A 52,873-nucleotide genomic window follows, 5' to 3' on the forward strand; every position below is an offset into this window, starting at 1 on the left:
GACCACCGAGCGGATCAGTGGGCCACTGCGCCGTCCGTGGGTGCGCGGTCAACGGATTCACCGTCCCGTCCGGCGGCGCCGGCGCCCACCCGTCGACGACGAGCCCGTCGGGACGGGGCTGCAGGTCGGTGATCTCGGTGAGGAACGCACTCGGCCCGTACGCGCCGGCTGCGGTCCGGCCCCAGTGGTGCCCGGACAGCAGCAGGGACTCCTCCGCGCGGGTCAGGGCCACGTAGAGCAGGCGGCGCTCCTCCTGCTGCCCGAGGTCCTTGAGGTCGTCGACGTGGTGGGTGATGGCGTCCTCGAGGTCTCGCTGGTCCGCGTCGCCGGCCAGGTGCAGTGCGGGCAGGTCGGTCCGGTCGCCGCGGATGTCGGGCGGCAGCTGGTTGGGGTCGGACAGCCAACTCCGGAACCGCTCGGACGGGAAGACGGAGCGGGACAGCTGTGGAACGGCGACCGTGTGCCACTCCAGACCCTTGGCGGCGTGCACGGTGAGGACCTGCACCCTGGTGCTGACCTGTGGCTCCTCTCCGGGCGCGAGTCCGTCCTCGCGTTCGGCGGCGGTGCGCAGGTACTCGACCAGCTCGGCCGGACCGGCCCCGCCGTCCGCCACGTCGGCCACCACCTCGGCGAAGGCGTCGAGGTGGGCACGGCCGGCCGGGCCGTGGACGGCGACCTCGATGTCCAGGGCGGTGCTGCGCTCGAGGTCGATGAGCAGGTCCGGCAGGGGCTGGGCCAGCCGGCTCCGCAGGCGCCGCAGTTCCTCGCCGAAGAGGGTGATCCGCCGGTGACCCTCCGCGGTGTACTCGTCGGCGGGCCCGGGGTCGGACACCGCGTCCACGAGCGACGCCGCCTCCGCATCGTCGGCCGTCGTGGCGCGAGCCAGGGCGTCGCGCACGGCGCCGTCGGTCGGCGCGGACCACCCCGCCGACCCGCCGCCGCGGGTGCCGGCGAGTGCGACCGCCCGCCGCGCCAGCGCGGCCAGGTCCGCGGCACCCAAGCGCCAGCGAGCGCCGGTGAGCAGCCGCATCATGGCGCCACCGGCGGTGGGGTCCACGAGCACCTGCAGGAGCGCCACCAGGTCGGCGACCTCCGGCTCGACGAGCAGGCCACCGAGACCGACGACCTCCACGGGCAGGCCCCGGGCGCGCAGTGCCGCGGCGTAGGCGTCCATGTCGCGGCGCCGGCGCAGCAGGACCGCCATGGTCGGTGGGGCGCCGGTGCGGTCCTGGTGCGCCGACCACCGTCCGGCCAGCTGGTCGGCGACCCACTCCTCCTCCTGTTCGGCCGTGTCGAACAGGGCGATGCGGAACTCACCGGTCGGGGCCGCCGGGCGTGCCGCCAGCGCCCGCACCGGAACCCGTCCCGCGCGCAGCGGCGCGGACACCTCGTTGGCGACGTCGAGCACCACGCGGGCGTTGCGGAAGCTCGTCGACAGCGACAGCACGGTCGCGGGGCGGCGGTCCGCGGACGGGAAGTCCTCGACGAACCTGGGCAGGTTGGACGCCGACGCGCCACGCCACGAATAGATGGTCTGCACCGGGTCGCCGACCGCGGTCACCGGGTGGCCGACCGCATCGGGATGGGCACCGGCGCCGAACAGGTCGCGCAGGATGACGCGCTGGGCGTGGCCCGTGTCCTGGTACTCGTCGAGCAGGACGACCCGGTGGCGGGCACGCAGGGCGACCCCGACGTCCGGCAGACCGGCCGCCAGGGCCGCAGCCAGCTGCATCTGGTCCGCGAAGTCGACCACCCCCGCTGCCCGCTTCGCCTGCTCGAACGCCTCGACCAGGGGCACGATCCGCTGACGCTCGGCGAGCCGCCGCACGTGGTCCTCGAGCTTTCGCCGGAGCGCCGACTGCTGTCGCGGTCCCGGTGGCGCCTCCCGGATCCGTTCGATCACCTGGTCGACGACCGCGGACAGGTCCGCCGGTCTGGCGAGGTGGTCGGCGATGCCGCCGGCCACGGCCACCACCAACTCGGTCACCTGGTCCGGGCGCAGGAGCGTCTCGAGGTCGGCGTCCCAGCGGGTCACCACGCGACGGGCCAGCTGCCACGCCGCGGTGGGTGTCAGCACCCGCGCCTGCGGTTCGACGCCCAGGAGGGGACCGAACTCGGCGATGACGCGTCCACCGAAGGCGTGGTAGGTCCACACCTCAGGGTCGCCGGCCTCGGCCGTGTCGGCGCGGTCCGTGACGCCCGAGGCGGCCAGTGCACGCAGCCGGCTGCGGATGCGCGCTGCCAGGCCGGCTGCCGCCTTGCGGGTGAAGGTCAGACCCAGCACCTGGTCGGGCCGCACCAGGCCGTTGGCCACCAGGTACAGCACCCGGGCCGCCATCGTCTCGGTCTTCCCCGACCCCGCACCGGCGATGACCAGCGTCGGGGCGAGCGGGGCCTCGATGACCGCCACCTGTTCCGGCGTGGGCTCCGGAAGTCCCAGGAGCCGGCTGAGCTCGGAGGCGGTCACCGACGGTCGGCGCTCCCCCGACCGGGACGGTGCGACGACACCGCCGGCGTGCGAGGTGGTCACCGCGTCACCTGCTCGCCATCGGCCTGGACGGGACAGGACCCGCGGACCGGGCACCGGTCGCACCGGTCGTTCTCCCGGGCGAGCAGGTTCGCCGACGCAAGTTGTTCGGCTGCCTCGCGCAGCCGGCCGGTCCAGAGCGCCCGCTCCTGCGCGTCGAGCGGCGGCTGGGCGAGGGTCTTGGGAACTCCGCCGCGCAGGTACACCAGTTCCGCGCCGCCGGTCGTCGCGGCGGCCGCCTCGGCGCTTCGGCCGACCGGTACAGGCCCGTCGGGACCGCCGGAACCGTCGGCCGGCGCTTCGAACGCACCAGCGGCGACCGCCACCTGGTACGTGGCGAGCTGGGGGTGGTCCCGGACCTTGGCGCGGGTCGCCGGGGTGGCCGCGGTCTTGAAGTCGGTCACCACCAGGGCACCGTCCGGGTCGGCGGAGAGCCAGTCGACCCGGCCCTTCAGCCGCACCGGTCGCCCGGTGCTGTCGGGATCGTCCGGGTCGGCAGGCAGCCGGACGTCGAGATCCACCTCGGAGCCAAGGAGTGTGCGCGGTGGATGTGTGGAGCCGTACCAGGACCGAGCGGCGCGGCTCATCGCCGTGAGGACCTCGGCGATCCTTCGGCGCTGCCACGGAGCCAGCTCCGTCTGCTCGCGGGCATAACCGTCGACGTACTCCTCGATCTGCTCGTCGCTCAACCCGAGAGCCAGCCCGTGCGCCAGCGCGTGTGCGGCGATCCCCTCCACCTGCGCGTCGCCCATCGGCGCGGATCCGCCCCGGCGTTCGAGCACCGCCCGGAGCGGGCAGGTCAGCAGGGTCTCCACCGCCGACGGCGAGAGCTGTACGACCGCACCGGTCGGGACGACGTCAGCGGTGGAGGACACCTCCGCCAGTCCGTACCAGTCGGCCGGATCGGCTCCCCGCACCCCGGCCAGCGCGAGCTCGGCCAGGTGCTCGGCCGCGCGGCGCCGGAGGTCGCCTTCGGCGGACGGGTCCGTCACGGTCCGCCGCAGGTCCGCCACCAGGGCCGTGAGCTCGAGGTGACGGCTGCGCCTCCCGTCGCCGGGATCGGAACCGGTACCGCCGGGTCCGGCAGACGCATCCGGAGGGGCTGTGCCGAGCAGCTCCTCGAGGAATCGTGACGGCTCGTGGTCGGCGTCGGAGACCGCTGTGCACACCAACCGGCGCCCGGCTCGTGTCGCAGCGACGTAGAACAGCCGTCGCTCGTCGACGAGGGGCCTGCCGAAGCCGGTGCCGACCGGCTGTCCGGCGGCCCGGTCCAGCAACTCGGCCGTGTGCAGCAGGCTGTCGCGACGGCCCAGATCTGGCCAGCGCCCTTCCTGGACACCGGCCACGACGACCACCTGCCACTCCAGGCCCTTGCTGGCATGCGCGGACAGCACGGTCACCGCGTCGACCTGACGGTCCCTCGTGCTCTCCCGCCCGTCGGCGATGAGCTGCTGCTCGGCGGTCGCCAGGAAGGACTCGACTCCGGCCAGCGGGAGTCGCTCGGCGACCTCGGCGGCCAGCGAGAACAACGCCAGGACGGCATCCAACGTCCGGTCCGCCTGCTGTCCAGCGCGGCCACCCCGTTCGGAGGCGGCCACCAACCCCGCCTCCAGGCCCGCCCGCCGCCACAGCCGCCACAGCAGGTCCTCCGCGGTGGCATCCGACCGGCGATCCTGCACCGTCCCCACCATGGCGGACAGCCGGACCACGGCCGGTCGCAGATCCGGCGGCAGATCGACCGACGGGCGCCCGCCGACGAGGATGCCGGCCAGCAGGTCCCCGGCCGAGCCGGTTCCGGGTGACCCGGCCCGCAGGGCCCGCCGCAGCCGCCGGAGCGCCAGGGCGTCGAGACCGCCGAGCGGGGAGGACAGCAGCGCGGCGGCTGCATCGCCGGTCAGCCGGGTGAGGTCCAACCCGCAACGGATGACGGTGAGCAGCGCGGAAACCACCGGATCGGTCTCCAGCACCTGGTCCGGCCGACCGACCACGAGCGGGACGCCGGCGACGCCGAACGCCCGGGACAGCGCGGCGATCTCGGCGGCCGGCGAGCGCACCAGCACCGCCATCTTGCGCCACGCGACACCGTCGATCAAGTGGGCGCGGCGCAGTTCGTCGGCGACGAACGCGGCCTGCTGCGCGACGCCAGGGAGGACGACCACCGCCAGGGGACCTCGGCCGGCGGTCGCTGCATGCGTGGTGTCGACCGTTCCCGCGCTCCGCAGGACGCGGTGCACGGCGGGCCCCGGCAGCCGCTCCGCGACGCGGCGGGTCGCCGTGACCAGCTCGGCCGGGAGCCGCCGAGCCTCGGTCAGCGCGACCGTGTCGTCGGCCCGGAAGTCCCGCAGGGCGCCCGGATCCGCGCCCCGGAAGGCGTACACGGCCTGGTCCGGATCCCCGACGACCACCAGTTCGCGGGCGCCGGACCCGATCATCTCGACCAGGCGGGCCTGGGCCGGATCGACGTCCTGGTACTCGTCCACGAAGACCCGGCGGATCCGCGACTGCTCGCGGCGGAGCACCTCGTCGCGGCTCAGCTCGGCCAGCGCCGCCACGGTCAACTCCGCCTGGTCGAGCGCGACACCCAGGCCTGCGCTGATCTGGCGCAGATCGCCGACCTGCTGGTACTCGCGGGTGAACCGCCCGGCGGCGACCCACTCGGGCCGGTTGTGCCGACGGCCGAGCTCGATCATGCGCGTCGGTCCGATACCGCGTTCGGCCGCCCGCAGCATCAGATCCCGCAGCTCGGCGGCGAACGCCTGCGAGGTGATGGCGGCGTGCAGCTCGACCGGCCACGGACCGCCCCCCGACGCGCAGTGGCCGGCCAGCAGTTCCCGCACCATCCGATCCGTCTCACCGGCACCCAGCAACCGCGGGACCGGCTGCCCCTCGACCGTCGCCTGGTCACGCAGCAGGTGGTAGGCGTACGAGTGCAGTGTGCGGACCAGCGGCTCGCGCGTCGTCACCCCGACCCGGCGGGCGATCCGCTGCGCCAGCTCGGCGGCGGCCCGGCGCGAGAAGGTCAGGACCAGGATCTCCTCCGGCGCCGTCCCCCGTTCGATGCGGGCGGCCACCGATTCGACGATCGTCGTCGTCTTGCCGGTGCCAGGACCGGCCAGCACCTTCAGCCGGCCCGCGTCGTGGTCGACGACACGGCGCTGCTCGTCGGTCGGGTGCACCGGGCCGGGGCTGGACGGCAGCAGGAGGCGGTAGCGCACCCCAGGTCCGGGCGCCCTCTCCGTCGCCGCGATCTGCATGACGGAATCCCATCACGGGACACCGACAGCCCCGGCGGCACCGCGCCCGGGCCGTGCTCCGCAACCTGGCTCCTGCGACGGCGCCCGCCTGCGAGCACGTCGATCCACAGGCCCCGGCCGCGCTCGGTCCGGGCGGGAGCGCCGGCGCCTCGGGACGGGCAGGATGCCGGCGTGGACATGGCGCTCGCGGAACGGATGCTCGAACTGGTGCGGGCGGTGCCGCCGGGCAGGGTGACGACCTACGGGGACATCGCCGCGGCCGCCGGCAGCCGCTCGCCGCGGCTCGCCGGCCGGGTGCTGGCCGAGATGTCGGACGAGTCCGTCCCCTGGTACCGGGTCGTCCGCGCGGACGGGACGCCGGCGCCGCACCTGCGGGACGAGCAGACCGGTCGACTGGCCGAGGAGGGCGTGCGGGTGCGAGACGGCAGGGTGGACCTGCGGAAGCTGCGCTGGCGGTGGTGATCGTGGCACGACTCGGGCCGGTCCGCGACGACGGTTGTCCACTCCGGTCCCGGCTGTCCACAACGACCTGAGCGGCACTTCCGGTGCGCCCTCCGCCTGCGCACCGTGGACGCCGTGGAAGAGCACCCGACACCCGTCACCGTGCACGGTCGGCGAGGCCTGCTCGCCGCGGTGCCGTTCGTCCTCGGCTTCCGCCCGGCCGCCAGCCTGGTCCTGCTGACGATCACGCTGTCGCCCGGCGCCGCCCGGGTGGTGTCGGCGATGCGGGTGGACATCGATGCGCCGTGGGCCCAGGTCCGCGGTCGCCTGCTGCCCCGGCTCCGCGCCGAGAGATGTGGACTGGTCGTCGCCGGCTACTGCGGCCCTCAGGAGGAGCAACGCGTCCGCGACGTCGTGGCGGACCTGCGGCGCGCCTCCGTGGTGGTGCTCGACGCCTACGTGGTCGACGGTGACGTCGCGACCGGCATCCCGGTCGACCGGCAGGCTCCGTGGGCCTGTGGCGTGCCCGGGCCCGACGACCCGCAGGTCGTCGAACTGGGCATGGCCATGGCGCTGCGCGGCCGCGGCGTCCTCGGTGACCGGTCGGCGGTGGTCAGGTCCGTGGCGGCGCCGGAGGGAGGACGAGCCCGCGCCGGATCGGGCGCGACGGACCGCGCCGCCGGTCGACTCCTGGACGTGCTGGCCGGCGCCGCTGCCGGGGGTGCGGACTGCTTGCTCCGCGAGATCGACCGGGCGGCCGACTCCGCACGGCAGGACTGGGACGCCCGTCGAACGGTCGACGTCGACCTGGCGGCGGACCTTGCCGTGCTGGTCTGGGATCCCGTCGCCCGGGACCGTCTGCTCGGCAGGTTGTTGCGCGCCGAAGCGCAGCCCTGGATCCCTGTCCTGGTCTCGGTGGTGACCGCGATACCGGACCCGCAGGCCGCAGCGATCGTGGCGACGCTGGCCGTCGCCGCCTACCGGCACGGTGACGGAGCCCTCTCGACGGTCTGCGTCGACAGGTGTCTGCAGGCCGACCCCGGCCACCGCCTGGCTCAGCTGCTCCGCGCGGCCGCAGCGGCCGGCTTGCCCCCGGACGACCTGGGCCTGCTCGGGCGGACGAGTTCCGACCTCAACGCAGGAACGACCGGATGACCTCCACCGCGGTCAACATCTCGACGAGCGACTTGGGCGTGGTCCGTGGGTGCAGCAGGCTGAACCCCAGGCGGAACAGCACGGCGCGCAGGACCATCTGCGGCCAGTCGGGCAGGTGGCGCCACTCCTCGAGCAGTTCGGGTCCGGCGTCGCCCCACGCCACGGCGTCGACCGCGACGACGCCGGCCGCCCATGCAGCCGGACGCCAGAACGGTTTCATGCCGACGACAGCGGGCGGTGCCGTGCCTGCGAAGAGGACATTGCCGAACATGTCGCCGTGGACCAGCTGCGGCTCGACCGACACCGGTCGGCGCTGCGCCGCGAGTTCGGCGTACACGGCCGCGGCATGCCCGTCGCCCAGGTCGACGGCACCGCCGGGTTCCTCGCCCCACGCCAGTCGGTCGGCGATCGCCGGGACGTCGGTCCGCTGGCGGAGGAAGCGCGGCTCGTCCACGCCCGCCAGCGCGTCGTGGAGCGCCACCGACGCCTCGATCGTCTCGGGAAACCGGGCCTCCGGGCGCCCGGCGACGAAGCGCTGGGCGCTCCAACCGGCCACGACCCAACGTCCGTCCGACGCCCGGACCGGACGTGCGATGCGGATACCGCTGACCCGCAGCTGCTCGAAGGTCGTCGCGAGGAACGAGGCTGCTGCCGGATCGTGGACCCGCCGCAGCACCGTGTCACCGACCCGGAACGCCCCGCCCCGGCCGCCGGCCAGCACGGCGACCTCTGCCGGCGGGGCACCGAACGCGGCCAGCACGTGGGACGGCGGCGGCGAGGACGGCACAGGTACGGACCCTAACCGGGACCCGTGGTCCGGTCGTGATGCCGCCCCGTCCCGCGTGGCGGAGCGGCGCTCCGGTGCTGCGCGGCGCCGGTCACCATGGTGACGCGGCGTCCGCGCGGCGCGCGCCCGGCCCTCCGGGAGGTCGGCCGGCCGGTCGGCTCAGTAGGTCGGCAGGCTGGGGTCGACCTGCTTGATCCACGACAGGACTCCGCCCCCGACGTGGACGGCATCGGTGAACCCGGCCTTGTGCAGCACCGCGAGCGCCTCGGCCGACCTGGCTCCGGACTTGCAGTGCAGCACCAGCGGCCGGTCCACGGGCAGCGCGGACAAGGCCTCCCCGCTGACGATGTCACCCTTGGGGATGAGCACCGAACCGGGGATGTGGACGATGTCGTACTCGTTCGGCTCCCGGACGTCGACCAGCAGGAAGTTCTCCCGGGCGTCGATCTTCTGCTTGAGCTGCAGCGCCGAGATCGTGTGTCCGGCGGCCGCCTCGGCACCCTCCGGGGACACCGACCCGCAGAACGCCTCGTAATCGATCAGTCCGGTGACCGGCTGGGCGGCCGGGTCCTTGCGGATCCGCACGGTGCGGTAGGTCATCTCCAACGCGTCGTAGACCATCAGGCGACCGAGCAGAGTCTCGCCGATACCGGTGATCAGCTTGATGGCCTCGGTCACCATCACGGAACCGATCGAGGCGCACAGCACGCCGAGCACGCCGCCCTCGGCGCACGACGGCACCATCCCGGGCGGCGGCGGCTCGGGGTAGAGATCCCGGTACTGCGGGCCGTACTCCGCCCAGAACAGGCTCACCTGGCCCTCGAACCGGAAGATCGACCCCCAGACGTAGGGCTTGCCCAGCAGCACGCAGGCGTCGTTGACCAGGTAGCGCGTGGCGAAGTTGTCCGTGCCGTCGAGGATGAGGTCGTACTGGCCGAGGATCTCCAACGCGTTGTCCGAGTCCAGCCGCACGGTGTGCAGCCGGACCTCGACGAACGGGTTGATCTCGGCGATCGACTCGGCGGCCGAGACGGCCTTGGACTTCCCGACGTCGGACTGGCCGTGGATGACCTGACGCTGCAGGTTGGACTCGTCGACCATGTCGAAGTCCAGGATCCCCAACGTGCCCACACCGGCGGCGGCCAGGTACAGCAACGCGGGAGAGCCCAGGCCGCCGGCGCCGATGACCAGCACCTTCGCGTTCTTGAGCCGCTTCTGCCCCACCATCCCGACATCGGGGATGATCAGATGCCGGGAGTAGCGCTCGACCTCGGCCTTCGACAGGGACTCGGCCGGCTCCACCAAGGGGGGAAGGGTCGTCACGTCACATCTCCTCGCCGTCGTTCGCTGCGCTCGTGGGCGGCGCCAGTCTGCCGTGCGGGTCGGCCGACCGGCGCTCACCCGCTCCAGAACGGACAACCGCGGTCACCGCTCGGTTCTTCCCGCGGGGTGGCAGGTCACCGGACCACCGTGGCGCCGCGGGCCCGGTCGGGCGCGCTCGGTCCCGTGCCGAGGGGGTCAGTGACCGCGCGGGAACGGGTAGGGGTTGTAGTGGCAGGTCCTGCCGTCCGGCGGGATGGTCTGCGGGTCCAGCTTGGCCAGCTCGTCGTCGGCGGTCGACCACGACTGCTGCATCATCACGGGCGCCAGGCCGCCGTTCTGGCCGCACGGCTGGTGGTGGTAGCCGAGAGCGTGGCCGACCTCGTGGTTCACCGCATACACGCGGTACGACCCCAGGTCGCCGTTGAAGGAGACCGCTCCCCTGGTCCACCGCGCGTTGTTGATGACGACGCGCTGCGCCGAGCGCGCGTAGCACGACGCCTCCAGGTGGATGTCCCACCCGCACAGCGGCGCGCTGCGCACCGTCATCTGGCTGGTCAACGAGATGCGGAAGGACGGCTGTCCCCGGTCGATGCGGCGCAGGGTGAAGTCGCCCGAGCCGATCCACGACCTGGGGTCGGCGAGGACGGCGTCGACCTTGGCGGCGAACTCCTTGTCGGCGGCCGCCGGTTCGATGCCGTCCTCGACCTCCACGGTGTAGGTGAAGACCCGGGCGCCGGACCCTCGCGCCGGGCTGGTACCGGCGACCACGTGCCACGTGCCCTTGCCCCGCGCGGTGAACGCCTCCCCCGGCGGCAGTGCGCCGGAGGGGATGGCGGCGGAGAACGACCCCGACGGATCCGGTCCGGTGGGCGCCGTCGCGGTGGCAGCGGTCGCGCCCGTCGCAGCGGTCGCAGCGGTCGCACCGGTGACGGAACGGGTCTCCGTGACGGTCGCCGGAGGACCGCTGACGGTGACCGTCGTGGGGACGCCGGACACCACGGTCGTGACCGTCTGCGCCACCGGGGTGGACGCGGCGGTGCGTGGGGTGTTGCGGGCGACCTGCAGGACCGCCACCACGGTCAGCGCGAGCAGGATGGGGATGGCGTAGCCGCGCCATCCGACCCGGCGAAGCAACCCTCGGCGTCCGGACGGCGGCCGCGGCGTCCGGCGTCCGCCCGACGACGCGCGCCCGGCGGAGCGCCGGGCGGCGCCGGTGCTGGTCGCGCCGCTCGACTCCCGGGCGGTGGGGGCGTCGTCGTCCGCCCACAGCGACGACGGACCGATGCCGTGGCCGCGGCGCAGCCCCGTCGGCGGAACTGCACCGGTATTCCGGCGTCCCGCAGACGACCGGCTGGTCCGGTCGGACCGGCCCGGATCGGCACGATGGTCGCGGGCAGGTCGCGTCACGGTCACGAGGTTGCCACAACGGTGCCCGGCGCCTGCTCCGGCGCGCCCGGCAGGTCCGACCGGCCGGGAGGTCGGCGACCGTGAGTTCCGGCGTGCTCCACCCCGTCCCAGAGCGCGAGCACGGCGCGTGCCGTGGTGGTCGGGTCCTCCATCATCGCGGTGTGCCCGAGCCCGGGCAGCAGCAGCAGAGAGGCGTCGGGGAACGCGGCCGCGGTCCGCTCGGCCAGGCGGGGGTCGACCAGTTGGTCGCGGGTGCCCCAGACCACCAGCGTGGGGATCGAGATCCGGGCGGCCGCCGCGCGGAACGAGGACGAGCCTCGCGACAGGTAGCTGGTCATCAACGCGCGCAGCGACCCGAGCAGCGACCGGTGCACCCAGGGCAAGCCGGTGCGCCACGCCAGGTCCTCGGCGGCGGCGCGGAACTGGTCCTCGGTGATCACGGACGGGTCACCGAAACAGACCGCTGCCATCCCGCGCGCCCGCTCCGCCGGGTCGACGGCGGACAGCCGCCGCACCGCCACTCCCGTCGTCCCGGGCAACAGCAGCAGGGCCAGCCGTCGGTCGGCCCCACGGTCGGTGGTCATCCGGAGATCCGGCACGGCGGGCGAGATCAGGGTCAGGGACCGGACGAGGTCGGGATGACGGGCGGCGATGCCCACCGCCACCATGCCGCCGAGCGAGTTCCCGACCAGGTGCACCGGGCGGTCCGAGCGCCGGCGGATGACCGCGGCGACCAGGTCGGCATCGTCCGAGAGCCGGTACCGGCCGTGCGGCGGCGGATCGGACCGTCCGTGCCCGGGCAGGTCCACGGAGTACCCGACGGCGCGGTCGGCCAGCAGGTCGGCGAGCTGCGTCCAGTTGGTCGTCGACCCCGCCAGCCCGTGCACGTACCAGGCCTGGTCGGACGGTGCGGCCGCTCCGAGGGGAGGTGTGGTCCGCCGCACGAAGAGCCCACGCCCGTCGACCCGCTCGTACCAGCCGTCCGGCGGCGGGGCGTCGAGCGGGAGCGGCTCCGGCAGGGCCCGGTCCGACAGCGGGGCGTCGGACAGGCGGGTCAGCTCGTCATGGACCACCCGGCGATAGACGGGCAGCGTCGGGGACATCTGTCGATGGTGCCGCAGGCGGACCTCGGGGCGGTCGACGGCCGGACGACTAGGGTGTACCGGGCGCGGCTCCTGCCGCGCGGGACGTGGGCCGCAGCGGCCCGCGCCGGGGAGGCGGTGAGGCACGGTGACCAGGCCGGCGCCTGCAGGGAGCCGATCCACCCCGCGGCTGTCCCGGTCCGACCGGCGGACGCAGTTGCTGGACGCCGCCCGATTGGTCTTCGTCGCCCAGGGCTATCACTCCGCGGCCATGGACGACATCGCCGTCGGCGCCGGAGTCAGCAAACCGGTGCTATACCAACACTTCCCGTCCAAGCTCGAGCTGTACCTGGCGTTGCTCGCGGAGTCCGCACAGGACATGGTGCAGCGGGTGCGGCAGGCGCTCGACGGCACCGAGGACAACCAGGACCGGACCCGCCGCGCGGTCCGCGCCTACTTCACCTACGTCGCCGACGACGCCCAGGCGTACCGGCTGATCTTCGAGTCGGATCTGCGCGGCGAGTCGTCGGTCGAGACCGTCGTGGAACGCGCCACGGCCGACTGCGTGGAGGCCATCACGGCCACCATCACCGCGGACACCGGTGTGGACCCGCAGCGGGCACGGCTGCTGGCCGCCGGGATGGTCGGCCTGTCCCAGGTGAGCGCCCGCTGGTGGGTGGCGCAGGGAGGTGGCGTGCCCGTCGACGAGGCCGTCGAGCTCATCTCGACGCTGGCCTGGCGCGGCATCTCCCGGTTCCCCATGCACGGATAGCGGGCGGTCGATCCGGTCGCGCCGGACCGTCGCGGCGCGGCAGATCCTCTGCCCGGATCCCCGAGTGCGGCGGAGCATCGGGCGCACCGACGGGTGGACCCGTGGCCCGGCGGGACGAGGCAGGAGCGCAACCCGTGACACGGCCGATGCACACCAGCTCGACACCGTGGCCGGCAGCAATGGCATGCCGGCCCGCGGCGCCCCGGCGCCCGCACCCGTACCCGTCACCCGTCGTGGGCCGGATAGAACGGCGGCAGGCGGCACGTGGGCTCCGTGACGGCAACCCGTCGTGGCCCCGGCGGTGACGGTGGCAGCCGGTGCGACGCCGAGGATCAGGCGGTGACCGCGAAACCCACGCGGCGGGTGTCCGAGGGCGCAATCTCGACGTAGGCGATCCGGGCCGACGGCACGATCACCCGACGTCCCTTGTCGTCGACCAGGGTCAGCGTCCCCTTCGGGTCCTCGAGCGACTTGGCGACCAGCGCCTCGATCTCGTCGGGCTGGGACGCCGAGCTGACGACCAGCTCACGGTTGCTGTCGGTCACACCGATCTTGACGTCCACGCTCGACCTCTTCCCGCATCAGACGGTCGCCGTTGTCGGCGACCCGGGCGGACCGGCGTACCGGCCGCACCACCCAGGCTAATCGACGCCTCGACGCAGGCTCGCCGCGCGAGCTGCGCCGACGGCGAACAGTGCTGCAGCAGGCCCGGAGTCAGAACAGCCGGCCCGCCACGTCGTCCACGCCGCGCATCCGGTCGTAGTCCAGGACCAGGCACCGCAGACCGCGGTCCTCGGCGAGCGTGCGGGCCTGCGGCTTGATCTGCTGCGCCGCGAAGACGCCGGTCACCCGACCCAGCAACGGGTCGCGGCTGAGCAGGTCGACGTACCGGGTGAGCTGCTCGACGCCCTCGATCTCGCCGCGGCGTTTGATCTCCACGGCCACCACGGCACCGGACGCGTCCCGGCACAGCAGGTCCACCGGCCCGACCGGCGTCGGGTACTCCCGCCGGATCAACCTGTACCCGGCTCCCAGCAGCTCGACCTGCTCGGCCAGCAGAGCCTGCAGGTGCGCCTCCACGCCGTCCTTGACCAGCCCGGGATCGGCGCCCAGCGCATGGCTGGAGTCGTGCAGCACCTCCTCGATCGTGATGAGGAGCTGCTCCCCCGCCTTGTTCTCGACCCGCCACAGTCCCGGTTCCTCGGTGAGCCAGCACGGTGGGGACATCCAGTTCAGCGGCTTGTAGGCACGGTCGTCGGCGTGGATCGACACGGACCCGTCCGCCTTGATCAGCAACAGGCGGGGCGCCATCGGCAGGTGGGCGGTCAGCCGCCCGACGTAGTCGACGGCACAGCGGGCAACCACCAGACGCACCGGAGCAGCCTATCGGCCCGTCCGCCGCCCGCCGGAATCCGCTCGATCTCGCATCGGGTGCGCAAGGACCGCCAGCAGCGGACGTCCGCATTGCACCGGCCGGCAGGCTGCCCGCACCGGCCCGCGGCCGTCGCGACCGGACCGACACCCTGGCCGGACCGGCCACGACGGCGGCCGGGATCCGGTCACCGGCCCGCGGCCGCGGCGCGGTGCACACCGTCCGGCACGGACCGCGGTGCACCGTCGACGGAACCAACGGACCGGACGGTCCGGCTGCCCGACGGGACACGCACGACGCGACACGTCGACAGGGACATGCATGACAGGGACACGCATGACGGAACACCCGCCGCACCGCGGATCTGCTCGGGCGGACACCCGCGCAACCGCAGGCCTGCCCGGTCGGGCACGGGGACACCGCGGACCGCCCGGCCGGATCCGAGCTCAGCCGGCGACGCGCTGCACGTCGGCGCCCAGGGCCTGCAGGTCCTCGACGAACCAGGGATAGCCCCGGTCGATGTGCCCGACCTCGTGCACCTGGGTGACTCCTTCGGCCACCAGCCCGGCGAGCACCAGGCCGGCCCCGGCACGGATGTCGGTCGCCCAGACCGGCGCGCTGGACAGCCGCTCGCGGCCCCGCAGCGACGCGTGGTGACCGTCGGTCCTGGCGTCCGCGCCCATCCGGATCAGCTCGTCGACGAACCGGAACCGGGCCTCGAACACGTTCTCGGTGATCAGCGAGTGGCCGTCCGCCACCGCCGCCAGGGCCAGTGCCATCGGCTGCAGGTCGGTCGGGAACCCGGGGTACGGCATGGTCAGCACGTCGACGGCGCGCGGCCGCCCCGCCATGTCGACCAGGAAGCCGTCGGGCTCCACCGCGATGCTGGCCCCGGCCTCGGACAGCCGGTCCAGCGGCGCGGACAGGTGGGCGGCGTCCACTCCCTCGACGCGGATCCGCCCGCGGGTCATCACCGCCGCGTACGCCCAGGTGCCGCCGACCACCCGGTCGCCGACCGTGCGGTGCTCGGTGGGACGGAGCTGGTCGACGCCCTCGATGGTGATGGTCGCCGAGCCGGCGCCGGTCACCCGGGCGCCCATCTGCCCCAGCATGACGGCCAGGTCGACGATCTCCGGCTCCCGCGCGGCGTTGCGGATGGTCGTCGTGCCGCGCGCCAGCACCGCGGCCATCAGGATGTTCTCGGTCGCACCGACGCTCGGGAAGTCCAGCACGATGTCGGCGCCATGCAGCCCGTCGGCCTCGCCGATGACGAAACCGTGCTCGATGGCCATCCGCGCGCCCATGGCGCGCAGGCCGCTCTGGTGCATGTCCAGCGGGCGGGACCCGATGGCGTCCCCGCCGGGGAGGGCCACCCGGGCGCGCAGGCACCGTCCCATCAGCGGGCCGAGCACGCACACGGACGCCCGCAGCCGGCCCACGGCCGGGAAGTCCGCCGCCCAGGCGAGGTCGGCGGGCACGGTGATCGAGACCTCGTCACCGGAGATCTTGACGATGCATCCGAGCCCGCCCAGGACGTCGGCCATCAGCGGCACGTCGAGGATCGCGGGGGCGTTGGTCAGCACGGTCGTGCCCTCGGCGAGCAGCGCGGCGGCCATCAGCTTCAGCACGCTGTTCTTGGCGCCCGCCACCCGGACGTGCCCGTCCAGCCGCGCGCCCCCGGCGACCAGGAAGGTGTCGTCCACGCTGGGGACTCTATCGCCGTGCCGCCTCCACCCCGGCCGGTCCGCGGCTCCCGCGCGACGCCCCGCCGGGCGGGACGGGGGACGTCGGCCGCCGGGCAGAGGTCCAGGGCGCGGACCGTCCGAGCTGCCGGCGGCGGGTCCGGTGACTCAGGGCGGGAGCAGGACCGGGCCCCCCGGTGCCACGACATCGTCCGTCGTCCGTCGCCCGGCCCGTCCGCGTCGGCCGTCCTCCCGACACGCCGCCGGCCGACACGGTGTCCGCGCCGGCCGGTCCCGGGCCGAGACGCGGGCTGACCCGTCGGACCGTCCGGAGCCGGCACCTATCCTGGCGCGATGGCCGTCCACCTGACCCGCATCTACACCCGCACCGGCGACGACGGGACGACCGGTCTCGCCGACTTCTCGCGGGTGGCCAAGACGGACCCGCGGCTGGTCGCCTACGCCGACTGCGACGAGACGAACGCCGCGCTCGGCTTGGTGGTGGCGCTGGGATCGCCGGCGGCTCCCGTACTGGCCGTCGTGCGCCGGCTGCAGAACGAGCTGTTCGACCTCGGCGCGGACCTGTCCACGCCGGTCGTACCGGATCCGGAGCATCCGCCGCTGCGGATCACCACGGAGTACGTGTCCCGCCTCGAGGCCGACTGTGATCTGTTCAACGAGCAGCTCGAGCCGCTGCACAGCTTCGTGCTCCCGGGCGGGACGGCCGCCGCGGCCCTGCTGCACCAGGCCCGGACGGTCGCCCGCCGGGCCGAGCGCAGCGCGTGGGCGCTGATGGCGGCGGATCCGGACCGGACGAACCCGTTGGCGCCGACGTACCTCAACCGGCTGTCCGACCTGCTGTTCATCCTGGCCCGGGTGGCGAACCCGGCCGGCGACGTCACCTGGGTGCCGGGCGGCAAGCGGGACTGACGGGGCGGGATCCGCGGAGACAGCCGGTTCCGGGGCCGGCGGCCGCCCGCACCCGGCGGGCAGCGACCGGCCCGCGGAGCCGGACGTCGCGGGCCGGGCCGCCGTAGCAGCGGCGGTCGCGGAGATCCGTCGACCGCGACGGGGCCGCCGGGACCCGGCCGGTCCCGGACGTTCCGGGACCGGCTCGCGTCGGTGGCCGCGGACAGCCCACGACCATCCGCCCGGTCGGCCGGTGCAGCGCGATCGCTGCCCCGCCGCCGGCTCCACGCCCGCCGCCGACGACCCGCCGGTCAGCCGCGCGCCTGCCGCCCCCGCGACTGCCCCAGTGCCGGTGGCACCGACTCCAGCCAGGCCTGCAGGCCGGTGAGACTCTGCTCGGACAAGGCCATCTCGAACGGCTGCCGGCCGTCGTTGCACCGCACGATCACCGACCCGACCGGCAGCAGGTCGGCCTCCCCGCGGGTCGGCGACCGCCGGGCACCGATTTCGAGATCCTCGCGGTCCAGCGTGCGCGACGCCAGCGGCAGCGGCGAGAACGACCGGTAGAGCACCAGAGCGGTGTCGGAGAAGCGGCCCTGGCCGAACACCCAACCACGGGACCGGCTCGACGACTCCGGCCGCCAGCACAGGTCCACACCGCCGGCCCGGCTCAGCAGGGACCGGCGGATCGCCACGGCGACGATGAGCACCACGATGGCGAGCAACAGCGCGAGGCCGACGACCTCTGCGCTCTGCATGCCGGACCGGATCCGCTCAGATCGACTCGCCGGCGGCGAGCAGCTGTGCCCGCGCCCGGCGCAGTTCCTGCAGGGCGTCGGCGGAGTCGCCGCCGCGGGCCTTGGCGTCCTCGTAGGCCTTGCGGGCGTGGGTCACGTCGATCTCGTCACGCAGCTCGGCATCCTCGGCCAGGATCGACACGCCGTCCCGGGTCACCGAGAGGAAACCGCCGTGGACGGCGACGCTCATCACGGAGCCGTCCGGCGACACGATCCGGGCTGCGAAGCCCTCACGCAGCTGCGCCAGCAGCGGGGCGTGCCCCGGCAGGACGCCGATGTCGCCGTCGACCGTCCGGGCCACCACCATCTGCGCGGTACCCGACCAGATCTGGCGCTCGACGGCGACCAGGTCGACCTGCATCTCTGCCACGGACGGCTCCGCCTCCACTCCGGTCGATGTGTCTCCGGCCGCGACGGCCGCCGGCGGGCGAACCCGCTCCGGCGGCCGGACGACCCGAGTCTAACGGGCTCTGCCAGGTGCTCGGTCCGCCGCGAGGGCACCGGGCACCGGCGGACGCCGGCGGCCCCGCGGGTGCGGGACCGCCGGCGACGGCTCAGTTGAGCGTCTTGGCCTTGGCCATGACGTCGTCGAGACCGCCGACGTTCAGGAACGCCTGCTCCGGAATCGAGTCGTACTCGCCCTTGGCGATGCCGTCGAAGGCCGCGATGGTGTCCTTGATCTCGACGTACGACCCGTCCTGGCCGGTGAACTGCTTGGCCACGAAGAAGTTCTGGCCGAGGAAGCGCTCCATCCGCCGGGCGCGGCCGACGAGCAGCTTGTCCTCCTCGGACAGCTCGTCCATGCCCAGGATGGCGATGATGTCCTGCAGCTCCTTGTAGCGCTGCAGGATCCGCTTGACCTCCTGCGCCACCCGGTAGTGCTCGGCACCGACGTACTGCGGGTCGAGGATCCGCGAGGTGGACGACAGCGGGTCCACCGCCGGGTAGATGCCCTTCTCGGTGATGGAGCGGGCCAGCTCCGTGGTGGCGTCCAGGTGCGCGAACGTGGTGGAGGGCGCCGGGTCGGTGTAGTCGTCCGCTGGCACGTAGATGGCCTGCAGCGACGTGATCGACCGGCCCCGGGTCGAGGTGATCCGCTCCTGCAGCTCGCCCATCTCGTCGGCCAGGGTGGGCTGGTAGCCCACCGCCGACGGCATCCGGCCGAGCAGGGTCGACACCTCGGAGCCGGCCTGGGTGAACCGGAAGATGTTGTCGATGAACAGCAGGACGTCCTGGTTCTGGACGTCCCGGAAGTACTCCGCCATCGTCAGCGCCGACAGCGCGACCCGCATCCGGGTGCCCGGCGGCTCGTCCATCTGGCCGAACACCAGCGCGGTGTCGTGGATGACGCCGGACTCGGTCATCTCCGTCAGGAGGTCGTTGCCCTCGCGGGTCCGCTCCCCGACGCCGGCGAACACCGAGGTGCCGCCGAAGTTCTTGGCGACCCGGGTGATCATCTCCTGGATCAGCACGGTCTTGCCCACGCCCGCGCCGCCGAACAGGCCGATCTTGCCGCCGGTCACGTACGGGGTCAGCAGGTCGATGACCTTGATCCCGGTGACCAGCTGCTCGGTCTTGCCCTCGAGCTGGTCGAACGCCGGGGGCTTGCGGTAGATGGGCCAGTGCTCGCCGTCGGCCCCGGTGCCCGGCGCGTCCAGGCAGGCGCCCAGGGCGTTGAACACGTGACCCTTGACGACGTCGCCCACCGGCACGGAGATCGGCGCCCCGGTGTCGGTCACCGGGACCCCTCGCACCAGGCCGTCGGTCGGCTGCATGGAGATCGCACGGACCACCTCGTCACCGAGGTGCAGCGCTACCTCCAGGGTGAGCGTCCGCTCCTCACCGCCGAGGGTGACCGGCACGTGCAGTGCGTTGGACAGCTCGGGAACCTCGCCGCGCGGGAACTCGATGTCGACCACGGGACCGATGACCCGTACGACCCGTCCTGCGGTGCGCGACCTCGCCGGTGCACTCATGATGACCTCGTTCCCTGCTGTTGTGATCGGTGCCGGTGGTGGATCAAGTCGATGGATGGGTCGCCGGTGGTCAGGAGCCCCGGCTCAGTCCTCGTCGTCGGCGGCCGACGCCAGGGCGTCCGCACCACCGACGATCTCGGTCAGTTCCTGGGTGATCTGCGCCTGCCGGGCCTGGTTGGCCTCGCGGGACAGCTTGCGGATGATCTCGTTGGCGTTGTCGGTGGCCGACTTGCACGCCTGCCGGCGGGCGGCCGACTCGCTGGCCGCGGCGTCGAGCAGCGCGGCGTAGATGCGCGTGGTGATGTACTTCGGCAGCAGCGCGTCCAGCAGCGCGTCCGGAGCCGGCTCGAACTCGTAGGCCGGCAGGGGCCCGTTCCGGGTGTCCGTGCCGACGTACTCCACCACCAGCGGAGCGACCCGCCGGGCCTGCGGCGTCTGCGTCAGCATCGACACGAAGTGCGTGCTGACCAGGTGGAACTCGTCGATGCCCGGCTGCGGCCCGCCCTCGGTGTCGACCTGCCCGTCCGACCCGGCGAGGAACGCCGGCAGGATCGCCTGCGCCGCGTCCACCGCGTTGCTGTACTCCGGCTTCTCGGAGAAGCCGGTCCAGGACGCCGCGATCGCCCGCTGCCGGAAGTTGTAGTAGCCGACGCCCTTGCGCCCGATGACGTAGAGCACCGTCTCCTTGCCCTCGCTGCGCAGCAGCGACCGGAGCTCCTCCGCGGCCTTGAGGGTGTTGGCGTTGTAGCCGCCCGCCAGCCCGCGGTCCGAGGTGACCACCAGGATGCCGGCGCGGCGGGCCTCGGGACGCTCGGTGAGCAGCGGGTGGTCCAGCGTGGACGCCGACGCCAGCGCGGTGAGCACGTCGGTGATCTGCGCCGAGTACGGTGCGGCCGCGGCCACCTTGGCCTGGGCCTTGGCGATGCGCGAGGTCGCGATCATCTCCATGGCCTTGGTGGTCTTCTGCGTCGAGCGGACCGAACGGACCCGCTGGCGCAGCACCCTCACCTGGGCAGCCACCGCCCACCTCCCTCCGTGCCGGGCGGGGTGGCCACCGGTCCCCCGGTGACCACCCCGCCGCCTGTCTGTCCCATCGTCCCTGCTGCCGCTGCCGGGCGGAGCCGGTGGCTCAGCGCTGTGCCGGCGGAGCCGGCCGTCGCACCTGGACCCGCTCCTGGCCGACGTCGGCCGGGTCCATCGCCTCGGCCTCCTGCTCCCGGCCCAGGGTGCGACCCTCGGACGTGGTGAAGGAGGCGTTGAACTCGTCGAGCGCGCGCAGCAGCACCTGCTCGATGTCGTCGGTCAGGTCCCGCCCCTCGGCGATCTGCCGCAGCGGCTCGCCCTGGTAGTGCCGCAGGAACTGCAGGAAGTCGGTCTCGAAGCGCCGGACGTCCTCGACGGGGACCCGGTCCAGGTGCCCGCGGGTACCCGACCAGATCGAGACGACCTCCTCGGCCACCGGGAACGGCTGGTACTGCGGCTGCTTGAGCAGCTCGACCAGCCGGGACCCGCGGGCCAGCGCGCGCTTGGACGCCGGGTCCAGGTCGGAGCCGAACGCGGCGAAGGCCTCCAGCTCGCGGTAGGCCGACAGATCCAGGCGCAGCGTGCCGGAGACCTTGCGCATGGCCCGGATCTGCGCGGCGCCGCCCACTCGCGACACCGAGATGCCGACGTTGATGGCCGGCCGGACACCCGCGTTGAACAGGTCCGACTCCAGGAAGCACTGGCCGTCGGTGATCGAGATGACGTTGGTCGGGATGTAGGCCGACACGTCGTTGGCCTTGGTCTCGATCAGCGGCAGGCCGGTCATTGAACCGCCGCCCAGCTCGTCGGACAGCTTGGCGCAGCGCTCCAGCAGCCGGGAGTGCAGGTAGAACACGTCGCCGGGGTAGGCCTCGCGGCCCGGCGGCCGGCGCAGCAGCAGCGAGATGGCGCGGTAGGCCTCGGCCTGCTTGGTCAGGTCGTCGAAGACGATGAGGACGTGCTTGCCCTGGTACATCCAGTGCTGGCCGATGGCCGAGCCGGTGTAGGGCGCGAGCCACTTGAAGCCGGCGCTGTCCGAGGCCGGGGCCGCCACGATCGTCGTGTACTCCAGCGCGCCGGCGTCCTCGAGCGCCTGGCGGATGCCGGCGATCGTGGTGCCCTTCTGCCCGATGGCCACGTAGATGCAACGGACCTGCTGGGCGGGATCACCGGTCGCCCAGTTCTGCTTCTGGTTGATGATCGTGTCCACGCAGACCGCGGTCTTGCCGGTCTTGCGGTCGCCGATGATCAGCTGGCGCTGGCCGCGGCCGATCGGCGTCATGCTGTCGATGGCCTTGATGCCGGTCTGCAGCGGCTCGCTGACGCCCTGCCGCTGCACCACGGTGGCGGCCTGGATCTCCAGGGCGCGGGTGGCCTCCGCGGCGATCTCGCCGAGCCCGTCGATCGGCTGCCCGAGCGGGTTCACCACCCGGCCCAGGAAAGCGTCGCCGACCGGGACGGACAGCACCTCGCCGGTGCGGGTGACCTGCTGCCCCTCCTCCAGGGTGTTGGCGTCACCGAGGACGACGGCACCGATGGTCCGCACGTCGAGGTTCAGCGCCACGCCCAGCACCCCGCCCGGGAACTGCAGCAGCTCGTTGGCCATCGCCGACGGGAGTCCCTCGACGGTCGCGATGCCGTCCCCGGTGTCGGCGATGACGCCGACCTCCTCGCGGGTCACCTCGGGGGCGTAGTCGGCGACGTAGGAGTCGATCGCCGACCGGATCTCGTCGGCGGAGATGGTCAGTTCGGTCATCGCGTTCCCGTTCTCCTCGGTACAGGGTGGTGCGCTGCGCAGTGCTCCCGGCCGTGTCCGGCGCGGTCCCTTCCAGTGTCCCTCGTCGTGCGGTGCTGCCGCCGTGCGCGCCCGCGCGGCTCATCTGCCACGGCCCCGGTCAGGCCCGGCCGGCGAGCCGCCGGCGCAGGCCGTCCAGCCGGCCGGCGACGCTGCCGTCGATGACCTCGTCCTGGACCAGCACCCGGATGCCGCCCTGCAGCGCCGGCACGACCATCTCGTGCGTGGTGACCGCGCGCCCGTAGATCCGGCCGAGGGCGGCGACCAGCCGGCTGCGGTCCTCGGCGGTCAGCGCGACGGCGGTCTGCACCACCGCGACGACCTTGTCCCGCCGCTCCGCCGCCTGGTCGACGAGCTCGCGCACGCCGTGCAGGTACGACCGGCCGCCGGGCTCGCGGGCCAGCGCCGTCAGCAGCTGCACGGTCAGCGGGTGCGCCCGGCCCTCGAGCAGGCGCCGGACGAGCTGCGCCCGCGCCGGGCCGGTGACGGTCGGGTCGTCGAGCACCACGGACAGCTCGGGGCTGGCCGCGATGATCCGGCCGAAGCGGAACAGCTGGTCCTCGACGTCGTCGAGCTCGCCGAGCCGCTCGGCCCGCAGGAACATGGCCGTCCGGCCGAGCCGGTCGAAGCCGTCCCGCAGGTCCGCGCCGGAGGCCCACGGCTGGCGCAGCACGTGGTCGACGAGGGTGCGGGTCGGCTGGCTCACCTTGCCGGCGAGCAACCGGTCCATGATCCCGACGCGGGTCTCCATCGGCGTCGTCGTCTCGGACAGCGTCCGCCGCAGGGCGGTCTCGCGGTGCAGCAGGCCGCCCACCGCGGCCAGCTCGCCACCCAGCTGTTCCAGTCCGGCGTCGTCCAGCGGCGCGGCCACCGACAGCAGCCGCCGGGTCGAGTCCTCGAGGGACTGCCGGCTCGCGATGTGCTCCATCAGCGCTCCAGGTCGGCGAGGAATCGCTCGACGGTGCGCCGCTGCCGGGCCTCGTCCTCCAGCGACTCACCCACGACGCGGGACGCCAGGTCGACCGACACCCGGCCGAGGTCCGACCGCAGCTCGGCCACGATCTGCGCGCGCTGGGCGTCCAGCTGCGCCCGGCCGGCCGCGGCGATCCGCTCGGACTCGGCGTGCGCCTGGGTGAGCATGTCGTCGCGGATCGCCTGCGCCTGGGCCCGGGCGTCCTCGCGGATCTTGGCCGCCTCCTCACGGGCGCCCGCCAGCTGCGCCCGGTACTGCTCGAGCGCGTCCCGGGCCTCCCGCTGCGCGGCCTCGGCATCGGCGATGCCGCCTTCGATCGCCTTCGTCCGGGCCGCGTAGGCCTTCTCGAACTGCGGCCAGACGAACTTGCCCAGCACGAACAGCAGGACCGCGAAGCCGATGACCCCGATCAGCACCTCGCCCCAGGGCAGGCCGATCGGGTTGATCTCGCCCTCGGCGGCCAGCGGGGTGCCGGCGGCGGCGTGGAGCACGGTGCTGGTCATCTTGAACCCTTCCCACGGAGCCCGGGGTCGCGGACGGTGGTCGACACGGCGGCGGTATCCGGAACCGTCAGGTGATGATGAACGGCACGACGAAGCCCAGCAGGGCCAGCGCCTCGGACACGGCGAACCCGAGGAACGCGTAGGTCCGGGTCAGGCCCGCGGACTCCGGCTGGCGCGCCGTGGACTGGATGTAGGACGCCCACACGATGCCCACACCGATGCCGGGGCCGATCGCGGCGAGACCGTACCCGACGGTGCCGATGTTGCCGGTGAGTTCTGCCAGGTAGGACACGTCAGCCATGGGGGCTTCTCCCTTTCACGAGATCCGCTTTCTCGGATCGCTGCGGTGGGTGGGCACTGCGCTCGGTGGTGCGGTGGTGGTCGGTCGGCGGCCCGGCTCGGGCCGTCCGGTCGGAGCCGGTGTCGCGTCGTGCGTGGCATCCGGTGCGGTCGGATGCCGGGTACGGCTCGAGTGGCGGGATGCGTCGGGATCCTCCGGGACGACACCCGGCGACCGTCCGCCGGGTGCCCGGGTGCGGGCTCAGTGCGAGTCGGCCAGCGACCCCTCGAGATAGATGGCGGCCAGCAGCGTGAACACGTAGGCCTGCAGCGAGCAGACCAGCAGCTCGAAGAAGACGAGCAGGATGCTGGCCAGCCCCGGGAGCACGAACAACGCGTACCCGGCGCCGCCCGACTCCAGCAGGAAGACGGTGCCCGCCGCGGCGACGCCCACCAGCATGTGGCCGGCGAACATGTTGGCGAACAACCGGACGGCCAGGGTGAACGGCCGCAGCAGGATGTTCGACAGGAACTCGATCGGGATCAGCAAGATGTGCATGTACCACGGCACGCCCGGGATGAACGTCTGCAGCTTGAGGTAGCCGAACAGGCCGTGCTTGCGGATGCCGACGCCGTTGTAGAGCAGCCAGATCAGCACCGCCAGGAACACCGGGATCGCGAAGTGCGAGGTGACCGGCAGCTGGGCGACCGGGACGAGCTCCATCAGGTTCAGCACCAGGATGAAGATGAACAGCGTCGCCAGGAACGGCGCCCAGCGCCGGCCCTGCTTGCCCATGACCTCGATGGCCACGCCGTTGCGCACGAACCCGTAGAGGCCCTCGCCGGCGAACTGCAGCTTGCCGGGCAGCACGGCCGCGCGGCGGGCGGCGGCGACGAAGAAGGCGATGATCGCCACGACGCCGATGCCGAGCAGGATCATGGCCTTCTTCGAGGCGATGAAGGAGCCGTCCCCCACCGGGTCGAAGAAGAAGGAGTGCTGGACCGTGGGCGCCTGGAACCCGCCCTCGTTCTCCGCCGCCAGTAGCGCCAACTGGTGCAGCAGGTGCCCCGTCACTGCGTCTCCCTTCGGGTGCTGGCCGGAGGTGGCTGCACTGTGTCGCCCACCGGAACCGGAACGGCCGATGAGCGGCCCGGGGCCCGGCTCCCGTCAGGGACCGAGGTCCCGGACAGGCCGCCGAACCGGGCGACAACCGCGTAGATGCCCAACGCCATGCCGACCATCAGCCCGACCGGCGTCAGGAAATGCGTCCCGAACCACCGGTCCAACAGCCAACCGATGCCACCCCACAGCACGAACCCGGAGAGCAGGGTGGTCATCACGGCCCAACCCTCGTTGGCTCCCGAGGAGGTGGAGTCGACGTTGGCCCGCATCTTCATGGCACAGCGACCCTAGCAGGGCGCCGCAGGCCGGTCCTCACCGGGAAGCGCGATTTCTACAATTGGTAGAAGACTGGTGCACCGTCGGGGAAGATCGCGCCCGGTGCTCCGACGTGCCGCGTCGGGCCGGTGGGGCTCCGGCGGGCGACGGCCTGCCGGGTCCCCGGCCCTGCGCGACGGCCGGGCGCGCCGCGGCGCCGGTCAGCCGGGGTCGACGTAGAAGATCTTGGTCGTCCAGACGTAGCGCATGTGCGCGCCGAGCCAGCCGAACACCCCGAGGCCGACCGCGCCGGCCAGCCAGCGGGTGTCCACGGCGCCGTCCCGCGGCAGCACGGCGAGCACCACGCCGAGGGCGACCACCTTGACCACGTAGGTGCCGAGAGCCGCCAGCATCACCAGGCGGGGGCTGCGCCGGCCGACCCGCGCGATCACCACCGCCGACACGGTGAAGAACAGCCCGACGACGGCCGCGCCGAGGGTCACGCCGAGCACCGCCCGCCCGCCCGCCACCAGCCCTGCGACCACGGCGAGCACCGCCTCCAGGACCAGCAGCACGACCCAGCAGGTCCGCAGGTGGCCCAGCGACCACACCCCGCCCGTGCGGCTGCGGTCGGCGGCCCTGGCCGTCTCGGCCAGGCGCAGCTGCGGGGCCGTCGTGTCGCGAGCAGGGTCGCCCGCGGCGGCGGCCGTGCCGGCCTCCCGGCGGGAGCGCATCAGCCCACCCCGGCGCGCGAGCGGCGCAGCCGGCGCGCCCTGGCCCACGGCCACAGGGTGAGCGTCAGGGCGACCAGCACGCCGGCGGCGGTCAGCCATGCCACGGGCTGCGCGTCGGTGACGAAGGCCAGCGAGACCGCGGACGCGGACAGCAGCGCGGCCCACAGGTAGAAGATCAGCACGGCCTGGCGCTGGGTGTGCCCGATCGCCAGCATCCGGTGGTGCAGGTGCCGCTTGTCCGCGCTGAACGGGTGGCGGCCCTCGCGGGTCCGGCGCACCACGGCCAGCAGGAAGTCCAGCACGGGGATGAACACCACGGCCAGCACCACGATCAGCGGCGCCAGCAGGGCGACCGTGCTGCGGCCGCCGAAGGTCGACGTGTCCAACTTGCCCCCGGCGCTGGTGGTGGCGGCCGCCATGGTCAGGCCGATGAACATCGACCCGGAGTCGCCCATGAAGATCCGCGCCGGGGAGAAGTTGTGCGGCAGGAACCCCAGGCAGGCGCCGACCAGGGCGGCCGCGATCAGCGGCGGCTGGGACGCCGAGGTGTCGTCCTTGGACACCACCAGCTGGTGCACCGAGAAGACGAACAGGCCGATGGCGGCGATCATCGCCACCCCGGTCAGCAGGCCGTCGAGCCCGTCGATGAAGTTCATGGCGTTGGCCAGCACGAGCGTGAGCAGCACGGTGATGGCGGCGCCCTGGACGCTGTCGAACGACACGGTGGTGCCACCCTCGGGGTTGTCGGCCGGCACCCACATCTGCACCCACTGGACCCCGAACAGCACCAGGATGCCGGCCGAGAGGATCTGACCGGCGAGCTTGGTGACGGCGTCCAGGTCGAAGCGGTCGTCGAGCACGCCGATCAGCACGATGACGGCGCCGGCCACCAGCACGCCCTTGATCTCCGACGACGACTCGAACGCCCGCGACAGGCGCGGCAGCTGCAGGGCCATCAGCACCCCGGCGGCAACGCCGAGGTAGACGGCGACACCGCCCATCCGGGGCGTCGGCCGGACGTGCACGTCGCGGTCCCGGATCGGGGTGAACGCGCCGATGGCGGTGGCGACCGCGCGGACCCCGCCGGTGATCAGGAAGGTGACGAGTGTGGCGGCCGCGAAGACCAGGGCGTACTCCTGCCCCGGTATCGCGTAGTCCTCGCCCACCGGGAGAGCCTAGCCGCGCCCCGGGCGCCGGACCCGCGGCCGGCGCGCGTGGACCGTTCCGGCGAGCCTGCCCCGGAGGCGACGACCCGGGTCCACGGATCCCGCCCGGCAGGGAACCCGCCCGGCCGTCGCGGCGTCCGAGAGGGTGAGCCGCCGCGCGGCACCGCCCCCGGTCCCCTGCCGGGACGACACCGGGTCCGGACCGCGCGCCGGCGAGAGCCCCACGCCGGGGGTCGACGCCACGGGCCCGTCCGCACGCCGCCGGACGGGCCCGACGGCGTTCCCGGGTAGCGCGCGACCACCGGCCGGTGGAGCAGGTCGTGCTAGCCGACGACCTCGACCTCGCCGGCGACGCGGCGGACCTCGTCCAGCGGTACGGCTCCCTGGCGCAACACCCGCGGGACGTCACCGGTGACGTCCAGCACCGTGGAGGCCACGCCGATCGGCGCCGGACCGCCGTCCAGGTAGATCTCGACCGACTCGCCGAGCTGCTCGGCCGCCTGTTCCGCAGACGTTGCCGGCGGCTGCCCGCTGCGGTTGGCCGACGAGACCGCCATCGGGCCCACCGACCGCAGCAGGTCGAGCGCGACCGGGTGCAGCGGCATCCGGACCATGACCGTGCCGCGGGAGTCACCCAGGTCCCACGCCAGCGACGACGCGTGCTGCACCACCAGGGACAGGCCGCCGGGCCAGAACGCCTCGATGAGCGACCGGGCGACCGGCGGCACGGCGTGTACCAGGCCGTCGATGGTGTTCCACGACCCGACCAGCACCGGCACCGGCATGTCACGGCCCCGGCCCTTGGCGGCCAGCAGCGCGGCCACCGCACCGGCGTTGAACGCGTCGGCGCCGATGCCGTAGACGGTGTCGGTGGGCAGGACGACGAGCGAGCCGCTGGCCGCGGCCCCCGCGGCCGCGGTCAGGCCGAGACGGCGTTCACCGGGATCCGAGCAGTCGTAGGTCCGCACCGGTGCAGTCTCGCAGTTCGCGGCGGCGCCGCCGACCTGCGGGGTCCGTCCGCCGGACGGTCAGCGGTCGCGCAGCCGCACCCGGCGCGCCGTGGTGAACCGCGGCCGCCCGGACAGGTCCCGGTGGTCTTCGACGTCGGCGAGCACCCGGCGGGAGCGCAGCAGCGCGGGCACCGACTCGCCCTGGGTGTCGTCGTGCTCGACGGCGAGGACGCCGCCGGGCCGCAGCAGGGCCGCGGCCACCGACAGCAGCGGCCGGATGACGTCCAGGCCGTCCGGGCCGGCGAAGACCGCCTCGGCGGGGTCGTGGACGCCGACCTCCGGCTCCACCGCCGTGCCCTCCGGCACGTACGGCGGGTTGGCGGTGACCAGGTCGACCTGGCCCTCCAGGTCCACCAGCAGCCGCGGGTCGGCGATGTCGCCGCCGCGCAGGTCGACCGGGCTGCCGCCGGCCGCCCGGTGCCGCTCGACGTTGCGCCGGGCCCAGGACAGCGCGTGCGGGCTCCGTTCCACCGCGTGCACCCGGGCGTCCGGCCGGGCCGCCGCGACGGCGAGGGCGATCGCCCCGCTGCCGGTGCACAGGTCGACGACGACCGGCGTCGTGACGCCCCGCACCGCCGCGACCGCCCACTCCACCAGCGATTCGGTCTCCGGGCGCGGCACGAACACCCCGGGACCGACCTCGACCTCGACCGGGCCCAGCACCGCCACGCCGGTCAGGTGCTGCAGCGGCACCCGCCGCTCCCGACCGGCGACCAGCTCCCGGTACCGGGTGACCCAGCCGTCGTCGACCAGCGGCACCAGGCCGAGCCGCGTGCGCGGGACGCCGAGCAGGTGGGCGGCGAGCAGCTCGGCGTCGACCTGCGGGCTGCCCACGCCGGCGGCGGCCAGCGCCGCGGTGGCCGTCAGGATCTCGACGCGCAACGAGCTGCGGGTGGTCACCGGGTCGCCCCGGCGAGCCGCTCGTTCCGCTCGGCCTCGGTCAGCGCGTCGAGCACGCCGTCCAGGTCCCCGGCGAGCACGGAGTCCAGGTTGTGCGCCTTGTAGCCGACGCGGTGGTCGGCGATCCGGTTCTCCGGGTAGTTGTAGGTGCGCACGCGCTCGGACCGGTCGACCGTGCGGACCTGCGACCGGCGGGCGTCGGCGGCCGCGGCGTCCGCCGCGTCCCGGGCCGCGGCCAGCAGCCGCGCCCGCAGGATCCGCAGCGCCTGCTCCTTGTTCTGCAGCTGCGACTTCTCGTTCTGGCAGGACACCACGATGCCGGTCGGCAGGTGCGTGATCCGCACCGCCGAGTCGGTGGTGTTGACCGACTGCCCGCCGGGGCCGGACGACCGGAAGACGTCGATGCGGAGGTCGTTCGGGTCGATCGTGACGTCGACGTCGCCCTCGGCCTCCGGTGCGACGAACACGCCGACGGCGGAGGTGTGGATCCGCCCCTGCGACTCGGTCACCGGGACGCGCTGCACGCGGTGGACGCCGCCCTCGAACTTCAGCCGGGCCCAGACGCCGTCCGCCGGGGCCGGCGAGCCGGGCGCCTTGACCGCGACCGTGACGTCCTTGTAGCCGCCCAGGTCCGACGGCTGCGCGGAGAGCACCTCGGTCTTCCACCCGCGGCGCTCGGCGTAGCGCAGGTACATGCGCAGCAGGTCGCCGGCGAACAGGGCCGACTCCTCGCCGCCCTCCCCCGCCTTGACCTCGACGAGGACGTCCTTCGCGTCGTCCGGGTCGCGGGGGGCCAGCAGCTCTGCCAGCGCGCCGGAGAGCCGGTCCACCTCGCCCTCCAGCGCCGGTACCTCGTCGGCGAAGTCCGGGTCCTCGGCGGCCAGTTCCCGGGCGGTCGCCAGATCGGCGCGAGCGGTCTCGAGTGCCTGCGCCGTGCCCACGACGGGGGTCAGCGCGGCGTAGCGCCGGCCGAGCCGGCGGGCCGTGGCCTGGTCGGCGTGCACGCCGGGATCGGCCAGCGCCTGCTGGAGTTCGGCGTACTCGTCACGGAGCTGCCCGAGCGAGGCCGGGACGGGTGACTGGGTCATGGGACACCTCGTGGACGGCCGGGTCGCCGCACGACGGGGCGGCCCGGCAGGGGACGGGCCGGCGGTGCCGCACGCCGCCGGATCCCTCGGCGGCGGGGCCGCACGACCCCGGACATGCGAACGGCGCCCGCCCGGCCACAGGGCCGGACGGGCGCCGTCGGGGGGCTAGCGGGAGCGCTTGCCGTACCGGGCCTCGAAGCGGGCGACCCGACCGCCGGTGTCCAGGATCTTCTGCTTGCCCGTGTAGAACGGGTGGCAGTTGGAGCAGACCTCGACGGTGATCTTGCCGGAGGCCTTGGTGCTGTGCGTGGTGAAGGTGTTCCCGCAACCGCACGACACCTCGGTCGTGACGTACTCGGGGTGGATGCCGGTCTTCATGACGTGTCCTCTTCTGTTGCTGTGGCCGCCGGGTCGCCGCTGGTCGTGGACCGGTGCGACGGGAACCGGAGCCTGGGGTCCGACCGTTCAGTGTGCCAGATGGGCGCACCGACCTGGACAACACCGGCGCGAGGCGTGGGATTCCCCGTCGCCACTCCGCCCGGGGCAGCGGTCGCCCGTCAGTCCCGGGGATCCGGGCCGGCTGCCGGCCGCTCCCCCGCGGCGCCCGACGACGGTTCCAGCACCAGGGCGAGGCCGCCCGGCTCCCGCTCCGGACGGCCGAGGAGCGCCGCGATCCGGTTCGGCAGCTGCGTCATCCGGGCCGTCCAGCCGTACTTGCGGTACAGCCCCGGCATCACCCGCCCGGACGTCTCCGCACCCGGGAGCACCCGCCCGGTGGCGGCCACCGGACGGCCCAGCGGCCGGCCGCGCCGGGTGCACGGGGCGAGCAGCGCCCGCGGATCCCGGCGCAGCCGCTTGACCTTGCCCGCCTGCGGGTTGGTCCAGACCAGCAGCTCGTCCCCGTCCCGTACCAACCAGACCGGCGTCGGCACCGGCGTGCCGTCCCGACGGAAGGTCGTCAGCTCGACGTAGGGCGTCCGGCCGAGCAGGTCCAGCGGCGTCTGCACCGGGTCACCGTACGCAGGTCCGGCCGGATCGGCTCGCCGTGCCGGCCGGCAGCGCCGCGTCCTGCCGGTGCCGTCCGGGACGGCGGCCGGCCGGGTCCGGGCCCGGCCGGCCGGGTGCGTCAGTCCCGGTCGCCGCCCGGCGTCGTCTTCGCCACCTGCATCAGGAACTCGACGTTGTTGCGGGTCTTGCGCAGCCGGTCCAGGACCAGCTCGAGGGCCTGCTGCGAGTCCAGCGCGGCCAGCACCCGCCGGAGCTTGACCACGATGGCCAGCTCGTCGGGCGAGAGCAGCAGGTCCTCCTTGCGGGTCGACGACTGGTCCACGTCGATGGCCGGGAAGATCCGCTTGTCGGCGAGCTTGCGGTCCAGCTTGAGCTCGGCGTTGCCGGTCCCCTTGAACTCCTCGAAGATCACCGTGTCGCCCGCGGAGCCGGTCTCCACCAGTGCCGACGCGAAGATCGTCAGCGAGCCGCCGTTCTCGATGTTGCGGGCGGCACCGAGGAACCGCTTGGGCGGGAAGAGCGCCGTCGAGTCGACGCCGCCGGACAGGATCCGGCCGGACGCCGGGGCGGCGAGGTTGTACGCGCGGCCAAGCCGGGTGATCGAGTCCAGCAGGACGACGACGTCCTTGCCCATCTCGACCAGGCGCTTGGCGCGCTCGATCGACAGCTCCGCGACCATCGTGTGGTCGGCCGGCGGCCGGTCGAACGTCGAGGCGATGACCTCGCCGCGCACCGACCGCTGCATGTCGGTGACCTCTTCCGGACGCTCGTCGACCAGGACGACCATCAGGTGGCACTCGGGGTTGTTGGTGGTGATCGCGTTGGCGATGGCCTGCATCACCATGGTCTTGCCCGCCTTGGGCGGCGACACGATCAACGCCCGCTGGCCCTTGCCCACGGGCATCACCAGGTCGATCACCCGGGTGGTGAGCAGGTGCGACTCGGTCTCCAGCCGCAGCCGCTCGTTCGGGTACAGCGGCGTCAGCTTGGTGAACTCCGGCCGGTGCCGCAGCGTCTCGGGATCCACGCCGTTGATGCTGTCCAGCCGCACCAGCGCGTTGAACTTCTGCCGCTGCGCCTCGCCCTCGCGCGGCGCCCGCACGGCACCGGTGACGGCGTCACCACGCCGCAGCCCGTACTTGCGGACCTGCGACAGCGAGACGTAGACGTCGTTCGACCCGGACAGGTAGCCGGACGTGCGGACGAAGGCGTACGAGTCCAGCACGTCGACGATGCCGGCGACCGGCACCAGCACGTCGTCCTCGCGCACCTCGGTGTCCGGGGTGTCGGTGAACCGCTCGCGACCCCGCCGGTTGCGCTCGCGGAACCGGCGGCCGCGACGCCCACCGGGACCGTCGTCGTCCAGGTCATTGCGGTCCTGCCGGTCCTGCTGCCGGTCCTGACCCTGCCGGTCCTGCCGGTCCTGGCGGTCCCGGCGGTTCTGGCCCTGCTGCGGCTGCCCGTTCTGGCCCTGGCCGTCCCGGCGCGACTCCCGATCGGCCTCGGCCGGGGCCGCGGTGTCGGCGGTGGCGCCGTCCGTGCCGGCGGTCACCGTGCCGGCGGTCGCCGCGCCGTTGGTCTGCTCACCGCGGTCGGCACGGTCGGCACGGTCGGCACGGTCCCGCCGGTTGCGACGGTTCCGGCGACTGCGGCCGCCCTCCTCACCGTCCTGCCGGCCGTCGCGGTCCTGGGCGGACCGCCCGTCGACATCGGCGCGGCCGTCCTGCTCGCCGCGGTCCCGGCGGTCGTCGGTCGGCGGGGCGCCGTCGAGCCCGGCGGCACCGGTGGGCGCCGCATCGCCGCCGGTCGTGGCGGTGCCCGTGGTCCCCGCCGTCCCGGCGGCAGCGCCGTCGGTGCCTGCGGGACGGGACGGCGCGGCGTCGGCGGCGCGGTGGTCGTCGGCGCGGTGGTCGGCGGCGCGGTGGTCGTCGGCGGACCCGGCCGGACGGCCTTCGGTCGCGGAGTCGCGGCCGCTCGCGGCACGCCGGGCCGGTCGTTCCGCGGCGTCGGCGGGACGCTCACCGTCTCCGGCACGCTCACCGGCCGGGGCCGGTGCGGCGACGGCCTGCTCGGTGGCGGCCGCGGGGGTGTGGTGCGTGCCGTTGGTCGCCGCCGCGGCGCCCGACGACCCGTTCTGGCGCGCGGTGATGGCGGCCACCAGGTCGCCCTTGCGCAGCCCGGAGGCGCCCTTGATGCCCAACTGGGCGGCGAGCGCCTTCAGCTCCGGGAGCACCATGCCGGCCAGGCCGTCGCCGCGGCGACGGGTGGCGGTCAGGGTCGCTCCGGGCTGCTCCGTGGTGTTGCTCACGAAGTTCCTCTCCTGTCCGACCGGCAGAGGGCCGGTCGGTGTGCGAAGTGCCGCGAGCTCCAGAGGTCGCGGCCCGCTCGACCGCGCCCGGATGAGCGCGGTGATCTCGATCACCGGAGCGGGTGTCGGCGCGTTCGACGGTCAGTCGAGGAGGCACCGTGGACGGAGTCCGGTACGCCGCAGAGAGACCTGTGGTCCATCAAGGCGGCTGGAACGGGGGCGGGGGATTCCCCGGGACTCCGGCGGCTGCTCTCCCACCGGGTGATCGATCACCAGCGTAGACGCTGGTCTCGACCGTCGGCAACAACGTGACCCGTGTCGGTGTTCCCGGCGCGTCGCGCACACCCGCACCGGGCGTCTCGTGGTCGCAGCGGATCCGCACCGCCGGCCGGCGGCCACCCGGACGGGCGGTGGTGCCTCCCATGGGTCACGGCCGCGGGCGGGGAGACTGTCGGCCTGGCGACGAGTCGGTCCGGCCGGGGCCGGGCGGGCGGTGGGCGATGACGGCGGACAGCTCGCGCCGCCGCTACCTGGTGCTCGCCGTCTGCTGCCTCGGGCTGCTGGTCGTCGGGATGGACGGCACCATCGTCAACGTCGCCCTGCCCACCATCCGCCAGGAGTTCGGGGCGTCGGTGTCCGACCTGCAGTGGATCGTCGACGCCTACACCGTCACCCTGGGCAGCCTGCTCGTGCTGGCCGGGTCGACGGCCGACCGGTTCGGCCGGCGCCGGGTGTTCCAGGTCGGCCTGTCGGTGTTCTCGGTCGGGTCGCTGCTCTGCAGCGTGGCACCGACCGTCCCGACGCTGATCGCCTTCCGCATGCTGCAGGCGATCGGTGGCAGCATGCTCAACCCGGTCGCCATCTCCATCGTCACCGCGGTCTTCACGGACCCGCGCGAGCGGGCCAGGGCCATCGGGATCTGGGGCGGGGTCTTCGGGCTCAGTGCGGGGCTCGGGCCGCTGGTGGGCGGGCTGCTGACGCAGCAGGTCGGCTGGCGGGCGATCTTCTGGATCAACGTGCCGATCTGCGTGGTGGCCGTCCTGCTGACCCGCCGGGTCGTGCCGGAGTCCCGGGCCGCCGCGGCCCGCCGCCCGGACCCGGTGGGCCAACTGCTGGTCGTCGCCGTGCTGGCGCTGGTCGTCGGCACCATCATCGAATCCCCCTGGTTCGGCCGGACGTCGTGGCAGGTGCCCGTGGCGTGCGTCGTGGTGCTGCTGCTGGCCACCGCACTGGTGCGCTACGAGCGGCGGCGCCGCGACCCGCTGATCGACCTGCGATTCTTCCGCAGCGCCCCGTTCGGAGCTGCGACGGTCCTCGCGGTCACGTCCTTCGCCTCGTTCAGCGGGCTGCTCTTCTACGCCACGCTGTACCTGCAGGACGTGCGCCGGCTGTCGCCGCTGCACGCCGGCCTGACCACGGCGCCGATGGCGCTGGCGATCCTGGTGCTCGCACCGCTGTCGGGCCGGCTGGTGGCGACCAGGGGCCCCCGGCCGTCGCTGGTCGCCGCGCCCGTATGCATGGCCGCCGGCGCCGCCGGGCTGATCGGGCTGACCGCGGGCACGGCGCCGGGCTGGGTGGTGGGCTGCTTCGTGGTCTTCGCGGTCGGGTTCGGGCTGGTGAACGCGCCGATCACGAACACAGCGGTGTCCGGCATGCCGGTCGACCAGGCCGGTGTCGCCGCCGCCGTCGCCTCGACCAGCCGGCAGGTGGGCGCGTCGCTGGGCGTCGCGGTGGTCGGCGCCATGGTCAACGCCGCGGGCGCCGGCGGACCGCGCGCCGCGGGCATCGTCGACGCGGCACCGCCGGTGTGGTGGACCGTCGTCGGCGCCGGTGTGGTGATGCTGGTCCTGGGACTGGTCAGCACGTCGCGGTGGGCGGTCGGCACGGCGGCGCGGACCGCCCGGCTGTTCCCCGACGCCGGCCGGGCGACGGCGCCGCGCTGACCCGAGGACGGTGGCGTGGCCGCGGACCCCGCCGGGCTCAGCCTGCGGTGACGACGCCGCCGAGCGCCGAGATGGGCACGGGATCCACGGTGAACCCGTTGTGCCGCAACAGTTCGGATGGGACCGGTCGGTCGGTGAGGACGAGCACGGAGGGACCGGCTCCGGACAGCACCGCCGGCACGCCGGCGTCGCGCAGGGTCAGCAGCAGCGCCGCCGACGCCGGCATCTCCGGCGCCCGGTAGGCCTGGTGCAGCCGGTCGACGGTGGCCTCGAACAGCAGCGCTGGCTCGGCCGTGAGGGCATGCCAGAGCAGCGCCGCGGTGGCGGCGTTGGCGGCCGCGTCGGCGTGCGGCACCACGGCGGGCAGCAGGCTCCGGGTGTGGTGCGTCGACGATCCGGTGGACGCGGTGAACAGCACCGCGCGGACCGCCGGGTGCACCGCGCCGTGCACGGCCCGCGGACGCCCGTCCCGTGCGGTGAACGCCAGGGTCAACCCCCCGGACAGGGCCGGGGCGACGTTGTCCGGGTGGCCCTCCATCGCGGTGCCCAGCTCCAGCAGCCGCTGGTCGGAGAGCACCGACGGATCCGGCAGCAACGCGCGGCCGAGCAGCAGTCCGGAGACGATGGCGGCGGCCGACGAGCCCTGCCCGCCGCCGTGCGGGATCCGGTTGACCCCGTGCAGCCGCAAACCCGGCAGCTGGCGACCGGCCGCGGTCCACGCGGCGGCGACGGCCCGGACCACCAGGTGCCGGCCGTCCAGCGGCAGCTGGCCGGTCCCGACGCCCTCCACGGTGACCTGCACGCCGTCCTGCAGCGACCCGCGCACCTCGTCCCAGCGGTCCAGGGCCAGGCCGAAGCTGTCGTACCCCGGGCCGAGGTTCGCCGAGGTGGCCGGCACCCGCACGGTGACCGTGCCGGCCGCGAGGTCACGGTCCGGTGCGGTCGGGCCGGGGGCACCGTCGGCGCGGCTCACCCCAGTCCCAGCGCGCCGGCGACGGCCTCGGCCGACACCGGGACGACGACCGGCTCGGTCATGGCGGTCAACGCGGTGGTGGGGTCCTTGAGACCGGTGCCGGTCACCGTGCACACCACCGTCGCCCCGCGGGGCAGCCGCCCGTCGGCGGCCGTCTGCAGCAGGCCGGCCACCGACGCCGCGGACGCCGGCTCGACGAACACGCCCTCCCGGGAGGCGACCAGCCGGTAGGCCTCCAGGATCTGATCGTCGGTGACCGCGTCGATCAGCCCGCCGGAGTCGTCGCGCGCCGTGATCGCGCCGTGCCAGGACGCCGGGGAGCCGATCCGGATCGCGGTGGCGACGGTCTCCGGATCCGGCACCGGTCGGCCGAGCACCAGCGGCGCGGCGCCGGCCGCCTGGAACCCGAACATCCGGGGCGTCGTGCCGACCACGCCGGAGTCCCGGTACTCGCGGTACCCGCGCCAGTAGGCGGTGATGTTGCCGGCGTTGCCGACCGGCAGCAGGTGCACGTCCGGGGCCCGGCCGAGCACGTCGCAGACCTCGAACGCCGCGGTCTTCTGCCCCTCGATCCGGACCGGGTTCACCGAGTTGACCAGCTCGACGTCGTCGTGGTCGGCGGCCGTCTTCCGGGCCAGCTCCAGGCAGTCGTCGAAGTTGCCCTCGACCTGCAGGATCCGCGCCCCGTACGCCACCGCCTGCGCCAGCTTCCCGGAGGCGATCTTCCCCTGCGGCACCAGCACCGCGCTGGTCAGGCCGGCGCGGGCGGCGTAGGCCGCGGCCGAGGCCGAGGTGTTGCCCGTGGACGCGCAGATGACCGCCCGGGCGCCGCCGGCCAGCGCGTGGGTGACCGCGACGGTCATCCCGCGGTCCTTGAACGAGCCGGTGGGGTTGGCGCCCTCGACCTTGAGGTACACGTCCGCACCCGTGCGCCGGGACAGCTCCGGTGCCGGCACCAGGGGCGTGCCGCCCTCCAGCAGGGTGACCACGCGCGCGCCCGGCGGGACGGCGACCCGGTCGGCGTAGGCGGCGATCAGACCCGGCCAACCGGCCCGGGCAGCCGCCGGCACGGTCGGCACCGTCGGCACGGTCGGCACCGTGGGCACGGTCGGCCCTGCGGACACGGTCGGGACGGTGCTCATGCGACCTCCCCCATCACCCTCATCACCGAGGTGACCCGGTGTACGGCCGGCAGCTGGTGCAGCGTCGCCACGGTCGACGCCAGGTCGGCGTCCGGCGCGGAATGGGTCACCACGACGAGGGCGGCGTCCCGGCCACGACCCTGCTGCCGGACCGTCGAGATCGAGACGCCGGCCTCGGCGAAGGCGGACGCCACCGCGGCGAGCACACCGGCGCGGTCGTCGACGTCCAGGCTGATGTGGTACCGCGCCGGGACGCTGCCGATCGACTCCACCGGCAGGTCCGCGTAGGCGCTCTCCCGCGGCCCGCGGCCGCCGGCCACCCGGTTGCGGGCCACGGCCACCAGGTCGCCCAGCACCGCGGAGGCGGTCGGCGCTCCCCCGGCGCCCGGACCGTAGAACATCAACCGGCCCGCGGACTCCGCCTCGACGTAGACGGCGTTGTACGCGCCGTCGACCACGGCCAGCGGGTGCGTCCTGGGCAGCATCACCGGGTGCACCCGGGCCGACACCGACTCGCCGCCGTCGGGCCGGCGGATCCGCTCGCAGATGGCCAGCAGCTTGACCACGCAGCCGATGTCGGCCGCCGCGGCGACGTCGGCCGCGGTCACCCTGGAGATGCCTTCGCGGTGCACGTCCGCCGCGCCGACCCGGGTGTGGAAGCCGACCGAGGCCAGGATGGCGGCCTTGGCCGCGGCGTCGAACCCGTCGACGTCCGCCGTCGGGTCCGCCTCGGCGTAACCGAGCCGGGTCGCCTCCTTGAGGGCGTACTCGTAGCTGTCGCCGCCGGCGGTCATCGCGGACAGCACGAAGTTGGTGGTGCCGTTGACGATCCCCAGGATCCGGGTGATCCGGTCCCCGGCCAGCGACTCGCGCAGCGGCCGGATGAGCGGGATGGCGCCGGCGACCGCGGCCTCGAAGTACAGGTCGGTGCCGGCCAGGTCCGCCGCCTCGTAGAGCTCGGGGCCCTCCTCGGCCAGCAGCGCCTTGTTCGCGGTGACCACGCCTGCGCCGCGGCGCAGCGCCGTGAGCAGGAGGTCCTTGGTGGGCCGGGTACCGCCGATCACCTCGACGACGACGTCGACGTCCGGCCGGGCGACCAGGGCGGCGGCGTCGGTGGTCAGGAGGTCCGCCGGGATGTCCGGGTGCCGGTGCGGCCGGCGGACGGCGACGCCGGCCAGCTCCAGCGGTGCACCGATGCGGGCGGCCAGGTCGGCGCCCTGCTCGCGGAGCAGCCGGACGACCTGCGACCCGACCACCCCCGCGCCGAGCACGCCGACCCGCACCGGAGCGGCTGCGGTCACGAGCGGCCCCCGCGGCGCACGGTGGAGCGGAACAGCCGGAACGAGAGCACCAGCAGCGCGACCACCATGACCAGCGCCAGCACCGCGATGGTAGTGCGCAGCCAGCCGGGCATGTCCGGGTTGACCAGCACGACCACGATCAGCACCAGCGCGCCGACGAGCAACGCCGCCGTCGGCACCAGCGACGGTGGGCGGCCGGCCCCCGCCGCCGCGCCGGTGTGGCCATCGGGTGCGGTCACGGCATCTCCAAGCGCATCAGGTCGTCGTAGGTCTCCCGGCGCAGCAGCACCCGGCCGGCGCCGTCGGCGACGGACAGCACCGGAGGCCGCGGCACGCGGTTGTAGGTGCTGGCCATCGCGTAGCAGTAGGCACCGGTGGCCGCCACGGCGACCAGGTCGCCGACCGCGAGGTCGGCAGGAAGGTAGCAGTCCCGCACGACGATGTCACCGCTCTCGCAGTGCTTGCCGACCACGCGGGAGCGCACCGCCGGCGCGGAGCTCTCCCGCGACGCCAGCACCACGGTGTAGTCGGCGTCGTACAGCGCGGTGCGGATGTTGTCGCTCATGCCGCCGTCCACCGACACGTAGCGGCGGGCGAGGCCACCGCCGAGCTCGACGTCCTTGATGGTGCCGACCTCGTACACCGTGACGGTCCCGGGTCCGGCGATGGCCCGCCCGGGCTCGACGGCGATCGCCGGCACCGGCAGGCCGGCCAGCTGGCACTCCCGGGTGACGATCTCGCTCAGCGACTTGGCCATGGTGTCGACCGGCGGCGGGTCGTCCGCCGAGGTGTAGGCGATGCCGAGGCCGCCGCCCAGATCCAGCGTGCGCAGCACGTCGGCCAGCTCGGGGTGCCGCTCGAGGATCTCGGTGAGGAACCGCACCAGCCGGCCGGCCGCCAGCTCGAAGCCGGCCGGGTCGAAGATCTGCGACCCGATGTGGCTGTGCAGGCCGACCAGGCGCAGGCCGTCGGCGGCCAGCACCCGCCGCACCGCCTCCGTCGCGGCCCCGCTGGCCAGCGAGAAGCCGAATTTCTGGTCCTCGTGCGCGGTGGCGATGAACTCGTGGGTGTGCGCCTCGACGCCGACCGTGACGCGGATCATCACCGGGACCGGGCGGCGGCCGGCCGGGACGCCGCCGTTGCCGGTGTGCGGCTCGGCACGGTCGGCCCGGCGCTCGACGATCCCGGCCAGCCGGCCGATCTCGTCGAACGAGTCGACGACGACGGCACCGATCCCGGCGTCGACGGCCGCCCGCAGTTCCGCCGTGGACTTGTTCGACCCGTGCAGGGCGATCCGGTCGGCCGGGAAACCGGCGGACAGCGCCAGCGCCAGCTCGCCTCCCGAGCAGACGTCCAGGGACAGCCGTTCCTGGTCGAGCCACCGCACCACCTCGCGGCACAGGAACGCCTTGCCGGCGTAGTGCACCTGACCGGCGTCCCCGAACGCATCGGCGAAGTCCTGGCAGCGGCTGCGGAAGTCGGCCTCGTCCAGCACGAAGAACGGGGTGCCGTGGGTGGCCGCCAGGTCCCGCACGTCGACGCCGCCGACGGCCAGCGCGCCGTCGCCGGTGCGCGTGGCGGTGCGCGGCCAGACCTTGCGGTCCAGCAGGTTCAGGTCCCCCGCAGGGGCGTCCAGGTGTGCGGCCGGGATCTCGCCGTGGCGGGGTCCGGCCGGGTGGGCCCGCACGTCACATCCGCTCGGGCGCCGAGACGCCGAGCAGGTCCAGTCCCGAGGCCAGCACCTGCCGGGTGGCCGCCGACAGTCGCAGGCGGGCGGTGGTCGCCGGGGTCGGGTCGGCGTCGCCCATCGGCAGCACCCGGACGTGGTCGTAGAAGCGGTGCAGGCCGGCGGCCAGGTCCTCGAGGTAGCGGGCGACGCGGTGCGGCTCCCGCAGGTCCGCGGCGGCGGTGACGACCCCCGGGTACGCCGCGAGCAACGCCAGCAGCTCCGACTCCTGCGGGGTGTCCAGCAGGGCCGGGTCGTAGTCGACGGCGACGGCCGGGTCGCCGCCGGGCAGGCCGAGGTCCGCCGCGTTGGCCAGCATGCGGCACAGCCGGGCGTGCGCGTACTGCACGTAGAACACCGGGTTGTCGTTGCTGCTCCGGGTCCACAGGTCGATGTCCAGGTCGAGCGTGGTGTCCACCGAGTAGCGGATCAGGGCGAACCGGGCCGCGTCGACGCCGAGCGACTCGATCAGGTCGTCGAGCGAGATGACCGTGCCGGCGCGCTTGCTCATCCGCAGCGGCGCGCCGTCGCGGACCAGGTTGACCAGCTGGCCGATCAGCACCTCGACGACGTCGGGGTCGTCGCCGAACGCGGCGGCCGCGGCCTTGAGCCGGGCCACGTAGCCGTGGTGGTCGGCGCCGAGCATGTAGATGCAGAGGTCGAACCCGCGGGCCCGCTTGTCCAGGAAGTACGCCAGGTCCGCCGCGATGTAGGCGGGCTCGCCGTCGGACTTGATGACGACCCGGTCCTTGTCGTCGCCGTAGGCGGTGGACGCCAACCACCAGGCGCCGTCCTTGACGTACAGGTGCCCGGAGTCCTTGAGCCGCTGCACGGCCGCCGCGACGGCCCCCGAGCTGTGCAACGAGTCCTCGTGGAAGTAGACGTCGAAGTCGGTGCCGAAGGTGTGCAGCGTCGCCTTGATCTCGTCGAACATCGCGGCGACGCCGGTGCGCCGGAACAACTCCGAGGCCTGCGCGTCCGGAAGTGCCGGCCAGTCCGGGTGTTCCGCGGTGATCGCCGCCGCGATGTCGCCGATGTAGGCGCCGCCGTAGCCGTCCTCGGGTGCCGGTTCGTGGCGAGCGGCGGCCAGCAGCGACCGGGCGAAGCGGTCGATCTGGGCGCCGGCGTCGTTGAAGTAGTACTCGCGCACCACCTCTGCGCCCTGCGCCGACAGCACCCGGCCCAGCGCGTCGCCCACCGCGGCCCACCGCGCGCCACCGATGTGCACCGGGCCGGTCGGGTTGGCCGAGACGAACTCCAGGTTGATCCGCCGGCCCTTGAGCCCGTCGGACCGCCCGTAGCCGGCGCCGGCGGCCAGGATCCGGCCGGGCAGCGCACCGGCGGCGGCCGCCTCGAGCGTGATGTTCAGAAAGCCCGGCCCGGCCACCTCGACCGCCGCGACGCCGTCCGCCTGCCGCAGGTGGGTGGCGACGGTGTCGGCGATGGCCCGCGGCGGCAGCCCGGCCGCCTTGGCCAGCTTGAGGGCCACCGGCGTGGCGTAGTCGCCGTGCTCCCGGGAGCGCGGGCGGTCGATCGTGATCTCGTCCGGCACCTGCACGTCGAGCTCGCCCGCACGGACGGCCGCGACGAGGGCGGCGCGGACGGCGTCGGCGAGGTGCAGGGGATTCACCGGTCCAGTCTAGGGAAGCGCCGGCCCCCGGTTCCCCGCCCGGCGGCCCGCCGGCGGCGTGCTCCCGCTCACCCTGCTCTGCCGCGGTTCACAACCAGGTCACCGGCGGCGCCCTTAGACTCGGCGCGTCCGTCAGCGCTCGGGGACCCTGCAGCGCCCCGACCAGCGCACGAACGAGGTACGCACACCATGATGGCCAGCGGCAAGTCCGCCAAGCGATCGCGCCCCGTGGCGCCCGTCGTCTCCCGCCGGCAGGGCCTGCCGTGGATCACCATCGGCGCCGTCGCCGTGGTCGTGGCGCTGATCGCCGCGATCTTCGTGGTCGTCTACTCCAAGCAGCGGGACAAGGACGCCGACGCCGCCGCGGCGGCGCCCTGGGTGCCCAGCGCCGACAACATGGACCCGTCGACGGCCATCCCGGGCATCTACGTCGGCAAGTCCGTCACCGCGGACGGCACCATCACCTACCCCGACTACAAGGCGGCGCTGCACGTCAACGCCACCCAGCGGGTGGCCTACGACCGGTTCCCGCCGGTCGGCGGCCCGCACGACGCCACCTGGGCCGCCTGCAACGGCGTCGTGTACGGCAAGGCCGTGCGCGACGAGAACATGGTGCACACCCTCGAGCACGGCGCCGTCTGGATCGCCTACAACCCTGCCAAGCTCGCTCCCGGTGACCTGGACGTGCTCAAGGGCCTGGTGACCGGGCAGACGTTCATCTCGATGTCGCCGTACCCGACCCTGGACCAGCCGATCTCCCTGCAGTCCTGGGGCCACCAGCTCAAGGTCCAGTCGGCGTCCGACCCGCGGGTCAAGGAATTCATCACCGCGCTGCGGCTGAACCAGTACGTCTACCCGGAGATCGGCGCGACCTGCGACCAGCCGACCTTTGACACCGAGAACCCGCCCGCCTTCGACCCCAGCCCGCGCGGCGCCGACGCCATCCCGCTGAGCGGCGCCGGGCTGACCACCGCGACGAGCGAGATGGCCGGTGCCGACTCGGGCAGCCAGTCCGGCGAGGTCTCCGGCGTGCAGACGGGCGCGACGTCCGGCGCCGCCACCTCCCCCGCGGTGACCGCCGGCTCCGGCACGGCCGGCACCGCCCCCGTCACGCCTTCTGCCACCGCGGGCACCGGCACGCCCGCGGCGACCCCGACCAGCCGATGACCGCACCGGGTCCCGGCCCGGCCGGGTCCGCGGACGCCGGACCGGCCGCCGGGACGCCGGACGCGGCCGGCGCTGTCCCGGCTGGGCCGGCCGAGCCGGACCGCGGCCGGGGCCCGGTGGCCCGCTGGGGGGTGCGCGGCACGGTCGTGCTGGCCGCCCTGGCCGCCGTGGTGCTGCTGGCCGTCGGCGCGACGCTCGGTGTGGCGCTGGCCCCGCAGCGCTCGGCGTCCGCGGGTCCGCTCGGCGGCACCCCGAGCGCGGTGGACGTCGGGTTCGCCCAGGACATGATCGTCCACCACAACCAGGGCGTGCTGCTGGCCCACTACGGCGAGCTGGACGGGACGGACCCGGACACCCGGACGGTCGCCTACGACATCAACTACACGCAGACCGCCCAGCTCGGACAGATGCAGGGCTGGCTCGCGTTGTGGGGGGCGCCGCAGGTGGACAGCGGCACCCCGATGGCCTGGATGTCCGCCGGCGGTCACGGTGGGATGGCGGGCATGGCGGGGATGTCCGCGTCCGCCGGCGCGACGGACACCGCGGCCGGTGGGATCGACCCGGCGAACGGCGTGATCATGCCGGGGATGGCCTCGAACGCCGACATCGCCAAGCTGAAGTCGTTGCGCGGCAAGGCCTCGGACGTCTTCTTCCTGCAGCTGATGATCCGCCACCACCAGGGCGGCGCGGTCATGATGCAGTACGCCGCCGCGCACGCCGACGTGCCGACGGTGCGCAACTTCGCGGGCAAGATGCTCGAGACGCAGTCGTCCGAGATCTCGGTGATGACGCAGATGCTGTCCGGCATGGGTGGCCGGCCGCTGCCGTTCACGGCGCCGGTACTGCCGACCGGCTGAACCGCGACGGCCGCGGCGCCGGACCGCTCGGCCCGGCCCGCCACCGGCTCTCCCGCCGAACGGCGGCCGCCCCTCCCCCGGTCGCGCGGCGGCGAGGGGCCCGCCGCCGGTGCGGTAGAGTTCCATCTCGCGCCCCCGTAGCTCAGGGGATAGAGCACCGCCCTCCGGAGGCGGGTGCGCAGGTTCGAATCCTGCCGGGGGCACCAGGCGCGGCGACCGTGGGAAACGGGCCGCCCCTCTCCTCCGCTCCCCGTTCACCAGGGACGAATGCTCTCCCGGGAATCGCGCCACCGGGGCACTGTCGGTGCCCCGCCCTACCGTCTGGACCACCACGTCCGAACGGTGACAGGAGCGCCCCCGTGACCACCACCCTCTCCACGCCGTCCCCGGCCACCGCGCCGGACACCGATCCCGAGCGGGCCGACCTGCTGGCGACTCTGGCCAAGCACCGGTTCTTCCTCACCCACCCGGCCCGCGGCCTGACCGACGAGCAGGCGGCAGCCCGGCCGTTGCCCAGCGAGCTGTGCATCGGCGGGCTCGTCAAGCACGTCACGGCCACGGAGCGCGGGTGGGTCGGCTTCGTCCGCGGCGGCCCCGCCGAGATGGAACGCGCGGCGGGCGACTGGTGGGCCGGCCACCACATGCTGCCCGGTGACACGCTGGCCGGGCTGCTCGACGACTACCGCGCGGCGGCCGACGAGACCACCCGCCTGGTGCTGGAGCTGCCCGACCTCAACGCCACCCGGCCGCTGCCGGAGGCGCCCTGGTTCGCGCCGGGCGAGAGCTGGTCGGTGCGGCGCGTGCTGCTGCACCTGATCGCCGAGATCGCGCAGCACGCCGGGCACGCGGACATGATCCGGGAGGCCATCGACGGGGCGAAGAGCATGGGTTGACCCTCCCCGGGGCCGACCGGACCCGCCGGGACGGTCGACCGGCCACCGGACCACGGCGGCGGTCAGCCGGCCCGGCGGCGCCCCGCCTGCAAGGCGTCGGCCTCCCGGGCGACGCCGCGCAGCCCGCGCCGACGGGCCTCCGCGGCGACCGCGGCCAGCTCGTCCCGCGGGCCAGCGGCCCCGTCGTGGGCCCCGCCGTCGGCCCCGGCCGGGCCCGACGTCCCGGGGCCGGAGCCGGGAGCGGTACCGGGGCCACCGGATCCGCCGGTGTCGCCGGTATCGCCCGCCGGTGCCAGCTGCACGGCGAGCAACCGGCAGCGCAGCAACGTGCCGGGACTGCCGCCCTCGACGGCCAGCGTCCTGGCGCGCGCCAGGTGTGCGCGTGCGGCGTCGACGTCACCGGCGAGCAGGGCCAGCCGAGCCAGCGCCAGCGGTACGACGGACACCACGCCGACCTGGCCGACGGTGGCCACGAGCCCGGCCAGCGGCGTCAGCAGCCGGGTCAGCGCCGGCTCGAGCGGGGTCAGCCCAGGTCGGCCACCGCGTGCGCGAGCATCGCCCAGCGCCCGTGCGAGGTCCAGACCACCGGCTCCGGGCGGTCCAGCTCGGCCCGGATCAGCTCGGCGGCGCGGTCCCCGTCGCCGCGGGCGGCGGTGATCAGTGCCAGCGCCGCGGGGGCGATCTCGGCGTTGCCCCGGCTCGGGTCCGGCAGTTCGGCCAGCCGCCCCTCGTCCCAGCGCAGCGCCAGCATCGCCAGGTAGTGCACGCCGCTGCGGTACAGCTCGGTCTGCTGGTGCAGCTCGTAGGCGTGGTCGTAGAGCCGCTCGGCTTCGCCCAGCTCTCCCCGCCACTGCGCCAGCATCCCCTCGGTCCACCGCAGCTGGGCCCGGCTGACCGGCAGCCGGAGCAGCTCGCTGCCGGCGATCCCCTGCCGGACGTGCCGCGCGGCGTCCTCGACGCGGCCGAGGGTGAGTGTGGCCATCGTCAGCAGGCCGTGCCGGAGCACGTCGTCCACCTGCTGCTGCCGGTGCGGCAGCCCGGCCAGGCGCTCGAGGATCTCCACGGACTCCGCCGCGCGCTCGGCCACCCCGGAGAAGGTCAGCGCACGCCCGAGCAACGCATCGGCCAGCGCGTCGGGGTCTCCGGATCTCTCGGCCACCTCGACCGCCCGGGCGGCCAGCAGGTCCGGCACCGTGCCGTCCGGGTCGTAGCAGCTGCCCACCGCGAGCGCGGCCAGCACCTGCGCGTGGGCCACCGGGTCCGTCCCGACCAGCTGCTCGACGCCGGCCAGCCGGGACAGCAGCGGGGCCGGGTCCTCGCCGTACACCGCCCACGGCCAGGCGCCGGTGGTCCGCAGCAGGGCCGACGCCAACCGGCCGACCGACGAGGTGCGGCCGGCGCGGACGGCGTCCAGCACCGCGGCGTCCACGACGTCGAGCACCGTCTGCCCGCGCCCCGCCCGGGCCAGCGCCGCGACCCGGGCGATGACCAGCTCGTCCCGTTCCCGGTCCGGGCCGGCCTCGGGCAACTGGTCGAAGACCCGCAGCGCGGTCCCCCACCACTGCGCGGCGGCGTCGGAGTTCCACCGCTGCTCGGCGTCCACGGCCGCGGCCCGGCAGGCGACCAGCGCCTCCGCCGGGTCGGCCAGCGGCAGGGCGGCCGTCAGGTGCGCGGCGCGGCGGACCAGGCGGTCGACCCCGCCACCCGCGGACACCGCCTCGGCGACCCGCAGGTGCAGCCGGCGCACCCGCACGTCCGAGATGCCGGCCAGCACCTCGTCCCGCAGCAGCCCGTGGGCGAACCTCCAGCCGGCGGCGCCCGGCGACACCTGGACGATCCGCTCGTCCGCCGCGTCGTCGAGCAGGTCGGCCAGCTCGTCGGTGTCCAGCCGGGTCACCGCCCGCAGCAACTCCGGGTCGAACGGCTCGCCGATCACCGCGGCCGCCCGCAGCACCTGCAGCACCGCGGGATCGAGCGCGGACAGCCGGCGTCCCAGCACCGACCGCACGGCCACCGGCACGGAACCGCCGGCCCGGTCCTCCGCCGGGAGGCGGGCGTACTCGCCGACGAAGAACGGGTTGCCGCCGGTGCGCGCGGCCAGCACGTCGGCGTCCCGGCGGTCGACCGGCTCGCCGCTGATCCGCCGGACCAGCTCGCCGACCTCACCCGCGTCCAGCGGCGGCACCGCCAGCTGCCGGGTACCCGGCCGCCGCACGGCCGCCGCCAGCAGCGCCCCGAGATCCGGGCCGGCGGGGCCGTCCCGGACGGTGAGCACCACGCCCAGCCGGATCGCCGCCGCGGACCCGGCCAGGTGGGTCAGGAAGCGCACCGATGTGCTGTCGGCCCACTGCACGTCGTCCACCAGCACCAGGAGCGGCCCGTCGTCGGCCGCCGCCCGCAGCAGCGCCAGCAGCCGCTCGTAGACGGCGAACCGCGCGGCGTCGACGCCGGCGGCGGCCGGCCGGGACAGCACGGCGTCGGGGTCGGCGCCCAGTTCCCGGACCAGCTGCCGCACCGGCCACCAGTCGGGCACACCCTCGTCGTCCGGGCACGCCACCCGCAGCACCCGGGCGGCCGGCACGTCGCGGGACCACCGCCCCGCGGCCTCCTGCGCCAGCCGGGTCTTGCCGATGCCGGCCGGGCCGGTCAGGATCACCCACCCACCGCCGTCCGACAGGGCCGCGGTCACCGTCGCCAGCTCGCGACGGCGGCCGACGAGCGAGTCGGCCGTGTCCGGTTCGGGTTCCGGGGGTGGGGCAGGGCGCTCCGGGACGGCGGGCTCGACGACACCCGGCACCCGGGCCGCCGGGCGTCCGGGCCACGACGACAGCTCCGGGTCCTGGCGCAGGATGGCGCCCTGCAGGTCGCGCAGGGCGGGCCCGGGTTCCAGGCCCAGCTCGTCGTCCAGCACCCGGGCGTGCTCGCGGTAGGCCGCCAGGGCGTCCGCCGGCCGCCCGGCCCGGTAGAGGGCGACGGCGTAGAGCCAGCACGCCCGCTCGCGGAGCGGGTCGGCGCTGTGCAGGTCGCGGGCCAGTCCGAGGCCGGTGGTGATGTCCCCCAGCCCGAGCAGCGCCGTGACCAGGTCCTCGGTGCACTCGCCGCGGCGCTCCTGCAGGCCGGTGGCGACCGGCTGCACCCACGGCTCGTCCTGCAGGTCGGCCAGCAGCGGCCCGCGCCACAGCGCCAGCGCCCGGGTGGCGGCGTCCCGGGCCGCGGACCAGTCCCGCTCGGTGACCGCGGCATGCGCGACCGCGGCGTCGTCGGCGAAGCGGGTGAGGTCGATGGCGCCGGGCGGCACGTCGAGCAGGTAGCCGGGCGGCCGACGGACGATCGGCGACACGGCGGCGCCGTCGTCGCGCAGGACCCGGCGCAGATTCGACACGTACGCCTGCAGGCCGGCCATCACGCTCGGCGGGTGGTCGGCGCCCCACACCGCGTCGACGATGCGATCCGCCGGCACCACCCGGCCGGCGTCCAGCAGCAGCACCGCCAGCACGGCGCGCTGCTTGGGGCCGCCGACGTCGACGGGGACGCCGTCCCGGACGACCTCCAGCGGCCCCAGCACGCGGTACTCCATGACCGTCCCTCGATCGTCGGGACCGCCGCGCGCGCCGGCGGGACACGGCGCTCGGCTCCCACCGGTCGTGAGGCAGTCTAAGCAGGCCGGAGCGCGACACGGTCTGGTTCGGCGGTCCCCGCGGCGGGCGCGCCGCCGGGAGGACGCCCGCGGCCGGGGACGGCGGCCAGCGGTGACCGCCGGTCGGCGGGACCTGCGCGCCGTCCCGGCGGGGCCCGAGCGCCGTTCCGGCGTGGCCCCCGAGCGCCGTCCAGGCGGTGGCTCAGAGCGCCAGGCAGGCCTGGCGGACGGGCCGCGCCGCCGCCAGGACGCCGTGCGGGTCGTACGTGGCGGCGAGCGTCGCCAGCCGCCGGAGGGTGTCGCGGCCGTACTTGCGGGCCACCTCGGCCGGGTCCGCCGATGCGGCGAAGTTGGGCAGGCAACCACCCGTCGACCAGGGCGCGAGGGCGTCGAGCAGGGCGCCGCCGTGGGCCCGGACCGCGGCGGCCACCGGGGGCACCGCCAGCCCGATGGCCATCAGGGCGAACTGGCCGTCGCGCTGGTCGAAGGCACCGGCGACCGCGGGTTCCCGGCCGACCGCGCCGCCGAGGTGGCGGAGCTCGACCATGATCTGCGGACACCCGGCCGCCGGGCCGGCCAGAGCCAGCAGCGCATCCACGGCCTCGACCGGCAGCTCGCGCAGCAGCGCGGAGGCCTCCAGCGTCGGCATGGGGTCGACCGGGTCGTTGTGGATGGCGCCGATCGCGGCGAACGGCAGCACACCCATCCCGCCGAGCACGATCCGGCCGGCACCGAGCATCGGCGCCAGCGCGGCCTCGCCCTGCGCCGGGTCGCCGACCCAGGCGAACCGCAGGGCCACGGTCACCGTGCCGGCCAGCGGCTCGGGGATGCCCGGCAGCGGCGGCATCCGGAACACCGCCACGGACGACGTCGCCTGCTCGGGCAGCCCGGCGGTCCACGCCCGCCAGGTGTGCAGCACCGACGCGGCGTCCTCGCCGGCGAAGAACACGCAGCCGCCGAAGACCTCGCGCAGCGGCTGCAGCTGCAGCTCCACCGCGGTGACGATGCCGAGCGTGCCCTTGCCGCCGCGCAGGCCCCAGAACAGGGCCGGGTTCTCGGTGGCGGTGGCGCGCCGCAGGACGCCGTCCCCGGTCACCACGTCGAACGCGGTGACGTGGTCGGACCCGACGCCCACGGTCCGGGCGACCGGACCGATCCCACCCCCGGTGAGGTAGCCGACGACACCGACGTGCGGCGCCGAGCCGGCAGGGCCGGCCAGGCCGGACGGCGCCGCGGCCTCGAGCAGCCGGCTCCACCGGACGCCGGCGCCCACCCGGGCCGTGGCGTCCGGCCGGATCGCGAGCTCGTCCAGCAGGGCGGTCTGCACCAGGAGGAACGGCCGCGGGACCGGCACCGCGCCGTGCCCGGTGGCCTGCACGGCCACCTCCAGGCCGTGCGCCCCGGCGAACCGGACGGCGGCCTGCACGTCGGCGGCGCACGTCGCGGCGAGCACCGCGACCGGGCGGCACGGCACGGCGACGTTCCACGGCGTAGCCAGCGCGTCGTACTCGGCGCTGCCCGGGAGCAGCACCCGACCCGCTGTCGCGGCGTCGAGGTCGGTGAGGGGCAGGGCGGTGGTGTCGGTGGGATCGACGACGGCGGTCATCGGAAGGCTCCTGGGTCCGTGGGGAGAAGGTCCGGACCACCGTCGCCGGTCGCCCTTGGCGGCGACTTGTCCCCGTCTTGGCGGCCGGTTGGAGAGCACCACGGACGCGCCCGACCAGCGCCGACGTCCCGCACCGGACCCCCGCAGGTCCCGCATCGGCGCCGCGGCGGACCCGTCGCGGACCCGGCGCGGACCCGCCGCTAAGCGCGCGGCGCGGACAGGATGCAGAACTCGTTGCCCTCGGGGTCGGCCAGCACCACCCAGCTCACGTCCTGCTGTCCGACGTCCACCCGGGTGGCGCCGGCCGCCAGGAACCGCCGGACCTCGGCGTCCTGGTCGTCCGGCCGCAGGTCCAGGTGCAGCCGGTTCTTGACGGTCTTCGGCTCCGGCACCGGGGTGAACAGCAGCCCGGGCAGCACGTCCGGTGCCGGGCGGATCTCGACCTCGCCCGGCTCGTCGGTGACCACCACCCAGCCGAGCACCTCGGCCCACCAGTGGGCGAGCCCAGGCTCATCGGCAGCGTCCACCACGATCTGCTCCCACACCAGCGACATGCCGGCAGCATGACGGACGCCGTCCGGCAGCGCACCGCGTTTCCTCGCCGCCGCCGGCCGTGCCGCGCCTGGGCGGGTCAGAGCTCGAGGTGCTTGCGGAACCAGGTCATGGTGGCGCGCAGTCCGTCCTCCAGGGCGACGGTGGGGCGCCAGCCCAGCTGCTGCTCCGCCTGCGCGATGACGGGGCGGCGCTGGGTGGGATCGTCCTGCGGCAGCGGCCGGTGCACGATCTCGCTGCGCCGCCGCACGCCGTCCTCCGCGGCCAGCCGCACGACCAGGTCGGCCAGCTCCAGCATGGTGAACTCGCGGGGGTTGCCCAGATTGATCGGGCCGGTCACCTCGTGCCCGGTGCCCATCAGCCGGACCAGGCCGTCGACCAGGTCCTCCACGTAGCAGAACGACCGCGTCTGGGTGCCGTCGCCGTAGATCGTGATCGGTTCCCCGCGCAGCGCGGACACCACGAAGTTGGACACCACGCGCCCGTCGTCGGGCCGCATCCCCGGCCCGTAGGTGTTGAAGATCCGGGCCACCTTGACCGGCATGTCGTGCTGCCGGCGGTAGTCGAAGAACAACGTCTCGGCGCAGCGCTTGCCCTCGTCGTAGCAGGACCGGATACCGATCGGGTTCACGTGCCCCCAGTACGACTCCGGCTGCGGGTGTACCTCCGGGTCGCCGTAGACCTCGGACGTCGAGGCCAGCAGCACCTTGGACTTGGTGCGCTTGGCCAGCCCCAGCATGTTGATCGAGCCGACCACCGACGTCTTGGTGGTCTGCACCGGGTCCCGCTGGTAGAAGACCGGCGACGCCGGGCACGCCAGGTGGTAGATCTCGTCGACCTCGACGTACAGCGGGAATGTCACGTCGTGCCGCAGCAGCTCGAACCGCGGGTGACCCAGCAGCGACTCGATCGCCGACCGCGAGCCCGAGTAGAAGTTGTCGACCACCAGCACCTGGTGGTCCTGGTCCAGCAGCCGCCGCACCAGGTGGCCGCCGATGAACCCGGCACCTCCGGTCACCAGCACCCGCCGCTCGATCACCACGTCACCGCCGCGTCCGCGTCGCCCCCGGCGATCCCCTGGCTCATGGGCCGGACCCTACCTGCGCACCGGACCCGGACCGCCGCCCGGTCCGGCGTGCCGCACGGGCGGTCACGGCACCCCGGCAGCGGGTGCCGGGGCGGTGTGCCGGGCCCCGCGGCAGCCGTCACCGGCCGTGCGTGGCCGGCCCGTGCGGGTTGCCGGCCAAGGCCCTGGCGACGCCCCTGGCCTGCGCATTCCGCTCCCCCCGGCGCTGCCGGACCGGACCTGGAGAGGGACGCCCGCAGCCCACAGGGAGCCCACTCGCGCTCTGTTACCTTGCCCCGCGTGAAGCTGTCGATCCTGATGCCGGTCTACAACGAGGTCGCGACGTTGGGGTCGGCGGTGGGTCGGGTGTTGGCGGTGGATTTCCCGGTGGACGTGGAGTTGGTCGTGGTGGACGACGGCAGCACGGACGGGACGCGGGAGTTGTACCGGGCGTGGGCGGGTGATCCGCGGGTGCGGGTGCACCTGCAGCCGGTCAATGGTGGGAAGGGGTCGGCGATCCGCAAGGGTGCGGAGTTGGCGACCGGGGATTACCTGATCATGTGCGATGCGGATCTGGAGTACGCGCCGGAGGAGATCCCGGCGTTGTTGGCTCCGGTGCTGGCCGGGGACGCGACGGTGGTGTACGGGACGCGCACGTTCGGCAGTCACAACGCGTTCTCGTACGTGTACGTGTTGGGCAACCGGTTGGTCACGACGGCGGCGAACGTGTT

Annotated in this window: 47 protein-coding genes and 1 tRNA gene; 10 read left to right on the forward strand and 38 right to left on the reverse strand. The window is 74.4% G+C overall.

Annotated features, from left to right (window positions below):
• On the reverse strand, nucleotides 1–2,530 hold a 2,530-nt coding region (locus IEY37_RS20830), incomplete at its 3' end, for an ATP-dependent helicase (RefSeq protein WP_188944863.1).
• Entirely contained in the window at nucleotides 2,527–5,742 is a 3,216-nt protein-coding gene (locus tag IEY37_RS20835) for an ATP-dependent helicase (protein WP_188944864.1), read from the reverse strand. The genes IEY37_RS20835 and IEY37_RS20830, both read right to left, overlap by 4 nt.
• Nucleotides 5,743–5,958: 216 nt before the next feature.
• Between IEY37_RS20835 and IEY37_RS20840 the strand changes: the two genes are divergently transcribed.
• Entirely contained in the window at nucleotides 5,959–6,243 is a 285-nt protein-coding gene (locus tag IEY37_RS20840; protein WP_229674737.1) for an MGMT family protein, read from the forward strand.
• Between the two features lie 114 nt (nucleotides 6,244–6,357).
• A complete protein-coding gene (locus IEY37_RS20845) occupies nucleotides 6,358–7,377 on the forward strand; it encodes a DUF4192 domain-containing protein (protein WP_188944866.1) in 1,020 nt (339 codons plus the stop codon).
• Here IEY37_RS20845 and IEY37_RS20850 read toward each other — a convergent pair.
• The 4 genes from IEY37_RS20850 to IEY37_RS20865 form a co-directional block, all read right to left on the reverse strand.
• On the reverse strand, nucleotides 7,355–8,164 hold the full coding sequence (locus IEY37_RS20850; protein WP_188944867.1) for a TIGR02569 family protein: 810 nt from the start codon (nucleotides 8,162–8,164) through the stop codon (nucleotides 7,355–7,357). The two genes, IEY37_RS20845 and IEY37_RS20850, sit on opposite strands and share 23 nt — an antisense overlap.
• Nucleotides 8,165–8,323: 159 nt before the next feature.
• A complete protein-coding gene (gene moeZ, locus IEY37_RS20855; RefSeq protein WP_188944868.1) occupies nucleotides 8,324–9,487 on the reverse strand; it encodes an adenylyltransferase/sulfurtransferase MoeZ in 1,164 nt (387 codons plus the stop codon).
• A 195-nt stretch (nucleotides 9,488–9,682) separates the two neighbouring features.
• The gene (locus IEY37_RS20860) at nucleotides 9,683–10,621 is read right to left on the reverse strand and encodes a DUF3152 domain-containing protein (protein ID WP_188944869.1); all 939 of its coding nucleotides are present in this window, start codon (nucleotides 10,619–10,621) and stop codon (nucleotides 9,683–9,685) included.
• A gap of 275 nt (nucleotides 10,622–10,896) precedes the next feature.
• On the reverse strand, nucleotides 10,897–11,997 hold the full coding sequence (locus IEY37_RS20865; RefSeq protein ID WP_229674731.1) for an alpha/beta fold hydrolase: 1,101 nt from the start codon (nucleotides 11,995–11,997) through the stop codon (nucleotides 10,897–10,899).
• A gap of 127 nt (nucleotides 11,998–12,124) precedes the next feature.
• Here IEY37_RS20865 and IEY37_RS20870 point away from each other — a divergent pair, with 127 nt between their 5' ends.
• Nucleotides 12,125–12,748, forward strand: a complete 624-nt coding sequence (locus tag IEY37_RS20870; protein WP_188944870.1) for a TetR/AcrR family transcriptional regulator — start codon at nucleotides 12,125–12,127, stop codon at nucleotides 12,746–12,748.
• A gap of 332 nt (nucleotides 12,749–13,080) precedes the next feature.
• Here IEY37_RS20870 and IEY37_RS20875 read toward each other — a convergent pair whose 3' ends face one another.
• From IEY37_RS20875 to murA, 3 genes are all read right to left on the reverse strand, one after another.
• Nucleotides 13,081–13,311: a DUF3107 domain-containing protein gene (locus tag IEY37_RS20875; RefSeq protein ID WP_188944871.1), complete on the reverse strand. Its 231-nt coding sequence runs from the start codon at nucleotides 13,309–13,311 to the stop codon at nucleotides 13,081–13,083.
• A gap of 151 nt (nucleotides 13,312–13,462) precedes the next feature.
• On the reverse strand, nucleotides 13,463–14,122 hold the full coding sequence (gene nucS, locus IEY37_RS20880; protein WP_188944872.1) for an endonuclease NucS: 660 nt from the start codon (nucleotides 14,120–14,122) through the stop codon (nucleotides 13,463–13,465).
• A 444-nt stretch (nucleotides 14,123–14,566) separates the two neighbouring features.
• Nucleotides 14,567–15,823: a UDP-N-acetylglucosamine 1-carboxyvinyltransferase gene (murA, locus tag IEY37_RS20885; RefSeq protein WP_188944873.1), complete on the reverse strand. Its 1,257-nt coding sequence runs from the start codon at nucleotides 15,821–15,823 to the stop codon at nucleotides 14,567–14,569.
• A 333-nt stretch (nucleotides 15,824–16,156) separates the two neighbouring features.
• On the opposite strand from murA, the gene IEY37_RS20890 reads away from it, so the two are divergent.
• Nucleotides 16,157–16,732: a cob(I)yrinic acid a,c-diamide adenosyltransferase gene (locus IEY37_RS20890; RefSeq protein WP_188944874.1), complete on the forward strand. Its 576-nt coding sequence runs from the start codon at nucleotides 16,157–16,159 to the stop codon at nucleotides 16,730–16,732.
• A gap of 290 nt (nucleotides 16,733–17,022) precedes the next feature.
• On the opposite strand, the gene IEY37_RS20895 is transcribed toward IEY37_RS20890, so the two are convergent.
• The 18 genes from IEY37_RS20895 to rho all read right to left on the reverse strand — a co-directional run bounded on the left by IEY37_RS20895 (nucleotide 17,023) and on the right by rho (nucleotide 33,649).
• On the reverse strand, nucleotides 17,023–17,469 hold the full coding sequence (locus tag IEY37_RS20895) for a DUF2550 domain-containing protein (RefSeq protein ID WP_188944875.1): 447 nt from the start codon (nucleotides 17,467–17,469) through the stop codon (nucleotides 17,023–17,025).
• Between the two features lie 16 nt (nucleotides 17,470–17,485).
• Nucleotides 17,486–17,878 (reverse strand): F0F1 ATP synthase subunit epsilon, encoded by a 393-nt coding sequence (locus IEY37_RS20900; protein WP_188944876.1) that lies wholly within the window; start codon nucleotides 17,876–17,878, stop codon nucleotides 17,486–17,488.
• 184 nt (nucleotides 17,879–18,062) lie between these two features.
• Nucleotides 18,063–19,484 (reverse strand): F0F1 ATP synthase subunit beta, encoded by a 1,422-nt coding sequence (gene atpD / locus IEY37_RS20905; RefSeq protein ID WP_188944877.1) that lies wholly within the window; start codon nucleotides 19,482–19,484, stop codon nucleotides 18,063–18,065.
• Between the two features lie 84 nt (nucleotides 19,485–19,568).
• The gene (locus tag IEY37_RS20910) at nucleotides 19,569–20,504 is read right to left on the reverse strand and encodes a F0F1 ATP synthase subunit gamma (protein WP_188944878.1); all 936 of its coding nucleotides are present in this window, start codon (nucleotides 20,502–20,504) and stop codon (nucleotides 19,569–19,571) included.
• Nucleotides 20,505–20,613: 109 nt separating this feature from the next.
• Entirely contained in the window at nucleotides 20,614–22,263 is a 1,650-nt protein-coding gene (gene atpA / locus IEY37_RS20915; protein WP_188944879.1) for a F0F1 ATP synthase subunit alpha, read from the reverse strand.
• 139 nt (nucleotides 22,264–22,402) lie between these two features.
• The gene (locus IEY37_RS20920; protein ID WP_188944880.1) at nucleotides 22,403–23,230 is read right to left on the reverse strand and encodes a F0F1 ATP synthase subunit delta; all 828 of its coding nucleotides are present in this window, start codon (nucleotides 23,228–23,230) and stop codon (nucleotides 22,403–22,405) included.
• A complete protein-coding gene (locus tag IEY37_RS20925; RefSeq protein ID WP_188944881.1) occupies nucleotides 23,230–23,778 on the reverse strand; it encodes a F0F1 ATP synthase subunit B in 549 nt (182 codons plus the stop codon). The genes IEY37_RS20920 and IEY37_RS20925 overlap by 1 nt, the downstream gene beginning before the upstream one ends.
• 67 nt (nucleotides 23,779–23,845) lie before the next feature.
• The gene (gene atpE, locus IEY37_RS20930) at nucleotides 23,846–24,079 is read right to left on the reverse strand and encodes an ATP synthase F0 subunit C (protein WP_188944882.1); all 234 of its coding nucleotides are present in this window, start codon (nucleotides 24,077–24,079) and stop codon (nucleotides 23,846–23,848) included.
• Nucleotides 24,080–24,319: 240 nt separating this feature from the next.
• On the reverse strand, nucleotides 24,320–25,132 hold the full coding sequence (gene atpB, locus IEY37_RS20935) for a F0F1 ATP synthase subunit A (protein WP_188944883.1): 813 nt from the start codon (nucleotides 25,130–25,132) through the stop codon (nucleotides 24,320–24,322).
• Entirely contained in the window at nucleotides 25,129–25,455 is a 327-nt protein-coding gene (locus IEY37_RS20940; protein ID WP_188944884.1) for an AtpZ/AtpI family protein, read from the reverse strand. Before IEY37_RS20940 ends, atpB begins: the two co-directional genes overlap by 4 nt.
• A 201-nt stretch (nucleotides 25,456–25,656) precedes the next feature.
• Nucleotides 25,657–26,169 carry a Cg1360 family ATP-synthase-associated protein gene (locus IEY37_RS20945; protein WP_188944885.1) on the reverse strand — a complete coding sequence of 171 codons (513 nt, stop codon included), beginning with the start codon at nucleotides 26,167–26,169 and terminating at the stop codon, nucleotides 25,657–25,659.
• Nucleotides 26,169–27,335, reverse strand: coding sequence for an MraY family glycosyltransferase (locus tag IEY37_RS20950; protein WP_188944886.1), 1,167 nt, complete (start codon nucleotides 27,333–27,335; stop codon nucleotides 26,169–26,171). Before IEY37_RS20950 ends, IEY37_RS20945 begins: the two co-directional genes overlap by 1 nt.
• Before the next feature lie 323 nt (nucleotides 27,336–27,658).
• Complete coding sequence (locus tag IEY37_RS20955; RefSeq protein WP_188944887.1) at nucleotides 27,659–28,303, reverse strand: L-threonylcarbamoyladenylate synthase; 645 nt, start codon at nucleotides 28,301–28,303, stop codon at nucleotides 27,659–27,661.
• 60 nt (nucleotides 28,304–28,363) lie between these two features.
• Nucleotides 28,364–29,245, reverse strand: coding sequence for a peptide chain release factor N(5)-glutamine methyltransferase (prmC, locus tag IEY37_RS20960; RefSeq protein WP_229674732.1), 882 nt, complete (start codon nucleotides 29,243–29,245; stop codon nucleotides 28,364–28,366).
• Nucleotides 29,242–30,333 carry a peptide chain release factor 1 gene (gene prfA / locus IEY37_RS20965; RefSeq protein ID WP_188944888.1) on the reverse strand — a complete coding sequence of 364 codons (1,092 nt, stop codon included), beginning with the start codon at nucleotides 30,331–30,333 and terminating at the stop codon, nucleotides 29,242–29,244. Before prfA ends, prmC begins: the two co-directional genes overlap by 4 nt.
• Before the next feature lie 165 nt (nucleotides 30,334–30,498).
• Nucleotides 30,499–30,711 (reverse strand): 50S ribosomal protein L31, encoded by a 213-nt coding sequence (gene rpmE / locus IEY37_RS20970; protein WP_188944889.1) that lies wholly within the window; start codon nucleotides 30,709–30,711, stop codon nucleotides 30,499–30,501.
• Between the two features lie 179 nt (nucleotides 30,712–30,890).
• Nucleotides 30,891–31,340, reverse strand: a complete 450-nt coding sequence (locus IEY37_RS20975) for a PPOX class F420-dependent oxidoreductase (RefSeq protein ID WP_229674733.1) — start codon at nucleotides 31,338–31,340, stop codon at nucleotides 30,891–30,893.
• Nucleotides 31,341–31,459: 119 nt separating this feature from the next.
• Nucleotides 31,460–33,649 (reverse strand): transcription termination factor Rho, encoded by a 2,190-nt coding sequence (gene rho, locus IEY37_RS20980; protein ID WP_229674734.1) that lies wholly within the window; start codon nucleotides 33,647–33,649, stop codon nucleotides 31,460–31,462.
• Between the two features lie 500 nt (nucleotides 33,650–34,149).
• Between rho and IEY37_RS20985 the strand changes: the two genes are divergently transcribed.
• Entirely contained in the window at nucleotides 34,150–35,592 is a 1,443-nt protein-coding gene (locus tag IEY37_RS20985; RefSeq protein WP_188944890.1) for an MFS transporter, read from the forward strand.
• 37 nt (nucleotides 35,593–35,629) lie between these two features.
• Here the strand turns inward: IEY37_RS20985 and IEY37_RS20990 are convergent, their stop codons facing one another.
• The 6 genes from IEY37_RS20990 to argS form a co-directional block, all read right to left on the reverse strand.
• Nucleotides 35,630–36,496, reverse strand: coding sequence for a homoserine kinase (locus tag IEY37_RS20990; protein WP_373298409.1), 867 nt, complete (start codon nucleotides 36,494–36,496; stop codon nucleotides 35,630–35,632).
• A gap of 65 nt (nucleotides 36,497–36,561) precedes the next feature.
• Nucleotides 36,562–37,707, reverse strand: a complete 1,146-nt coding sequence (gene thrC, locus IEY37_RS20995; RefSeq protein WP_188944892.1) for a threonine synthase — start codon at nucleotides 37,705–37,707, stop codon at nucleotides 36,562–36,564.
• Nucleotides 37,704–39,008 (reverse strand): homoserine dehydrogenase, encoded by a 1,305-nt coding sequence (locus IEY37_RS21000; protein WP_188944893.1) that lies wholly within the window; start codon nucleotides 39,006–39,008, stop codon nucleotides 37,704–37,706. Before IEY37_RS21000 ends, thrC begins: the two co-directional genes overlap by 4 nt.
• Nucleotides 39,005–39,247: a hypothetical protein gene (locus tag IEY37_RS21005; RefSeq protein ID WP_188944894.1), complete on the reverse strand. Its 243-nt coding sequence runs from the start codon at nucleotides 39,245–39,247 to the stop codon at nucleotides 39,005–39,007. Before IEY37_RS21005 ends, IEY37_RS21000 begins: the two co-directional genes overlap by 4 nt.
• Nucleotides 39,244–40,695 carry a diaminopimelate decarboxylase gene (lysA, locus tag IEY37_RS21010; protein ID WP_188944895.1) on the reverse strand — a complete coding sequence of 484 codons (1,452 nt, stop codon included), beginning with the start codon at nucleotides 40,693–40,695 and terminating at the stop codon, nucleotides 39,244–39,246. Before lysA ends, IEY37_RS21005 begins: the two co-directional genes overlap by 4 nt.
• 1 nt (nucleotide 40,696) lies before the next feature.
• Nucleotides 40,697–42,364, reverse strand: coding sequence for an arginine--tRNA ligase (gene argS, locus IEY37_RS21015; RefSeq protein ID WP_188944896.1), 1,668 nt, complete (start codon nucleotides 42,362–42,364; stop codon nucleotides 40,697–40,699).
• A gap of 189 nt (nucleotides 42,365–42,553) precedes the next feature.
• On the opposite strand from argS, the gene IEY37_RS21020 reads away from it, so the two are divergent.
• The 4 genes from IEY37_RS21020 (at nucleotide 42,554) to IEY37_RS21035 (ending at nucleotide 45,281) form a co-directional block, all read left to right on the forward strand.
• Entirely contained in the window at nucleotides 42,554–43,531 is a 978-nt protein-coding gene (locus tag IEY37_RS21020; RefSeq protein ID WP_229674735.1) for a thioredoxin-like domain-containing protein, read from the forward strand.
• On the forward strand, nucleotides 43,528–44,388 hold the full coding sequence (locus IEY37_RS21025) for a DUF305 domain-containing protein (protein ID WP_188944897.1): 861 nt from the start codon (nucleotides 43,528–43,530) through the stop codon (nucleotides 44,386–44,388). The genes IEY37_RS21020 and IEY37_RS21025 overlap by 4 nt, the downstream gene beginning before the upstream one ends.
• Before the next feature lie 131 nt (nucleotides 44,389–44,519).
• Nucleotides 44,520–44,594, forward strand: a tRNA-Arg gene (locus IEY37_RS21030).
• Between the two features lie 153 nt (nucleotides 44,595–44,747).
• Complete coding sequence (locus IEY37_RS21035) at nucleotides 44,748–45,281, forward strand: DinB family protein (protein ID WP_188944898.1); 534 nt, start codon at nucleotides 44,748–44,750, stop codon at nucleotides 45,279–45,281.
• Between the two features lie 62 nt (nucleotides 45,282–45,343).
• On the opposite strand, the gene IEY37_RS21040 is transcribed toward IEY37_RS21035, so the two are convergent.
• The 5 genes from IEY37_RS21040 to IEY37_RS21060 form a co-directional block, all read right to left on the reverse strand.
• Entirely contained in the window at nucleotides 45,344–45,727 is a 384-nt protein-coding gene (locus IEY37_RS21040; protein ID WP_188944899.1) for a hypothetical protein, read from the reverse strand.
• 77 nt (nucleotides 45,728–45,804) lie between these two features.
• Nucleotides 45,805–48,858: an ATP-binding protein gene (locus IEY37_RS21045; protein ID WP_188944900.1), complete on the reverse strand. Its 3,054-nt coding sequence runs from the start codon at nucleotides 48,856–48,858 to the stop codon at nucleotides 45,805–45,807.
• A 262-nt stretch (nucleotides 48,859–49,120) separates the two neighbouring features.
• On the reverse strand, nucleotides 49,121–50,524 hold the full coding sequence (locus IEY37_RS21050) for an FAD-binding oxidoreductase (protein WP_188944901.1): 1,404 nt from the start codon (nucleotides 50,522–50,524) through the stop codon (nucleotides 49,121–49,123).
• Between the two features lie 200 nt (nucleotides 50,525–50,724).
• A complete protein-coding gene (locus IEY37_RS21055; protein WP_188944902.1) occupies nucleotides 50,725–51,078 on the reverse strand; it encodes a VOC family protein in 354 nt (117 codons plus the stop codon).
• 77 nt (nucleotides 51,079–51,155) lie between these two features.
• Nucleotides 51,156–52,112, reverse strand: coding sequence for a UDP-glucuronic acid decarboxylase family protein (locus IEY37_RS21060; protein ID WP_188944908.1), 957 nt, complete (start codon nucleotides 52,110–52,112; stop codon nucleotides 51,156–51,158).
• A 330-nt stretch (nucleotides 52,113–52,442) separates the two neighbouring features.
• On the opposite strand from IEY37_RS21060, the gene IEY37_RS21065 reads away from it, so the two are divergent.
• The coding region (locus tag IEY37_RS21065; protein ID WP_188944903.1) for a glycosyltransferase family 2 protein at nucleotides 52,443–52,873 on the forward strand (431 nt) is incomplete at its 3' end.

This window comes from Nakamurella endophytica (assembly GCF_014646215.1).
In the GTDB taxonomy this organism is placed as follows: domain Bacteria; phylum Actinomycetota; class Actinomycetes; order Mycobacteriales; family Nakamurellaceae; genus Nakamurella; species Nakamurella endophytica.

What these genes read in the sequence shown, in the direction of transcription:
- IEY37_RS21025 (WP_188944897.1), top strand. Translation starts at nt 43,528, where the DNA reads ATGACCGCACCGGGTCCCGGCCCGGCCGGGTCCGCGGACGCCGGACCG.
- IEY37_RS20840 (WP_229674737.1), top strand. Translation starts at nt 5,959, where the DNA reads ATGGCGCTCGCGGAACGGATGCTCGAACTGGTGCGGGCGGTGCCGCCG.
- atpD (WP_188944877.1), bottom strand. Translation starts at nt 19,484, where the DNA reads ATGAGTGCACCGGCGAGGTCGCGCACCGCAGGACGGGTCGTACGGGTC.
- IEY37_RS21055 (WP_188944902.1), bottom strand. Translation starts at nt 51,078, where the DNA reads ATGTCGCTGGTGTGGGAGCAGATCGTGGTGGACGCTGCCGATGAGCCT.
- atpA (WP_188944879.1), bottom strand. Translation starts at nt 22,263, where the DNA reads ATGACCGAACTGACCATCTCCGCCGACGAGATCCGGTCGGCGATCGAC.
- IEY37_RS20940 (WP_188944884.1), bottom strand. Translation starts at nt 25,455, where the DNA reads ATGAAGATGCGGGCCAACGTCGACTCCACCTCCTCGGGAGCCAACGAG.
- IEY37_RS21045 (WP_188944900.1), bottom strand. Translation starts at nt 48,858, where the DNA reads ATGGAGTACCGCGTGCTGGGGCCGCTGGAGGTCGTCCGGGACGGCGTC.
- IEY37_RS20985 (WP_188944890.1), top strand. Translation starts at nt 34,150, where the DNA reads ATGACGGCGGACAGCTCGCGCCGCCGCTACCTGGTGCTCGCCGTCTGC.
- prfA (WP_188944888.1), bottom strand. Translation starts at nt 30,333, where the DNA reads ATGACCCAGTCACCCGTCCCGGCCTCGCTCGGGCAGCTCCGTGACGAG.
- rpmE (WP_188944889.1), bottom strand. Translation starts at nt 30,711, where the DNA reads ATGAAGACCGGCATCCACCCCGAGTACGTCACGACCGAGGTGTCGTGC.
- thrC (WP_188944892.1), bottom strand. Translation starts at nt 37,707, where the DNA reads ATGAGCACCGTCCCGACCGTGTCCGCAGGGCCGACCGTGCCCACGGTG.
- IEY37_RS21050 (WP_188944901.1), bottom strand. Translation starts at nt 50,524, where the DNA reads ATGACCGCCGTCGTCGATCCCACCGACACCACCGCCCTGCCCCTCACC.
- IEY37_RS20945 (WP_188944885.1), bottom strand. Translation starts at nt 26,169, where the DNA reads ATGCGCTCCCGCCGGGAGGCCGGCACGGCCGCCGCCGCGGGCGACCCT.
- IEY37_RS20890 (WP_188944874.1), top strand. Translation starts at nt 16,157, where the DNA reads ATGGCCGTCCACCTGACCCGCATCTACACCCGCACCGGCGACGACGGG.
- IEY37_RS20865 (WP_229674731.1), bottom strand. Translation starts at nt 11,997, where the DNA reads ATGTCCCCGACGCTGCCCGTCTATCGCCGGGTGGTCCATGACGAGCTG.
- IEY37_RS21020 (WP_229674735.1), top strand. Translation starts at nt 42,554, where the DNA reads ATGATGGCCAGCGGCAAGTCCGCCAAGCGATCGCGCCCCGTGGCGCCC.
- IEY37_RS20920 (WP_188944880.1), bottom strand. Translation starts at nt 23,230, where the DNA reads ATGGAGCACATCGCGAGCCGGCAGTCCCTCGAGGACTCGACCCGGCGG.
- atpE (WP_188944882.1), bottom strand. Translation starts at nt 24,079, where the DNA reads ATGGCTGACGTGTCCTACCTGGCAGAACTCACCGGCAACATCGGCACC.
- IEY37_RS20925 (WP_188944881.1), bottom strand. Translation starts at nt 23,778, where the DNA reads ATGACCAGCACCGTGCTCCACGCCGCCGCCGGCACCCCGCTGGCCGCC.
- IEY37_RS20895 (WP_188944875.1), bottom strand. Translation starts at nt 17,469, where the DNA reads ATGCAGAGCGCAGAGGTCGTCGGCCTCGCGCTGTTGCTCGCCATCGTG.